This is a genomic window from Prevotella sp. tf2-5, assembly GCF_900115435.1.
Classification (GTDB): domain Bacteria; phylum Bacteroidota; class Bacteroidia; order Bacteroidales; family Bacteroidaceae; genus Prevotella.
On sequence record NZ_FOWK01000015.1, the window covers coordinates 1 to 49,384 of the forward strand.

The 49,384-nt window shown below is 47.1% G+C and carries 44 protein-coding genes and 1 pseudogene; 25 read left to right on the forward strand and 20 right to left on the reverse strand.

The annotated features are described in order from the left end of the window. Positions 1–894: 894 nt before the first annotated feature. Positions 895–1,470, forward strand: a complete 576-nt coding sequence (locus BM257_RS13485; RefSeq protein WP_092073766.1) for an LbetaH domain-containing protein — start codon at positions 895–897, stop codon at positions 1,468–1,470. Here the strand turns inward: BM257_RS13485 and BM257_RS13490 are convergent. Then, positions 1,451–2,350: a helix-turn-helix transcriptional regulator gene (locus tag BM257_RS13490; protein ID WP_092073768.1), complete on the reverse strand. Its 900-nt coding sequence runs from the start codon at positions 2,348–2,350 to the stop codon at positions 1,451–1,453. The genes BM257_RS13485 and BM257_RS13490 overlap by 20 nt on opposite strands. Before the next feature lie 158 nt (positions 2,351–2,508). Here BM257_RS13490 and BM257_RS13495 point away from each other — a divergent pair, with 158 nt between their 5' ends. From BM257_RS13495 to BM257_RS15215, 5 genes and pseudogenes are all read left to right on the forward strand, one after another. Then, on the forward strand, positions 2,509–3,675 hold the full coding sequence (locus BM257_RS13495; protein WP_092073770.1) for an iron-containing alcohol dehydrogenase: 1,167 nt from the start codon (positions 2,509–2,511) through the stop codon (positions 3,673–3,675). Between the two features lie 37 nt (positions 3,676–3,712). Continuing rightward, a complete protein-coding gene (locus BM257_RS14640) occupies positions 3,713–4,465 on the forward strand; it encodes an antibiotic biosynthesis monooxygenase (RefSeq protein WP_143096870.1) in 753 nt (250 codons plus the stop codon). An 83-nt stretch (positions 4,466–4,548) separates the two neighbouring features. Further along, positions 4,549–5,040: a cyclophilin-like fold protein gene (locus tag BM257_RS13505; RefSeq protein WP_177216131.1), complete on the forward strand. Its 492-nt coding sequence runs from the start codon at positions 4,549–4,551 to the stop codon at positions 5,038–5,040. Between the two features lie 38 nt (positions 5,041–5,078). Further along, positions 5,079–5,927: pseudogene (locus BM257_RS15210) on the forward strand (carboxymuconolactone decarboxylase family protein); the annotation flags it as partial. 141 nt (positions 5,928–6,068) lie between these two features. Beyond that, complete coding sequence (locus BM257_RS15215) at positions 6,069–7,112, forward strand: alpha/beta hydrolase (protein ID WP_255405843.1); 1,044 nt, start codon at positions 6,069–6,071, stop codon at positions 7,110–7,112. A gap of 55 nt (positions 7,113–7,167) precedes the next feature. On the opposite strand, the gene BM257_RS13515 is transcribed toward BM257_RS15215, so the two are convergent. Then, positions 7,168–7,548, reverse strand: a complete 381-nt coding sequence (locus BM257_RS13515; protein WP_092073776.1) for a rhodanese-like domain-containing protein — start codon at positions 7,546–7,548, stop codon at positions 7,168–7,170. 118 nt (positions 7,549–7,666) lie between these two features. Between BM257_RS13515 and BM257_RS13520 the strand changes: the two genes are divergently transcribed. The 3 genes from BM257_RS13520 (at position 7,667) to BM257_RS13530 (ending at position 10,321) form a co-directional block, all read left to right on the forward strand. Further along, complete coding sequence (locus BM257_RS13520; RefSeq protein WP_092073778.1) at positions 7,667–8,782, forward strand: C1 family peptidase; 1,116 nt, start codon at positions 7,667–7,669, stop codon at positions 8,780–8,782. An 80-nt stretch (positions 8,783–8,862) separates the two neighbouring features. Continuing rightward, positions 8,863–9,264, forward strand: coding sequence for a low molecular weight protein-tyrosine-phosphatase (locus BM257_RS13525; protein WP_369821331.1), 402 nt, complete (start codon positions 8,863–8,865; stop codon positions 9,262–9,264). Further along, a complete protein-coding gene (locus BM257_RS13530; RefSeq protein WP_092073867.1) occupies positions 9,257–10,321 on the forward strand; it encodes a glycerate kinase family protein in 1,065 nt (354 codons plus the stop codon). The genes BM257_RS13525 and BM257_RS13530 overlap by 8 nt, the downstream gene beginning before the upstream one ends. Before the next feature lie 234 nt (positions 10,322–10,555). Here the strand turns inward: BM257_RS13530 and BM257_RS13535 are convergent, their stop codons facing one another. Then, entirely contained in the window at positions 10,556–11,284 is a 729-nt protein-coding gene (locus tag BM257_RS13535; RefSeq protein WP_092073780.1) for a Bax inhibitor-1/YccA family protein, read from the reverse strand. A 175-nt stretch (positions 11,285–11,459) separates the two neighbouring features. On the opposite strand from BM257_RS13535, the gene BM257_RS13540 reads away from it, so the two are divergent. Continuing rightward, positions 11,460–11,867 (forward strand): DUF4332 domain-containing protein, encoded by a 408-nt coding sequence (locus BM257_RS13540; protein ID WP_092073782.1) that lies wholly within the window; start codon positions 11,460–11,462, stop codon positions 11,865–11,867. A gap of 8 nt (positions 11,868–11,875) precedes the next feature. Continuing rightward, entirely contained in the window at positions 11,876–12,685 is an 810-nt protein-coding gene (locus tag BM257_RS13545; RefSeq protein WP_092073784.1) for an SGNH/GDSL hydrolase family protein, read from the forward strand. On the opposite strand, the gene BM257_RS13550 is transcribed toward BM257_RS13545, so the two are convergent. Further along, entirely contained in the window at positions 12,686–15,703 is a 3,018-nt protein-coding gene (locus tag BM257_RS13550; RefSeq protein ID WP_092073786.1) for an FAD-binding and (Fe-S)-binding domain-containing protein, read from the reverse strand. It abuts the gene before it with no gap. 171 nt (positions 15,704–15,874) lie between these two features. Here BM257_RS13550 and BM257_RS13555 point away from each other — a divergent pair, with 171 nt between their 5' ends. From BM257_RS13555 to BM257_RS13570, 4 genes are read left to right on the forward strand one after another with little or no spacing between them, the layout of a single operon-like run. Then, the gene (locus BM257_RS13555) at positions 15,875–17,479 is read left to right on the forward strand and encodes an L-lactate permease (RefSeq protein ID WP_092073788.1); all 1,605 of its coding nucleotides are present in this window, start codon (positions 15,875–15,877) and stop codon (positions 17,477–17,479) included. Between the two features lie 56 nt (positions 17,480–17,535). Next, positions 17,536–18,267, forward strand: a complete 732-nt coding sequence (locus BM257_RS13560) for a (Fe-S)-binding protein (RefSeq protein ID WP_092073790.1) — start codon at positions 17,536–17,538, stop codon at positions 18,265–18,267. A gap of 13 nt (positions 18,268–18,280) precedes the next feature. Then, positions 18,281–19,648, forward strand: a complete 1,368-nt coding sequence (locus BM257_RS13565) for a lactate utilization protein B (protein ID WP_092073792.1) — start codon at positions 18,281–18,283, stop codon at positions 19,646–19,648. Continuing rightward, complete coding sequence (locus BM257_RS13570) at positions 19,645–20,235, forward strand: LutC/YkgG family protein (protein WP_092073794.1); 591 nt, start codon at positions 19,645–19,647, stop codon at positions 20,233–20,235. Before BM257_RS13565 ends, BM257_RS13570 begins: the two co-directional genes overlap by 4 nt. Here the strand turns inward: BM257_RS13570 and BM257_RS13575 are convergent. From BM257_RS13575 to BM257_RS13590, 4 genes are read right to left on the reverse strand one after another with little or no spacing between them, the layout of a single operon-like run. After that, positions 20,232–20,897, reverse strand: coding sequence for a B3/B4 domain-containing protein (locus tag BM257_RS13575; RefSeq protein ID WP_092073871.1), 666 nt, complete (start codon positions 20,895–20,897; stop codon positions 20,232–20,234). The two genes, BM257_RS13570 and BM257_RS13575, sit on opposite strands and share 4 nt — an antisense overlap. 14 nt (positions 20,898–20,911) lie before the next feature. Continuing rightward, positions 20,912–21,586, reverse strand: a complete 675-nt coding sequence (locus tag BM257_RS13580; RefSeq protein WP_092073873.1) for a YggS family pyridoxal phosphate-dependent enzyme — start codon at positions 21,584–21,586, stop codon at positions 20,912–20,914. Beyond that, positions 21,586–22,065 (reverse strand): DUF4494 domain-containing protein, encoded by a 480-nt coding sequence (locus BM257_RS13585; RefSeq protein ID WP_092073796.1) that lies wholly within the window; start codon positions 22,063–22,065, stop codon positions 21,586–21,588. Before BM257_RS13585 ends, BM257_RS13580 begins: the two co-directional genes overlap by 1 nt. 28 nt (positions 22,066–22,093) lie before the next feature. Beyond that, positions 22,094–23,335, reverse strand: coding sequence for a protein kinase domain-containing protein (locus BM257_RS13590; protein ID WP_092073798.1), 1,242 nt, complete (start codon positions 23,333–23,335; stop codon positions 22,094–22,096). Between the two features lie 127 nt (positions 23,336–23,462). Between BM257_RS13590 and BM257_RS13595 the strand changes: the two genes are divergently transcribed. The 4 genes from BM257_RS13595 to ispE are packed head-to-tail and all read left to right on the forward strand — an operon-like array spanning position 23,463 to position 28,568. After that, the gene (locus BM257_RS13595) at positions 23,463–24,665 is read left to right on the forward strand and encodes a pyridoxal phosphate-dependent aminotransferase (protein ID WP_092073800.1); all 1,203 of its coding nucleotides are present in this window, start codon (positions 23,463–23,465) and stop codon (positions 24,663–24,665) included. A 34-nt stretch (positions 24,666–24,699) separates the two neighbouring features. Then, the gene (locus BM257_RS13600; protein ID WP_092073802.1) at positions 24,700–25,947 is read left to right on the forward strand and encodes an ABC transporter permease; all 1,248 of its coding nucleotides are present in this window, start codon (positions 24,700–24,702) and stop codon (positions 25,945–25,947) included. 34 nt (positions 25,948–25,981) lie between these two features. Beyond that, positions 25,982–27,733, forward strand: coding sequence for an AAA family ATPase (locus BM257_RS13605; RefSeq protein ID WP_092073804.1), 1,752 nt, complete (start codon positions 25,982–25,984; stop codon positions 27,731–27,733). 4 nt (positions 27,734–27,737) lie between these two features. After that, entirely contained in the window at positions 27,738–28,568 is an 831-nt protein-coding gene (ispE, locus tag BM257_RS13610) for a 4-(cytidine 5'-diphospho)-2-C-methyl-D-erythritol kinase (RefSeq protein ID WP_092073806.1), read from the forward strand. Positions 28,569–28,768: 200 nt separating this feature from the next. Here the strand turns inward: ispE and BM257_RS13615 are convergent, their stop codons facing one another. From BM257_RS13615 to BM257_RS13670, 12 genes are all read right to left on the reverse strand, one after another. Then, positions 28,769–29,338 carry a DUF3256 family protein gene (locus BM257_RS13615; RefSeq protein ID WP_092073808.1) on the reverse strand — a complete coding sequence of 190 codons (570 nt, stop codon included), beginning with the start codon at positions 29,336–29,338 and terminating at the stop codon, positions 28,769–28,771. Positions 29,339–29,362: 24 nt separating this feature from the next. Next, entirely contained in the window at positions 29,363–30,670 is a 1,308-nt protein-coding gene (locus tag BM257_RS13620) for a phenylacetate--CoA ligase family protein (RefSeq protein ID WP_092073810.1), read from the reverse strand. Between the two features lie 14 nt (positions 30,671–30,684). Continuing rightward, entirely contained in the window at positions 30,685–31,329 is a 645-nt protein-coding gene (locus BM257_RS13625; protein ID WP_092073812.1) for an ATP-binding cassette domain-containing protein, read from the reverse strand. Between the two features lie 7 nt (positions 31,330–31,336). After that, complete coding sequence (locus BM257_RS13630) at positions 31,337–32,065, reverse strand: 16S rRNA (uracil(1498)-N(3))-methyltransferase (protein WP_092073814.1); 729 nt, start codon at positions 32,063–32,065, stop codon at positions 31,337–31,339. Beyond that, the gene (locus BM257_RS13635; protein WP_092073816.1) at positions 32,062–33,318 is read right to left on the reverse strand and encodes an MFS transporter; all 1,257 of its coding nucleotides are present in this window, start codon (positions 33,316–33,318) and stop codon (positions 32,062–32,064) included. The genes BM257_RS13630 and BM257_RS13635 overlap by 4 nt, the downstream gene beginning before the upstream one ends. 51 nt (positions 33,319–33,369) lie before the next feature. Continuing rightward, positions 33,370–34,335 (reverse strand): DUF4296 domain-containing protein, encoded by a 966-nt coding sequence (locus BM257_RS13640; protein ID WP_092073818.1) that lies wholly within the window; start codon positions 34,333–34,335, stop codon positions 33,370–33,372. Next, entirely contained in the window at positions 34,325–34,975 is a 651-nt protein-coding gene (locus BM257_RS13645) for a lipoprotein signal peptidase (protein ID WP_092073820.1), read from the reverse strand. The genes BM257_RS13640 and BM257_RS13645 overlap by 11 nt, the downstream gene beginning before the upstream one ends. After that, a complete protein-coding gene (locus tag BM257_RS13650) occupies positions 34,976–35,356 on the reverse strand; it encodes a TraR/DksA family transcriptional regulator (protein ID WP_092073822.1) in 381 nt (126 codons plus the stop codon). A 5-nt stretch (positions 35,357–35,361) separates the two neighbouring features. Beyond that, positions 35,362–38,787, reverse strand: coding sequence for an isoleucine--tRNA ligase (gene ileS / locus BM257_RS13655; RefSeq protein ID WP_092073824.1), 3,426 nt, complete (start codon positions 38,785–38,787; stop codon positions 35,362–35,364). Positions 38,788–38,932: 145 nt separating this feature from the next. Further along, positions 38,933–40,216, reverse strand: a complete 1,284-nt coding sequence (gene tilS, locus BM257_RS13660; protein WP_092073825.1) for a tRNA lysidine(34) synthetase TilS — start codon at positions 40,214–40,216, stop codon at positions 38,933–38,935. After that, on the reverse strand, positions 40,206–41,384 hold the full coding sequence (locus BM257_RS13665; RefSeq protein ID WP_092073875.1) for a class I SAM-dependent rRNA methyltransferase: 1,179 nt from the start codon (positions 41,382–41,384) through the stop codon (positions 40,206–40,208). Before BM257_RS13665 ends, tilS begins: the two co-directional genes overlap by 11 nt. Then, positions 41,347–42,006, reverse strand: a complete 660-nt coding sequence (locus BM257_RS13670) for a 3'-5' exonuclease (protein ID WP_092073827.1) — start codon at positions 42,004–42,006, stop codon at positions 41,347–41,349. The genes BM257_RS13665 and BM257_RS13670 overlap by 38 nt, the downstream gene beginning before the upstream one ends. A 98-nt stretch (positions 42,007–42,104) precedes the next feature. Between BM257_RS13670 and BM257_RS13675 the strand changes: the two genes are divergently transcribed. From BM257_RS13675 to BM257_RS13700, 6 genes are all read left to right on the forward strand, one after another. Further along, positions 42,105–44,567, forward strand: a complete 2,463-nt coding sequence (locus tag BM257_RS13675) for an FtsK/SpoIIIE family DNA translocase (RefSeq protein WP_092073829.1) — start codon at positions 42,105–42,107, stop codon at positions 44,565–44,567. Next, the gene (locus tag BM257_RS13680) at positions 44,555–45,154 is read left to right on the forward strand and encodes an outer membrane lipoprotein periplasmic chaperone LolA1 (RefSeq protein ID WP_092073831.1); all 600 of its coding nucleotides are present in this window, start codon (positions 44,555–44,557) and stop codon (positions 45,152–45,154) included. The genes BM257_RS13675 and BM257_RS13680 overlap by 13 nt, the downstream gene beginning before the upstream one ends. Positions 45,155–45,206: 52 nt before the next feature. Continuing rightward, entirely contained in the window at positions 45,207–46,700 is a 1,494-nt protein-coding gene (locus BM257_RS13685; protein ID WP_092073833.1) for a DUF5687 family protein, read from the forward strand. A 31-nt stretch (positions 46,701–46,731) separates the two neighbouring features. Continuing rightward, positions 46,732–47,124: a DUF4491 family protein gene (locus tag BM257_RS13690; RefSeq protein WP_092073835.1), complete on the forward strand. Its 393-nt coding sequence runs from the start codon at positions 46,732–46,734 to the stop codon at positions 47,122–47,124. Beyond that, positions 47,096–47,566 carry a 23S rRNA (pseudouridine(1915)-N(3))-methyltransferase RlmH gene (rlmH, locus tag BM257_RS13695; RefSeq protein ID WP_092073837.1) on the forward strand — a complete coding sequence of 157 codons (471 nt, stop codon included), beginning with the start codon at positions 47,096–47,098 and terminating at the stop codon, positions 47,564–47,566. The genes BM257_RS13690 and rlmH overlap by 29 nt, the downstream gene beginning before the upstream one ends. A 198-nt stretch (positions 47,567–47,764) precedes the next feature. Further along, positions 47,765–49,273: a M6 family metalloprotease domain-containing protein gene (locus tag BM257_RS13700; protein WP_177216133.1), complete on the forward strand. Its 1,509-nt coding sequence runs from the start codon at positions 47,765–47,767 to the stop codon at positions 49,271–49,273. The last annotated feature ends 111 nt before the right edge of the window (positions 49,274–49,384 follow it).

Genomic DNA, 49,384 nt, shown 5'->3' on the forward strand with positions numbered 1-49,384 from the left:
AACCTCCAACTGGTCTTGCGCCCTTTATTTATCGAGGTTTGCGGTATTTTTAGTGGGAGGTTAGGGCAAGACAATGCCTGTACAATATATAAATTATATAATATATTAATATTATATAATTCTTAAAATGTATCATTGTGCACAGATTACAGTTTGCATAACAGTTAACAGTTAACAGTTAACAGTTGGTATTATACAAATACTCAACCGATGGTAGGGATAAAGCGTGACAGTTGTGACAGATGACAGTTAGTGAAAGACACTATCACAAATCACAGATCACAGTTATTGAAACGGAAACGGAAACGGAAACAGTTAGGTTGAAGTTGATTTTTCAATGAAGTCAGATTTATTATTATGTATATATTATTATATATATAATATATATATTATATATATAATAAATTTAGTACCAGTATTTTTTTCACTTTAAGCTAACTGTTTCCGTTTCCGTTTCCACTCTGTTTCCAGTCCCGTTTGCTGAAAACTGAAAAAAATCCTCTTCGGTCAATCTCAAAACAAGTAACTGTGATCTGTGATCTGTGATTGATTTTGTCTTTTTCGCTAACTGTTAACTGTTAAACTGTTAAAAACCAACCCAAAACTTACTGTCACAACTGTCACTGTCACGCAAAAGTATGGGGCAATTTGATTCCGATGCCTTCTATCCCCCACTCCAGTATCTGCCATCACTTGTACTAAAGCCTAGTATGACTGATACTAAAGGCTGTTATACCCCTATGGGAGATACTGGAATACATCTTAAGAGATATTAGAGAAGGGTTAAGGGGTTAAGGGTTCAAGGTTAAGGGTTCAAGGTTACCACATTTTTTAGGGAAACAACAAAACAAATTACATAAAAATGATTATCTTTGCCAGCAAAAAGAACGGATTATGAACAAGCAACCCGACATATGTATGTTTGACATGATAGACGCCACTGGGTCTGGCTACAAAAACGACCCTCGTATGCGTAACGTGGAGGCAGAGATGATACGAAGTCATGAGTTATGCCTGAAAATCTCGTCCAAGAAGCCCACAGATCCTGACTATAAGAGTCTGTTGGAAGAACTGTTTCGATGTGAGATAGATGATAGCGTCGCTATTGTTTCACCTTTCTATTGTGATTGCGGATGTCGGATGACAATCGGGAAGAATGTGACAATCAACAAAGGGGCAACGATACTCTCTCCCGGGAGGGTGGTGATAGAAGACAACGTCCTGATTGGTCCCGAGGTGAAGATTGCGACAGTTGATCACGATTTATACGACAGGCACAACCTCTTCCATTTCGGGAAGGTGACGATCAAAGAGAACGCGTGGATCTGCATCGGTGCCATCATCTGCCCGGATGTAACTATTGGCAGAAACGCCGTCGTTGCCGCAGGTGCTGTGGTGACGAAGGATGTCCCGGACGATGTGGTAGTTGGCGGCAACCCAGCGCGGATTATCAAGAAGATTTCCCCATGAACTCGCTGGGAGTGAGTCCCGTGATGCGTTTAAAGAGACGAGTGAAATGATGAGGGAAGTCAAAACCCAGCAGCCGTGAAGTCTCGCTGATGTTGTGTCCCTGCATCAACAGACTTTTCGCTTGGTTTATGATGTAGTTGTGGATATAGCCGATGGCAGTACCGCCCGTTGCCTTGTGGACGATATCGCCAAAGTAACGGGGTGAATAAGCTAATTCGGAGGCGCACCAAGCGACGGTGGGCAGTCCCTCAGACAACTGGCGGTTCTCGCGGAAATATGTTTGAAGTAAGTTATGGAAACGCTTTAACACATCGTTTCTATCTGTATCTTTCTCAGACAGTTGTCGCAAATAGATACGGTTACAGTATTCGAGTATCAGTCGCAGATAACCCAATAGGATATTTCGGAGTGATGGTGAATCTTCATGTGTCTGTAATTCTTGTCGCATCTGAGCTACCAACTGTGTGATACAGAGCCATTCGTCGGGTTCCATATGCAGCGAGTCGTCGAAGAAATAGGAGAAGAACTGATAGCGGTCTATCTGACGTTCCAGATCTGTTCCATGCAACAATTCTGGCGACCATAGCAATACCCATCCACACAATGAGATGCGTTCGCCATTATCTTCCAATCCACCTATCTGTCCTGGTTCAACGGCAATGATAGAACCATCGCTCACCTGCAATTTCCTCATACCATATGAGAGATTGAAGGGGAACTGTCGCTGGATGAACAGTCCATATACACCATAGTTATTCAGGCTATGACGGAAAGGTGCCAACTCGTCATAATGAATGATGCTCACTAACGGGTGCAACACAGGTGCATCCACAAAACGAGCGTAGTCGTTGGGGCTGTCAACCTTCAAAATATTCCTCATAACGATTGCAAAGATACAAAAATAGTCTAATAATGGTATATATTTTGTGTTTTTTTTGCATTATCTGCGAAATTGGTATATAATCAGCCAATATGTGTAATACCTATATCAAATAATGTGCGTACCTTTGCAGTCGAAAACTTTAAAACGATAAAATTATGTTAGGTAACTTTACATTCCACAATCCCACAAAACTACACTTCGGTGAGGATTCTTTAAGCAAACTGAGTGAAGAACTGAAAAACTACGGCAAGAAGGTAATGCTTTGCTATGGTGGTGGTAGTATTAAGCGCAACGGCATCTATGACCAAGTGATGGCTGAACTGAAAAAGGCTGGCTGCGAGGTGGTAGAGATTGCTGGCGTGATGCCTAACCCAACGATAGAAAAGGTGCTGGAGGGTGCCCATCTGGCTCGCAAAGAGAATGTCGATTTCATCCTCGGCGTGGGTGGTGGCTCTACCATTGACTACTGTAAGGCTGTAGCCGGAAGCGCTTGGTACGATGGCGACCCTTGGGAGTATTACTTCAAGAACTGGCAACCGATGACCTGCCGTTGGATTCCTGTGGGTTGTGTGCTCACGATGGCTGGCACAGGTTCTGAGATGGACAGCTGTTCGGTTATCTCCAGTCACTCGGAGAACCGCAAGCTGTTCTATAACTTCCGCAATCCTGATTTCTCCATCCTCAACCCTCGTTTCACATTCACCGTTCCCAAGTATCAGATGGTGGCTGGTATCTACGACATCATGAGTCACATCCTGGAGCAGTACCTCTCTGGCACCGACGACAACACCAGCGATTATATCGCCGAGGGACTGATGCGCTCACTCATCGTCAGCTCAAGCAAGGCGAATGTCAACCCAGAGGACTATGAGGCACGCTCAAACATCATGTGGACAGCCACATGGGCACTCAATACGCTCATCGACCGCGCTAAGGCTACCGACTGGATGGTTCACATGCTGGGACAGGCTGTTGCTGCCTTTACCGATGCCACACACGGTCACACACTTGCTGCCGTCAGTGGTGCCTACTACCGTCTGCTCATTAATAAGTCAAGCGATGCTGTACTGAAGTTCAAGCGTCTGGCTATGAATGTATGGGGCGTTTCTGCCGAAGGAAAGACCGACGAGCAGATAGCGATGGAAGGTCTTGAGACGATGGAACAGTGGATGCGCGAACTAGGACTGGCGATGAACATCACTGACTGCGGTGCTAAGCCAGAAATGATAGAGGGAATGGCTGATGCTTGCCCCATCTGTCAGGGTGGCTACTATATCCTGAACCGCGACGAGGTAGTACAGGTACTGAAAAATAGTTTATAGTTGAAAGTTGAAAACTAAAGCATTATTGCTGAGTCTTATGATAGCAGCAAACGGTTTCGCTCAGGGCGTGATTGATGTGCATAGTCACATCATCACTCCTGAGTTCGTGTCATCTCTTGAAAAAGAGGGACGACTGATGGACGAGGGATTCCCTCTGCCGAAGTACAATGTGGAGAATCATCTGAAGTGGATGGACGAAGCTGGTGTACAAACATCGGTGCTGACATTGGCTGCACCACAACCATCATCTGCTGAGGTCGTGAGACAAACCAACGAGGCTGCCGCCCGTATCAAGAAGGAACACCCAGGTAGATTCCTGTTCTGTGCTGCCCTGCCCTTACCTGATGTCTCGAAATCCATTGAGGAGGCAAAATATGCCCTCGACGTGCTGAAGGCCGATGGTATCAAATTGGCTACGTTTGAACAGACGGGAGAAAAGCCATCGGCTGCTACTGCAACAGCCAATATGATTGTCCGTATTGCAGAGATTGAGGTCTATCCGCAGTATCTGGAGGAATACTTAGCCTTTGCCAACGAAGTAGACCGCCTCAGTATAGAACGCGAGCCAGGTGTCATCTGCCTCTTTCCTATGCAGAGTGCCGAAGACTCATGCCAGATTCGCATCCTCGAGATCTATGCATCAGAGGAAGCTTATCAGAGTCACTTGAAGACAGCACACTTCCTGAAGTACAAGCAGGGTACACTCCACATGGTGAAAGACCTCAAACTACCCACAATGAAACCGCTCGACCCTGAAACAATGAAACTAATATTCAAAAAGCAAAGATAACAATGCAAAAGATTCTATTATTTTTAGCAACAATGCTTTTCTACTGCTGTTCCTCAGACAACGAAGTGAAGGCACAAATTACTATGGATAAAATTTATATTACCATCGGTGGACAAACGCAGAGCGTGACGCTGGTCGATAATGATGCCACACGCGAGTTGGTTGCTGCACTGCAAGATGCGCCCATCACGGTCACGCTCAACGACAACGATTTTGAGATATGGGGACCGTTGGGCAGATCACTGACAACGAAAAACGAGCAGATGACAGCCCAGCCCGGAGATGTCGTTCTCTACAGCGGACAATACATCTGTATCTTCTATGCCAGCAACTCATGGAGCTATACACGTTTAGGACATATCGACGGACTGTCAGAAAATGAGCTTCACACATTCCTGAAGGCAGGTCAAAACAACATCAGTGTTACACTTTCGCTTACTTCAGGTACGACAGCCATCAAGAGCATTAATAGCAATCAGAAAAAAGATGGAGCATATTATTCACTGAATGGTGTGAAGGTAAGCAATCCTTCAAAAGGTATTTATATCAAGAATGGTAAAAAAGTAATCTTATAATGCAAAGAATTGTTTTATTTTTAATCGCAATATTGACTATGTCTACAATAGACGCAAATACGCTGACAGAGCGTCAAAAGGGATTGGCAGCATGTGCCTGTCTGATGGCACAGGGTGATATGAATCGTTTGGAGCCTGCCGTACGCATGGCGCTCGACAAGGGTGTAACCATCAACGAACTGAAGGAAGCTTTCTCACAGCTCTATGCTTACACAGGGTTCCCACGAAGTCTGAATGCGTTGGGAGTATTGAATAAGGTTTTGGAAAACAAGCAGTCTGACTGGCAAGAAGGGAAGCCTTGGAAGCGTCCTGCAGAATGGGACGATGCCAAGAAGGCCTATGAACTGGGGACAAAGAACCAGACACAGCTCTCTGGAAAACCCTTCAACTATACCTTCTGTCCTCAGGACGACTACTACCTGAAGTCACACCTCTTCGGTGATATCTTCGCTGGCGACCAGCTCTCTGCTGCCGACCGAGAGATAGTGACCGTAGCAGCCCTGAGTGGTCTCGAAGGTGTTGCTCCACAACTCGCCGCCCACAAGCAGGGTGCCGTGAATATGGGTAACTCGAAGCAGTTGGTAGATGAGCTCTCCGCTTGGCTCTGCAACGAGGGTTATACCCTGAGCACCAAGTGGTCCAAAGGTGAGCCTAACCCTTACGGAAAGTATTTCATCGGTCAGAGCTACTTGGCAGATGTTGGCGGTGGTGTGATGAACGTTACGTTTGAACCTGGATGTAGAAACAACTGGCACATTCACCACAAGCAAGTGCAGGTGTTGATTTGCGTTGCAGGTCGTGGTTGGTATCAGGAATGGGGCAAGGCTCCCGTTGAGATGACCCCTGGCACCGTCATCGCCATCCCTGCAGAAGTCAAGCACTGGCACGGAGCACAAAAGGACTCATGGTTCCAGCACCTTACCTATCATAAGGATGTTCAAGAGGGAGCATCGAATGAATGGTGTGAGCCGGTAGACGATGCTACCTATCAATTATTAACGAGTAACAAACAAACTACAGACGAGAATATGAAACAGGAATTAAATCTGACCCAAGAATGGGACAAGGTGTTCCCATTGAGCGAGAAGGTAAATCACAAGAAGGTGACATTTGAGACACAGTATGGACTGACACTGGCTGCAGACCTCTATACACCCAAGGACGCCAAAGAAAAGTTACCTGCCATCGCCGTCTCCGGTCCTTTCGGAGCCGTCAAGGAACAGTGTAGCGGACTCTATGCGATGAAGATGGCAGAGCGTGGCTTCGTGGCACTTGCCTTCGACCCTTCATATACTGGTGAGAGCAGCGGCGAACCTCGTCGCACGGCTTCACCAGACATCAATACAGAGGACTTTATGGCTGCCGTCGATTTCCTCTCGAAACAGGACAACGTGGATGCAGAGAAGATTGGCATCATCGGCATCTGCGGTTGGGGAGGCATCGCTTTGAATGCTGCCGCTGCCGATACACGCATCAAAGCTACCGTAGCCTCGACGATGTATGATATGACACGTGTCAGCGGTAACGACTACAACGATGCTTTCGACAACGAACAATGGCGCCACAGGAACCGTGAGAACCTCTCGAAACAACGGCTCGCCGACCCCAATGCGATGGCAGGTGGTGTACTGGACACCGTACCCCCACAGGCACCTCGCTTCGTTCATGACTACTTCGACTACTACAAGACAGAACGCGGTTATCACAAACGCTCTGGCAACTCAAACGACGGCTGGCGCGTCATCGGTACACAGGCATACGCTAACAGCCGTTTCCTCTACTACATCAACGAGATCCACTCTGCCGTCCTCGTGATGCATGGTGCCGATGCCCACTCACGCTACTTTGGCGAGGCTGCCTATCACTATATGGTGGAAGGTAAGGCAGAAGGTTATAAGTTCGTCGGTGAGCCTAACCCCAACCCAGAGAACAAGCAGTTGCTCATCATCCCCGATGCCTCACATTGTGACCTCTATGATGGCGGCTATGAGGAAAAGGCAGGAAAAGGCCAGCCCAAGAACATGATTCCCTGGGACTCTTTAGCAGATTTTTTCAAAAAGAATCTGAAGTAAAAGCAAAAAAGGAACCAATATATTAGATCACACCTCTGGGCGACTGACTCATACTTTATTCCGAGATCAGGGGCATTTTCGCCTCTTTCCATGCAAGGATACCCCCCTTGAGGTTCACACACTTATAGCCAATGTCTGCTAATTTGCCTGCAGCATTGGCGGAGCGACGACCACTACGACAGTAGATGGCGATGGTCTTGTCTTTCGGTAGTTTTGACTTTGCCTGTTCCACAAAATCATTTTGGAACTGGTCGATAAGAATGGCTCCCTTGATATGCCCTTCGGCATACTCATCGGTTTTCCGCACATCGAGGATCACCACGTTGGAGTCATTTATCAATTCGGCAAACTCCTTCACTTCGATATTCTCAAAATTCTGGCTGCAAGCTGTGTTAAGCCCGAGTACAGTCAATAAAAAAATGATTATCTTTTTCATTGTAAAAAATAAAATTCATTGCAAAAATAAGAAAAAAAAAGAAAATACAACAGTCTTTTTTCTAAATTATAACATTTTTGATTATCTTTGCGACCAATAGTTAATGAACAATAAATCAATGAGAAAGATCACATTATTTGTCATCAGCCTGATGTGTTGTATGAGCACTTCAGCACAGGAGCATTTACAGAAGGGCGCAAAGACCTCGGAAGAGAAAAAGACGTTCAAGGTTATAAAGGAACTGCCAATAACAAGCGTAAAGAACCAATACCGGAGTGGAACGTGCTGGGCGTATGCCACACTAGGGTATTTTGAGAGTGAGATATTACGAAAGACGGGCAAGACCTATAATCTGTGTGAGATGTTCGCAGTCAACAAGGACTATATGGACTGTGCCACACATTATGTCCGCATGCACGGTTACAGTCAGATCTCTGAGGGAGGCTCGTGCGATGACGTGTTAGAAGTCATCCGCCAGCACGGCATCTGTCCAGAGGAAGCGATGCCGGCGCCAGGATCGCTGACAGGAGATTCCCTGGCTAACTTTAAAGTATTCTTCCCCGAACTGGAGCAAACGATAAGAGGTATTATCAAGAAAGATGCCAAGACGCCATTACCACATTGGCAAGACAGTGTCCAGTCAGTCATTGAACGCTATATCGGTCGTTGTCCTCAGTCGTTTGTCTACGAAGGAAAGACATACACGCCAAAGTCTTTTGCAGAAAGTCTTGGACTTGATTTCGAGGATTATGTCAGTCTGACAAGCTATACCCATCATCCTTTCAACAAGTGGTTTATTATCGAGGCTCCTTACAAATGGCGGTTGAAACCCAGTTACAATCTTCCCATCAACCAATTGATGGAGGTGCTCGACAAAGCACTGGACGCTGGCTATACCGTAGCATGGGGTGGCGATGTGTCTGGAAATTTTACACGCACAGGTATTGCTATGTTACCCGACAGTATCATCCCCTCTCAAGAATTGCGTCAAGAACAATGGAATAACTGGGAATTCACATACGACCATGTGATGCTTATCTACGGAAAAGCTCTTGACGAGCAAGGGAAGCCATACTACCTGGTGAAAAACTCATGGGGGAAATACGGACAATATGAGGGTATCTGGTATATGTCACGCGACTTTATAACACTGAACACCACCTATCTGTTTCTCAACCGCCATGCGCTCCCTAAGAAATTGCGTGAGGACCTCAACGTCAGCGATTTCAACTAATCATGGCACCACAAACTATGAATAATAAAGGTAAACACAGGATACTCTTCGTGTGTCATGGGAATATCTGTCGTAGCCCGATGGCAGAATTTGTCATGAAAGATCTGGTGGAAAAGGCAGGTCTGGAAGACTCTTTCCTGATTGAGTCGGCAGCAACATCGACAGAGGAGATCGGTAATAGCGTCTATCCTCCCGCAAGACGTAAACTGGCAGAGCATGGTATCAGCTGTGAAGGAAAGACGGCTCGTCAGATGACTCGCTCAGATTACAATCGTTACGACTTGCTGATAGGTATGGATTCTTGGAATATCCGAAACATGCGGAACATCTGCGGTGGTGATCCTGAAGGGAAGATCACGATGCTGATGGACTATACCAGTCGACCTGGCGACGTTGCCGACCCGTGGTACACAGGTGACTTTGAAGCAACTTGGCGCGATGTATTGGAGGGCTGTCGTGCCGTATTGGATCAATATGAGTAAGATCATCGTAGCTATTGACTCGTTCAAGGGGTGTCTGACATCCGCGGAAGCGAATCAAGCAGCTGCGGAGGGCATCCTCCAGAAGATGCCTGACGCGGAGGTGATACAGATTCCTGTCAGTGATGGTGGAGAGGGATGGTTGGATGCCTTTCTGTCAGCAACAAGTGGACAGTTGGTGGATGTTTTAGTAAGAGATCCGCTGATGCGTCCTATCATGGCACAGTATCTGAAACAAGAGGATACGGCGGTCATTGAGATCGCCAAAGCGAGTGGACTGACTCTGCTCACACCAGAAGAGCGTAATCCAATGGTAGCTACCAGTTATGGTACCGGACAGCTTATCGTGGATGCCGTACGCCGGGGATGTAAAGAGATTATTGTAGGACTTGGTGGCAGCGGTACCAGTGACTGTGGTATCGGGATGTTGCGAGCGATCATTGATGCTTTCGCAAAAGGGGGCTCATGGGATGAGGTGCATCAACTAGAGGGTATCCATTTCACTATCGCCTCCGATGTCACGAATCCACTATGTGGCGAATATGGTGCAGCCTCTGTCTTCGCACCCCAAAAAGGAGCCACCCCAGAAATGGTCACTGCCCTCGATGCACGTGCCAGACAATTTGCGGAGAAATCAGCACTCCATTTTGGCTATGACCGTCAGGAGATGACTGGTGCCGGGGCTGCCGGAGGACTGGGTTATGCCTTCCTGCAATACCTAAACGCAGACTGTCGCCCAGGTATAGACCTTCTTCTCGACGCTGTTCGTTTCAACGACATCCTTGAAGGGGCAGAGAGAGTGATTACCGGCGAAGGGGCTGCCGACAGTCAGACACTCATGGGCAAATTACCTTATGGTATTCTCCAGCGAGCGAAACAATATCATGTTCCTGTCACACTGATTGCCGGTCGTATCAATGATTACCAACAATTGTTCGATGCCGGTTTCTCACAGGTTGAGTGCATCAATCCCCCTGCCCTTCCCTATGAAGAAGCTATCAAGCCAGAGACTGCGAAAGAAAATATCCGCATCACTACATCCATGACATGTTATCAATAGCCACCTACACAGTTATAAATAAAATCCATATTATAGGATTTGTTAATAGATTTTCAGACAAGATTTAAAGGATTTCAAAGATAATTAATAGGATTTTCCACGTATTTTATTTGTATGATATTGATGTTAATATACCTTATGACATTCTGAAAAGATGACCTCACAAGAGGGATTCCCCTTGTGAGGTCAAAACGTATGGGCAGTCAGCGATTTGATGAGGTCGATATTTAACTTTTATTCTCTCTTTCCGAAGATGCGGAGGAGATAGATAAACAAGTTGATGAAGTCGAGATAGAGGGAGAGGGCTCCCAACAGCGCATATTTCTGTGCAGTCTCACCAGCATCAGGTGCCTGCATCAACATCTGCTTGATTTTCTGAGTATCATAGGCAGTGAGTCCTACGAAAATCAGTACACCAGCATAGCTCAGGATGAGTTCAAAGCCTGTGCTCTTCACAAAGAACACATTGACCAGTGTGGCAATGATTAGACCAATCAACGCCATCAGCAGGTATTTACCCATCGACGAGAGATCCGTCTTAGTGGTATAACCCACAATGGCCATTGCACCGAATGTTCCTGCAGTGATAAAGAATACTGTAGCTATAGAGCTGCTGGTATAGGCAAGGAAGATATACGACAGCAAGGCACCATTGATGACCGAATATGCCACGAACATCAAGGTCGCTACTGGCAATGATAGTTTGTTGATTGCCGCACTCACACTAATGACAAGTGCGAACTCAGCGATAATCAGTCCCCAGAACAGGATCTGATTGGTATAGATTGCTTGCAGTATACCCGGGCTGTTTGCTACGCCATAGGCAGTGATACCAGTAATCACCAAAGCCATTGTCATCCATACATACACCTTACGCATCAATACAGGAAATGCAGCAGAGACATCCCATTGCCTTTCTGTTGTTGCTGCATACTCTTTCAATTCATAATCGTTGTAATTCATCGTTTTCTCTATTAATATTAAATTCAGGGCAAAGATAGTTATTTATTTCCCTTATTATGCAAAAATCTGTATTAAAAAAGAATAAAAAGTTGTTGACATCTGATTTATTTCGTATATTTGCCGATGCAGTGTGCAAAGTGCATCAACTGTTAGAACTAAAACTAATATTACCATTATGACTTACAAAGTAATTGACATTGAAGGTGTTGGCGAGATTTATGCCGAGAAATTGATTGCAGCAGGTATCAAGACTGATGCCGAATTATTAGAGAAATGTGCGAAACCCGCTGGTCGCAAAGCGTTAGAGGCAGAAACCGGTATCAGTGGTAAACTGATTCTGAAATGGGCAAACCACTGTGACCTGTATCGTATCAACGGAGTCGGTCCTCAGTTTGCCGAGTTACTGGAATCTGCTGGTGTTGACACTGTCAAGGAACTCAAGCACCGTGTGGCAGAGAATCTGCAGGCGAAGTTAGAGGATGTGAATGCCCAGAAGAACCTGACCAACCGTGTTCCTGCTGTTGTGGAGATTCAGAAGATGATTGACCAGGCAAAGGAGTTGCCTGCTGTCATGGAATATTAAGAATCACTATGAGGCAACGATTATTGATTATATTTGTTACGGCACTGTTTTGTGGTGCCGTACATGCACAGAATGCGCTTGTCCATCCATGGATGAACAAGCGCGTGGCATATTTTGGAGACTCCATTACCGATCCTAAGAACAATGGTTCAAAAGTGAAATATTGGAACTTTCTGCAGGATTGGTTAGGTATTACCCCATACGTCTATGGCATCAGCGGTCGACAATGGAATGACATTCCCAACCAGACCGATAAGTTGAAGGCACAACATGGAGATGAGGTTGACGCTATCATGATCTTCATTGGTACCAACGACTTCAATGACGGAGTGCCCATCGGAGAGTGGTATGACATCCAAGAAGAGGAAGTGATGGCGGGCATTCACGAAACCAAGCATATCGTCACCAGAAAAAGGATGCATCCCATCATGACAACGGACACCTATAAAGGTCGTATCAATATCGCCTTGGATAAGCTAAAGCGTGCCTACCCCACCAAACAGATTATTCTACTTACCCCCATCCATCGTGCCGGTTTCTATGCCAACGACAAGAACTGGCAGCCCACGGAAGACTATTATAATCGTTGTGGAGAACCCCTTCAGCGATATATCGACGCTGTCAAGGAAGCAGGTAACATATGGGCTGTGCCCGTCATCGACCTTCATGCCCTTAGCGGTCTTTTCCCTCTGATGGACGAACATGTGCAGTATTTCAAGGACGGAGCCATTGACCGTCTGCACCCCAATGACAAAGGGCACGAGCGTATTGCCCGTACCCTCTACTATCAGTTGAGTGTTCTTCCCTGTACGTTCTGATTACTTCTTTGCCGTCGTACACTCATTCACCAAGTATACGATACTCATATAAGGAATACCTGTGTTCGTCTCCAGACCTATCTCACAGGTACGGCTATTGCTATATCCCACTTCAATATGATTCTCCTCTATCTGCGGACGGAGTTTACGAAGACCATATTTGTTCAGTTCTGGGAACGTAAAGCCCCTGTCGCCAGCAAAGCCACAACAGCCGACACCTTCAGGCAAGAACACATTCTTTGAACAAAGTTTAGCGAGTGCTATCATATCCTTATCAACACCCATCTGACGTGTCGAGCAAGTGAGATGCAAAGCGACGTGACGATCAACAGGATGGAAATCAAGACGATCTACAAGATATGTCATGATAAACTCCGCAGGCTCATAGAGTTTCATCTTATGCATGACCTTTTTCATACGATGCAGACACGGACTTTGGGCACAGAGCACAGGATATTTCCCTTCCTCTGATGCCTTCCATAATGCAGCCTCCAGTTCAGCACTCTTACGATCTGCTATGTCAAGCATTCCTTTCGACTCCCATATCTGTCCACAGCACATCTTTTCCATACCCTCTGGGAATATCACCTCATAGCCTGCTTTCGTCATCAGTTGGATGATTTCGTCAACGAGATCGTGTTTCTTGCCGCCATTCTTCGACTGTCCCATCGTCTGATTGATACAACTGGGGAAGTAGACAACTTTGAGCCTCCCCTCGCCTTTTGGAGAGGGGTTGGGGGTGAGACTTCTTTCAATAATGAACTGCGTAAGATCGGAAGGTTTGGGCTGACGTTTCTTCTTCGGCATAGCCGTTGTCCATAACGGAAGTCCCATCTTATTCATTCCTCGACAAATGTTCGTCATCAGTGTTGAACCAAGTGTGACATGTCCGAGGTGTGCCATATCGAGTACAACACGCAATCCAGACTTGATACCTGCCATGTGATTAGCGGCGAACTCACCAATCTTATAACCTGTCGGATTATTGTTCATATCCAATTGGCGAATCAAGTGCGTCAATTCCCCCGTATTAATCTTCATCGGACAAGAAGTAGAACATAGTCCATCCGTCGCACATGTCTGGTCACCATAGTATTTGTACTGTTTTTTCAGCGTAGCCAGGCGCTCAGGATTCTCACCTGTTGCTGTGAGATGACGGATCTCACGTTGTACGGCGATACGCATTCTCGACGAGAGCGTCAGTCCGCACGACATACAGTTCACTTCGCAGAAGCCACACTCTATACATTTATTGGCGCGCTTTACCTGTTCGACAGTCTCTTTTGCCGTTGAGAGTGACGGATCCATCAGATACTTGCCGCCATCGGGAACGCTGTCAAAATCGTAGTCAAGGACAGGCAATGGTTTCAGACACTTAATAAAGCAATCTGGATCATCATTGAAGATAACACCCTGGTTCAGCAGTCCCTCCGGGTCGAAGATTGCCTTCAACTCCTTCATTACCTCGAAAGCTTTCTCGCCCCATTCGTATTTCACAAACGGAGCCATATTACGACCTGTCCCATGTTCCGCCTTCAACGAACCGTCATATTCTTCTACTACCAACTTCGCCACATCACGCATCATCTCAGCATAGCGAGCCACCTCGTGCTCATCAGCAAAACTCTGATTCAAGATGAAGTGGTAGTTACCCTCAAAAGCATGACCATAGATACAGGCATCGTCATAGCCATGGTCAGCAATTAGTTTCTGAAGTTTGACAGTTGCCTCAGGCAATGACTCTATGGGGAACGCGACATCCTCTATCAAGCACGATGTGCCTATAGGACGTGTACCACCCACACTGGGGAAGATGCCACTGCGGATAGCCCAATACTTGCCATATACGGCAGGGTCTTCCGTAAACTCTGCAGGGATATAGAGACGGAACTGTCCGAGACATTCCTTAATCTTGGCAATCTTTTCCAATAGTTGTTCGTGCGTGATACCCTTTGTTTCCGTCAAGATAGCAGTCAGGTTGTGATAGTCACCAGGTTGTACACCATCTATCTTACCTGCATCCACATCTTTCTGATACTGCAGGTAGACAGGATCATCCACAGAACTGAGCGACTTATAGTCAAGCATCTCTGCACTCTTCACCATCAAGTTCTCGGCACTCATCTTCAAGTCATCGTCACCAGCCTTCAGTTTCTTCATGGCGACGACTGCCTCACAACTTTCTTTCATTGTCAGGAAGTAAACCATTGCCGATGCTTTGAACTGATAATCATGAAGTGTCTTCATGGTAACTTCAGAAAGGAAAGCGAGCGTACCCTCACTACCTACCATCGAATGAGCTATGATATCGAAAGGATCATCGTATGCGATAAGCGGACGCAGGTTCAAACCCGTTACATTCTTAATCGAATATTTCTTGCTGATACGTTCTGACAATTCCTTATCTGCACGCACTTTGTCGCGCAGGACTTCTATCTTTGCCAGAAATTCAGGATGACTCTTCCGAAAAGCCTCCCTACTCTCTTCAGAACCCGTATCAAGAACAGTACCATCAGTCAGAATGATACGTGCTGATATCATCATGCGATCACTATTAGCGTGCACACCACAATTCATACCAGAGGCATTATTGATGACGATACCGCCCACCATTGCCGAACCAATTGAGGCTGGGTCAGGTGGGAAAACCCTACCATATGGTTTCAATATCTCATTCACCTTGGCGCCTACAATACCAGGTTGCAGTCTGATAGTATCCTGATTCTCGCCTATCTCGTATTTCTCCCAATGTTTGCCTGCCACGATAAGCACACTATTTGTACAACTCTGACCACTCAAGGAAGTACCTGCTGCACGGAAAGTGAAAGGCAGGTTATATTTCTTACAGGCTTTGACAATCTTTGAGATTTCTTCCTCGCCATCACTACGGATAACGACTTTCGGAATCTGGCGATAGAAACTGGCATCCGTTCCCCAACCAAGAGTACGTAGTTCATCGGTATAAATACGTTCAGACGGAATGAACTGTCTAAGGTCGGCAAGGAATTTCTGAATCATAGGTCACTATTGGAATTAGTAAAACGTGTATTGTCTGGGACAAAGATACAAAAAAATACTATCATTGGTACGTCTTTTATTATTCTTTTACTAAAATATGATGGCTTTGTGAGAAAAAAGTATTATATTTGCCATCAGAACATAATATTTACGCCAACAACTAAAAAGCCAATGTCTGCATTAATATCAGTTATTCCCATCTTATTACTCATCGTCCTGATGATGGGTTTTAAAGTGTCTGGTTACAGGAGTGCCATCACCACCCTCATAGTCACTATATTCTTATCACTGTTTGCCGTGCCTGCTATGAGTATCATTCCAGAGAAATATGCTGACACAAGTATCTTAGGTATCACGTTATGGTCTATAGTAGAAGGACTGCTGAAGGCATGTTTCCCCATTATCCTGATTATCATCTGTGCTATCTTCAGTTACAACATTCTTTGTGAGACAAAGGAGGTAGAGACTATCAAAGCGCAATTTATCCAGATGACCTCTGACAAAGGTCTGTTAGTATTGTTGTTGACGTGGGGTCTTGGCGGCGTATTGGAAGGTATGGCAGGTTTCGGAACGGCTGTTGCTATCCCTGCTGCCATCCTTATAGGATTAGGTTTTAAGCCGATGTTCTCCGCTGTCATCTGTTTGGTAGCGAACACCGTTGCTGTAGGTTTCGGAGCAGTTGGTCTGCCTGCTACGACACTTGCCAACCAAGTTGCTGCAAGTGGTGTAGCCACACCTGAGGAACTCTGTGAGGTCGCCACCTTTATTATATTACAACTCTCACTGATGTTCTTCATCACCCCGTTCCTCATTCTGATGATGACAGACAAAACAAAGATTCTGAAGAATATCTGCATTGCCCTCTTCGTAGGAACATGCTCCATCATCGTACAGTTCTGCTGTGCACATTGGATAGGTCCAGAGACGCCAGCCATCCTCGGTTCTGTGGCAGCTATCTTCGCGATGCTTATCTACAACAAGCTGTTCATTCACGATGAGAACCCTGCCGATGAGGTTATTGTTGAAAAAAAGAAATTAGGTATAGCAAAAACCCTGAAGGCATGGAGTGTCTATGGACTGATTATCTTCTTCATCCTCATCTCAAGTAAGATTGTCCCACCTGTCAATGATTTGTTGAGCAACACTTTGGTAACGAAGTTTGATATACCAGTCATAGGTAATACCTTTAAGTTCGGATGGTTGTCAAATGCTGGACTGATGATCTTCCTTGGAGCAGTCATCGGAGGTATGATTCAGGGGATGAGTTTGAGCAGTCTGATGAATTTGCTCGCCAAAACAATCCTTAACTTGCAGAAGACCATCGTCACCATCTGTTGTCTGGTAGCGATAGCGATGCTGATGAACAACACTGGGATGACCAATGACATCGCCAAAGGGCTCGTCCTACTGACAGGAGCCACATTCCCATTCTTTGCGCCACTCATCGGCTCCATCGGTACCTTTGTTACAGGTAGTGCCACCAATGCCAATATTCTCTTCGGAAAACTACAAGCCACTGCTGCCAGCGACTTAGGATTGGTCAACCAAGGAACGTTCTTCGGCGTAACAGGTAATGAGACTAACTGGCTCGCTGCAGCTAATTGTGCAGGCAGTGAAGGAGGTAAGCTGCTATCTCCGCAAAGTATCGCTATCGCAACTGCAGCCTGTAACATGGAGGGACAAGATGGTAACATCATGCGTAAGACGATGCCTTTCGCCATCTTCTGGATACTGATGAACGGACTGATAGTGTTCCTCGGGCTGCATGTGATATAGTCGCCATATCGAAATAACATTATAACGTAATAACGAAAACATAAAAGAAAGAAATAATGAAAATAGGACTATTTATCCCCTGTTATGTGGATGCCGTCTATCCTGAGGTTGGATTAGCAACGTATAAGTTGCTGAAACACTTAGGACTGGAGGTCACATATCCACAGAAGCAGACTTGTTGTGGACAGCCGATGGCAAACGCAGGATTTGAGAAGCAGGCGATTCCCCTGGCTGAGAAGTTTGATAATCTTTTCAAGGACTTCGATTATGTCGTGGCACCAAGTGTCAGTTGCACTGCCTTCGTGCGCATCAACTACCCCCGTCTGCTCAATCACGAATGCCAGACAGCAAAGAGATGTTTGGATGTCGTGGAGTTCCTGCATGATATCGTGAAGGTAGATCGTCGCTTAGGCACTTTCCCTCATAAGGTCAGTCTGCACAATTCATGTCATGGTGTCCGTGAATTAGGACTCTCCTCCCCTTCCGAGGAGCATGTCAAGCCCTTCAATAAAATCAAGGACCTTTTGCAACTCGTTGATGGTATTCAGGTTGTAGAGCCAGAACGTCCAGATGAGTGTTGTGGTTTCGGTGGTATGTTTTCCATCGAAGAGACTGCTGTTTCTGCCCAAATGGGTAAGGACAAAGTGGAGCGTCATATCCAGACGGGTGCCGAATATGTGACAGGACCCGACTGTTCATGCCTCATGCATATGGCTGGTGTTGCAAAGAAACAAGGCCTTAACATTAAATTCAAACATGTAGTAGAGATTTTAGCAGCAGGATTTTGAAGGATTGAAATTTATGAGTACAGCACATTCAAAAGCAGCTAAGGAGTTCTTGAAGAACCAACAATATGCCCACTGGCACGATGCCACCTTCTGGGCAGTACGCACAAAGCGTGATAATATGGCTTATGGTCTCGACGAATGGGAACAGTTGCGCGAGAAGGCATCCGCTATCAAACGTCATACTATCACTCATCTGGATGAGTATCTCGACCAGTTTGCTACCAATGCTGAGAAGAACGGCGTGGAAGTACACTGGGCCAAAGATGCAAAAGAGTTCAATGAGATTGTCTATGGTATCCTGAAGAACCATGATGTAAAAAAGATGGTGAAGTCAAAGTCTATGCTCACGGAAGAGTGTGAGATGAATCCCTATCTGGAAGAACGTGGCATTGAGGTTGTCGAGACGGACCTCGGCGAGCGTATCATCCAGTTGAAAGGACAAAAACCCTCGCATATCGTGATGCCTGCCATCCATCTGAACCACGATGACGTAGGGGAACTCTTTGAAGAGAAACTCGGCAGTGAGAAAGGCAACCATGATCCCACGTATCTTACCTATTGTGCTCGTCTGAGTCTGCGTAATGAATTCCTGACAGCAGACGCAGGTATGACTGGTGCGAATTTCGGCATTGCTGAGACAGGCGACATCGTGGTATGCACTAACGAAGGAAATGCAGACATGTCAACCTCCTGTCCCAAACTGCATATCGTCGCCATCGGACTCGAGAAAGTCATTCCTAACTACGAGTGCCTGGCTGTCTTCCAGCGAATGCTTTGTCGTGCTGGAACAGGACAGCCGACCACAACTTATACCAGTCATTTCCGCAAGGCTCGTCCAACTGCTCACAAGATGCATATCGTCTTAGTGGATAATGGACGCTCGGAGTGGGTTGCCAACCCTGAACACTGGGAGTCGCTGAAGTGTATCCGTTGTGGTTCTTGTATGAATACCTGTCCTGTCTATCGTCGCTCTGGCGGTTATAGTTATAGTTATTTCATCCCAGGACCTATTGGCATCAACCTCGGCATGTTGCGAGACGCACAACAGCATTCTGGCAATGTCTCGGCATGTACGCTCTGCCTGAGTTGCCAGACAGTCTGTCCTGTGAAGGTAAACTTAGGCGATCAGATCTATCTCTGGCGCCAGCAACTGGATTCGTTCGGAACAGCTAATCCACAGAAGAAACTGATGTGTAAGGGAATGTCGATACTTTATGGTAGTTCTGGACTTTATAATTTTGGAACAGGACTCGCCCATTGGGCCAATAGTATCCCCTCTCCTCTCATGAATTGTGGTCTTAACCCATGGGCAGAAGGGCACGACATGATGAAATTCCCCAAGAAACCATTCCATGAAATGATTAAAGACATAGAGAAATGAGCAGCAAAGAAGATATATTGAAGAAATACAGGGCTAATGTCAGAGAGAAATTTGACATGCCCGACCTGAGTGATATCAAGGCGATTACCTATACTGACCCTTTGGTACAGTTTATTGCCATGAGTGAGAGTGTGGGCGGACATGTCATCGAAGTAAAAGACGACAGAACGGTTGACAGCATCATCCAAGAGATATATCCCAACGCTAAGGAGATTGCCTCCAATCTTCCTGAAGTGACGATTGCCACTCGTAACCCTGATACTGTAGGATGTGCAAGCGACTTGAACGGCACAGACGTGGGAGTTATTCGTGGTATGTTTGGGGTGGCTGAGAACGGATGTATCTGGATTCCTCAGCAGATGAAGGAGAAAGCAGTCTGTTTTATCTCCGAGAACCTGGTTATTCTGTTGCCAAAGCATGAGATCGTGAATAACATGCATGAGGCATACAAGCGGATAACGTTCGATAAGGAGTACGATGGCTATGGCACTTTCATCAGCGGTCCCTCCAAAACAGCAGACATCGCACAAGTCTTAGTGATGGGAGCTCAAGCTGCTCGAAGCGTCACCATCCTACTGATGCCCTAACGATAGATGAAATAGGTTCCACCATCACTATGCGCATACTTGCGCAATAGTTCTTGTATGAAACGGGCGTTATCCGTAACACGGTCTTCCTGTCCGTCATAACCATTGATTAGCACCACCAAATGGCGTGTGCTGATTGTTATTTTCGTACGTTCATGGTCACTGGTAGGAGTGCCTACCCCGCCCTCTGCGTCACGATAGACAGGCAATCCATGAATATTGATCATTCCACGACCGATACCCTCGTAAGGTTCTCCTTCCCTGCCAATGCCCAACGTCAGCGTGTCACCCACGAACTTGTCGGCATCAAAGCCGCCGATACTGTAGCCATAAGCGATAGAAGCCAGGTTGATAAGGTCTACTAAAGTATCTATCTGATACAGTTCCTTACCCTGCAGCATCCTTCGTATCAGAGCTTCTGAGGCAGGGCGATAACGCGAGGGATCCTTTCCACAAGCCTTATACACTCGTCGTGTGGCAGCGATTCCACTTAATTCTTTCAACGACTCCGTCGTCAACTCCTTGCGGAAACGCTCCTCCATCTCATGAATCTCGTCCCATAAAGCCTGCGAGAATGCCGTATTCTCAACCTCCGCATCTACACAAGCACCCACGAAACCAGGACAGACAGACTCTATCTCTTCTGAAACGATAATCTTCATAGCCTTCATTTATACTAATAGACGCGAGGACCAAAGATAGTAGTACCAATACGTACCATCGTGCTCCCTTCATCTACTGCAATCTTATAGTCATGACTCATCCCCCAGGAACGCTCACAGAACGAGGGCTCATCAGCAAAATACTGCGATTTCACCTCATCAAAGAGCGCTCTTGCCATTCTGAACTCAGAACGGATTTGTGCCTCATCGTCTACATTAGACGCCATCATCATCAGACCACAGATACGGACATGTTTCAATTCCTTCCATGCGCCATCCGCCAATAATTGCCTACAAGCATCAGGAGTCAGTCCGTACTTTGTTTCTTCCGCTGCGATATGCAGCTCCAGCAAGACATCGATAACACGCTCATTTTTAGCAGCTTGCTTGTCAATCTCTTTTAAAAGCTTGAACGAGTCGACAGCTTCTATCATGGTAATATAAGGAGCGATATACTTCACCTTATTCGTCTGTAGATGACCAATAAAATGCCAGTGTATATCCTGGGGTAATGTCTCCACCTTCTGACGCAATTCCTGCTCATGGCTTTCCCCGAAGACACGCTGTCCCTCTTGATAGGCTGCCTCTATATACTCGTTAGGGTGATATTTACTAATTGCCACAAGGCGGACACCCTGTGGCAAATCAGCAAGAACCTGTCTTAAATTCCCTTTGACGTCGTAGTCCATCATCTATCCATCTCTGTTGTGTCGTCCTGACTGCTCTTTGCGTATTCAAAAACATCCATGAGGGTTGTCTCAGCAACACTGGCGATGACATAGTCCATCATCGAACCACCCATCACTTCCTCAATATTGTTGACAGCACCTTTCAAAGTACCGGCTTGCACGAGATAGTTGACACTGCTGCGTTTCTCCTTCTCCGTCTTCTCATCGATAGTGATAAACTGCAGCTTTGCTTTATACCAACGGTCAGCAGAAGCATCCTCACTAAAGAATATCTCCTTGTACGGAGCTATCTTGATATCCTTGACGGTAAACTCGCCACTGATATAGCTTGACATCTCCTCCATGATACGCTTCTCCGCTTCTGTGAAACTGAGGGCATCCACAGTATAAGTCTCATTTACTTTCTTCTGCAAGCCATCCTCCATCACTTTCTCGTAGGCTATTTTGCACTCAAACCATATTGCTGTTCTTGATCTCATCTTGTTGTACTTTTATTTCAATATTCTATTATTTCTGAATTCCACGACTATTGGAGCCACCCAAAGCATTCTTCTTCTGTTCAGTGAGACGCTCGATAATCTCTGTGGCAATCAGTTGGCTGCGAGAAGGATCCAATGCAGACTCTGCGGCTATTTCCTCTTGTGCCTTCATCAACTCAGCCACCGTTGACTCGCTTTGTGACATGAAATTCTTCTCTGTCACATTCATGTGTTCCTTATTATATATTTTTGAGAGAATCTTATCAGCAGCGGCAGTATAACGCTTACGGAAGATAGCCTCAGCCTTTGCCTGATATTCCTCTTGTGATTTTTGCTCAACAGAGACAAGAGAGTCTCCATCACTCACCACGCCCAATTCCTCTGGACTATAGCCATCGTCTATCAAATCATCCGTAGCCGTTCTGGGAGCCGGTTTAACGAACTCCACAGGATTACTCTCCGGCATCATGTCAAAATAGAGAGCGATGACCAGTCCTGCAATAGCAACGGCAATGATTCCCGATATCAACGAACGGAAGGTGTTTCGTCTGCGATTGATACTGTCAAGCATATCTTTCGGAGTATTAAAACGATCTTCTGGAGCCTCGCTGACAGCTTTCTTCACCACATTACGGAGTTCCAGGGGCATGTCTGCTTGGTCGAAGATTCTCTGTAACAAACGACCGACAGAATAAATGTCACAACGGTTGTCGACAGTTCCATTGTTCATCACCTCTGGTGCCACGAACTCCTCCATTCCACCATAATACAACTGCGAGGGATTGCTCATCGAGAGATAATGAGATCCCACATGCGTTAACAATACAGCATTATCCCCTTTTCGCAGAAAGATAGTTTCTGGAGAATAGCACACACCATACACACCTTGTTCATGTAGATAAGCCACCGCTTCCAACAACTGGCGAGTGAAATCCTCAATGAAATGAGGCTCAGCCACAATAGCCGGAGATTCGTTAAGAACATGTTTCAGTGGCTGATATTGTCCTTGTTCCATCTCCAGACGCACGATATCCTTTCCTTCTGTCTGAGGTCTGAAATGCAGAATATGCTGATTTGTGAGCGACGCATTCTGTTCACATTCCTTCTTCAGAGCCTCACAAAACTTGATATTATTATTCAGTTCTGGGGCGATGTCCACCACACTACGATATTTTCCGTCAATCTGTTGACGGTAATAATCACCAATCGGCAGACGGGTCTTATTGAGTTTTCCGTCCTTACGTGATGCTAAGAGTTCTTCGTAATTCATAATTCAGTTCGTTTGGATGCGCAAAAGTAAGCATTTTATTTGAAAAAGGAAAATATTATCTCATCTTTCATGTTTAATTTTTAATTTTTTCGTACCTTTGCATCCGATTTACGTAAATTAGAATACAATGCCGGAAATATCTGTTCGCGGACTGGAGATGCCCGAGTCACCGATTCGGAAACTTGCGCCACTTGCCGCTGCTGCGAAAAAAAGGGGTACCAAAGTGTATCACCTGAACATCGGACAACCTGACCTGCCAACACCCAAGGTGGGACTGGATGCCTTGAAGCAAATTGACCGAACCATCTTAGAGTACTCCCCTTCACAGGGTTATCTGAGCTATCGGGAGAAACTGGTCAGCTATTACGCAAAATATAACATCAATGTTACTGCCGACGATATCATTATCACGTCAGGAGGTAGTGAGGCAGTCTTGTTTGCCTTCCTCTCCTGCCTGAACCCTGGTGATGAGATCATCGTACCAGAACCAGCCTATGCCAACTATATGGCATTTGCCATCTCTGCAGGAGCGAAGATCCGTACCATTGCCACCACAATTGAAGAAGGTTTCTCCTTGCCAAAAGTAGAGAAATTTGAGGAACTCATCAATGACCGCACCCGTGCCATTATGATCTGTAACCCCAATAACCCGACAGGTTATCTCTATACCCGTCGTGAGATGCAGCAGATCCGTGACCTAGTAAAGAAATACAACCTGTATCTCTTCTCAGATGAGGTTTATCGTGAGTATATCTATACTGGATCCCCCTATATCTCTGCCTGTCATCTAGAAGGCATCGAACAGAATGTCATCCTCATCGACTCTGTCTCGAAGCGCTATAGTGAGTGTGGTATCCGTGTCGGAGCCCTTATCACAAAGAACGCTGAGGTCCGTAAGGCGGTGATGAAGTTCTGTCAGGCTCGTCTGTCTCCTCCCTTAATCGGACAGATTGTCGCTGAGGCATCATTGGATGCTCCTGAGGAATACTATCGTGATGTATACGACGAGTATGTGGAGCGTAGAAAGTGTTTGATTGACGGACTGAACCGTATTCCTGGTGTCTACTCACCCATCCCCATGGGGGCTTTCTATACAGTTGCCAAATTACCTGTCGATGATGCGGAGAAATTCTGCCGTTGGTGTCTTGCCGACTTTGAGTATGAGGGTGAGACCGTGATGATGGCTCCCGCCGCAGGATTCTATACCACCCCAGGTGCTGGCATCAACCAGGTCCGTATCGCCTATGTGCTGAAAAAGGAAGACCTTGAGCGTGCGCTTGTCGTACTGCAGAAAGCACTGGAGACTTACCCTGGAAGGGTAATGGAATAATACGTGTGAAGGGTTATTGGTTAACGGTTAAGGATTGAACTTCCCATTATTCATAGCTAAGAGAATCTATTCCGACCAAGGTGACCATCGTAAGGTGAGCCGCCCAGCTATTCGTATAGCCACCATTGGTGTGGCTATCGGACTAGCCGTGATGATTATCACAGTGAGCGTGGTGATGGGCTTCAAGCATACCATCCGCGACAAGGTAGTGGGTTTCGGCAGTCACATCCAGGTAGAGAGTTTCATCGCCTCCCAGTCCGCGACACCCTATCCCGTCTGTATCGACGACTCTTTAAGAAACGTGCTGCAACGTATCGAGGGAATCCGTCATGTGAGTCGTTATGCGCTGACACAAGGTATTCTCAAAACGGACAATGACTTCCTCGGTGTCGTCTTCAAGGGTATCGGAGAGGATTATGACACCCATTTCCTGCAACAGAATCTCAAAGAGGGAAAGACACTTCAGTTCTCCTCCACGAAGAGCTCGTACCAGTTGCTTATCTCCAAAAGAATTGCCGATAAACTCGGACTGAAGGTCGGTGACCGTGTCTTTGCCTATTTTATCGATTATAATAATGTTAGAGCCCGTAAGTTTACGATTGCTGCCATCTATGAGACCAATATGACTCAGTTTGATGAAGCACTCTGCTTCACCGACCTACCTATCCCTGTGAAACTCAACAACTGGGAGAAGGACCAGTGCAGTGGCGCGGAACTGCTTGTGAGGGATTTCAACCAGCTGGAGGCTACCGCCAATCTGGTAATAGAGAAAGTAAACCGTCATACAGACCGTAATGGAGAGATACTGACCTCCCATACCGTTCAGGAGAGCTACCCGCAGATATTCTCCTGGTTGTCACTGCTTGATATCAACGTATGGATTATCCTGGTCTTGATGGTCTTCGTCGCAGGATTCACGATGATCAGTGGTCTGCTCATCATCATCCTTGAACGGACACAGATGATAGGACTCCTGAAGGCACTGGGTGCCTGCAACAAGAGTATACGCCACACATTCCTGTGGTTTGCCACCTTTATTATCGGACAAGGGATGCTATGGGGAAATATCATTGGTATCGGCTTTATCCTATTACAACAACATACAGGGTTCATCCAGCTCGACCCCGCTAACTATTATGTTACGACAGCCCCGATGGAGTTAAACATCCCTCTCATCCTGCTGCTCAATGTGGCAACACTCCTCGTCACCCTCTTCGTCCTGATCGCCCCTTCTTTCCTCGTTTCCCGTATTCACCCGTCAAAATCAATGCGATATGAATAAATAAGAAAAATTATTTGTATCTTTGCATGTGAAAATGGCGAAACAAGAAATACAGACACTCGACACGAAAAACCAAGAATGGCAGCAGGCACTGCAAGTCATTCAATATACCCGACGCTCGCTCTTCCTGACAGGAAAGGCAGGTACGGGTAAGTCGACGTTCCTACGTTATGTGGCTCAGCACACCAAGAAGAAATATGTGATCCTCGCTCCGACGGGTATTGCAGCCATCAATGCCGGTGGACAAACCTTGCACTCGTTCTTCAAACTACCCTTCCATCCCTTACTGCCCAACGACTCACGTTATAACATCCGAAATATACGGAAGACACTGAAATACAGTGGAGACACCACAAAGCTATTGCGAGAACTGGAACTCATCATCATCGATGAGATTTCAATGGTGAGAGCAGACATCATCGATTTCATCGACAAAGTGCTGCGTATCTATTGTCGGAACATGCGGGTACCCTTCGGAGGCAAGCAACTGTTACTGGTGGGAGATATCTTCCAGTTGGAGCCCGTCATCAAAGAAGACGAATGGCGGTTGATGCAACCATTCTACGCCTCTGCCTATTTCTTCTCCGCCAAGGTATGGCAGGAGATGGAACTGGTGAGCATCGAGCTGCGGAAGGTGTATCGCCAGAGTGACGCTCGTTTCATCGGACTGTTGGACCGCATCCGCCAGAACCAGACGACGGCAGAGGATTTAAGGGCAATCAACGAACGGCTGGACGCCTCTCCTAAGAAGGGGAAGAAAGAAGGAGCACTCGCTATTACACTCGCCACCAGACGGGACACCGTAGATTATATCAACGACCAGAAACTAAAAGAGTTAGAGGGTAGGTCTTCTGTCTTTCAGGGTGTGATTAAAGGTGAGTTTCCCGAGACTTCCCTACCCGCTCCCATGGAGCTGGAAGTCAAACCCGGTGCACAGGTCATCTTTATCAAAAACGACAAAGAGAAACGCTGGGTGAACGGAACCTTGGGGGTCGTGATATATATCGATGAAGGAGAGGGTATCATCACGGTGGTTGACGAGGACGGACATGAATATGACGTAGAACGGGAGGTCTGGGAGAACATGCGTTATACATTCAATGAGAAAGAACAGAAAATCGAAGAGGAGCTGTTGGGTACGTTCGTCCAGTTCCCTCTCCGATTAGCTTGGGCGATTACGGTACATAAGAGTCAGGGGCTGACTTTCCGTCAGGTGAAGATCGACTTCTCGGGAGGTGGTGCCTTTGCGGGTGGACAGACCTATGTCGCACTGAGCCGTTGTACCTCTTTAGAAGGTATCACCCTGACAGAACCCATCCGTCAGAGTGACATCTTCGTCAGGGCTGAGGTCGTCAGTTTCGCCCAACGCTATAATAACGGACAACTCATCCAACAGGCGATCTACGAGAGTAAGGCTGACAAAGAATACCACGAGGCGATGGAGGCTTTCGACCGTCAGGATTTCGATGCCTTCCTTCAACATTTCTTCGTGGCGATCCATAGTCGTTACGATATTGAGAAACCTGTCGCCAAACGACTGATTCGCAAGAAGTTAGGCATCATCACTCAACTACAGCAAGAGGTGCGTGACATTCAAGAGAAGATGAGACAGAAAGAGGAGACGCTGAAGCGCCTCGCTGTCGAGTACGTCATTCTCGGCAAGGAGTGTGAGAAGGAACACATGCCCGAGGCTGCAATCCGTAATTACGAGAAAGCACTGGAGTTATATCCGGATGCAACAGAAGCGAAAAGAAGGATTAAGAAACTAAAAACGGTTAAAGGTTAAAGATATGATGATATTTCCCATAGCAAAAGTCAATCTGGGTCTGAATGTGGTAGAACGCAGACCAGACGGTTATCATAACCTACAGACAGTATTCTACCCTGTACCCATCAAAGATGCCCTGGAGGTGTTCCCAATGGCAGAAGACTTCCCCTCTGTGGTTGACTGTGATATCAAAGTGACGAATATCCATGTGGAGGGTGACGAACAACGAAACCTGGTGGTGCGTGCCTATAACCTACTGAAACACGACTTCCCTTCCCTTCCCCGTCTGCATGCCCATCTGTATAAGGGGATCCCCACACAGGCTGGGATGGGTGGTGGCTCCAGTGATGCATCCGCCATGCTGTTGTTGCTTAACGAACAGTTTCAACTGGGACTGACTCCCCAGCAACTCATCGACTATGCCGCACAGTTAGGAGCCGACTGTCCTATCTTCATCATGAACCGTCCGGCTTATGCGGAGGGAATCGGAGAACGGCTCACATCCATTGACCTCGACCTGAAAGGCTGGTATATGGCGGTAGTACGTCCTGACATTCCTGTACCTACCAAGGAGGCTTTCGCTCACATCACCCCACAGATGCCTAAGAAATGCTGCAAGGAGATTGTCATGCAACCCATAGAGACCTGGAGAGAAGAACTGGTGAATGATTTCGAGACAAGCGTCTTCACCGCTCACCCCGAACTTGCCATTATCAAAGAACAACTCTATCAACTCGGAGCCACCTATGCCGCCATGAGTGGAAGCGGCAGTGCCCTCTTTGGGTTGTTCAGGGAACATATTGATTTGAATGAGTACTTCCCCGACATGTTCACCACATGTATGAAATTATAGAAATGTATTTTATGGGGAGGCTTTTCAAATAGGTTATAAATTAGTATATAAAAAAAGAATGATTGTCTCACGACAATCAATCTTTCATTAACCTTAATAATCTAATACCATGAAAAACACACTGCAAATATAATAAATATGTTTATTACAAAACAAGTGTTGTTATAATATCTAATACCAATTTAACGTATTTTAATTAGTTATGGATTCCATTCAACATTTCTTAACCAAGAGCTTTCTTTTTTTTGCTCTTCATGAGCCAACTGATCCAGCGCGTCAGACTGCCTGAATACCAGTCCAACGCCGGGAACCTCCATGAAATCAGCAATATATGGTTCATTGGGAATACTTAGATGTTTTGACACATCAACAGGGTTCCACGCTAACGAATAGCTCTCCACCCTGCTCTCTGGTGCATCCGTGCCATAGGTGGTAATCACACAAACCACCTGTTGACAACTGTCTACCGCCTCGCTGACAGGGAACAGACGCATCGACATCCTCATAGCGGGACTGACCTGAATAGTCAGTGACTCATCAGACAACGACAGCATCTCGCTCTTACCGCCCAACTCATTATTGACCACCGCCTTCATACCAGAATCCATGAAATCGATGAAGTCCAGACGGTTATTCTCCGTCAGGTACGGCAGCAACTCATCAGGCATCCGCAGGAAGACATCACGCATCTTCTGCTGTGCCGCACAGGGGAAGGCTGTCACCATCAAGACAGCCATCAACAGCGTTTTATAAAAAATCCTCAGCACCATTCCTTAACCGTTAACCATTCATTATTATCCACGACCAGGACGGAGATCCTTCACTCTGACAGCCTTACCCTCGCTGACAGGCAAAGAGCCTTTCTTCACGAGTTTGACACGTGGTGTCAGCAAGATTTCGTCCTTCAAGGCGCGCTGGATATCCTTCGTCATCTTCTGAAGCTCGGGATAGACATCCGTATTCAGTCCGTCCAGCTCCACTTCCACGGTCATGATGTCATTATCATCCTCCGTATCGAGTGTGATGAGGTAGTTGCTGCCCAAGCCAGGATACTGCACGAGGATTTTCTCCACCTGCATCGGGAACACATTGACACCCTTGATGATGAACATATCATCCGTACGTCCCTTGATACGGTCAATGCGACGATGCGTACGTCCACAAGGACACTCTCCGGGAATGATACGGGTAAGGTCACGGGTACGGTAGCGGAGGATCGGCATCATCGTACGGTCGAGGGTGGTGAGGATCATCTCACCAATCTCTCCATCAGGTACCGGCTCCAAGGTGTCTGGGTCAACAATCTCCAGGATGTAGTTGTCTTCCCACAGATGCATACCATTCTGTTCCAGGCATTCGAAAGCGACACCGGGACCGTTCATCTCCGTCATACCAAACGAGTTATATGCTTTAACACCCAACAGGCGCTCGATGCGCTGACGCTGTTCCTCTGTATGAGGCTCCGCACCGATAAAGAGGGTACGCAACTTCGTAGAGCGTGGGTCTACCCCCTCCTCCTGGAACACCTCCGCCAGACGGATGGCATAGGATGGAATGGCATGCAGGCATGTCGTACCGAAGTCCTTGATAAACATAATCTGACGCTTGGAGTTACCAGCAGCGGCGGGAACGGTGGTGGCACCCAGCTTCTCAGCACCATACTGGAAGCCCAGACCACCTGTGAACATACCATAGCCGGAAGAGTTCTGGAACACATCCGTGTCACGGCAGCCCACCATATACATGTCACGGGCTATCATATTCGCCCATGAGTCGATGTCATGACGGGAATAAGTAACTACGGTGGGATGCCCCGTCGTACCACTGGTAGAATGGATACGGATGGCATCCTTCATATCACCACCCACCAGTCCGAAGGGATAGTTGTCACGCAGGTCCTGTTTCGTAGTAAACGGGATCTTACGGATATCCGCGATAGTCTGGATACTGTCAGGGGTGATACCCAAGTCACCCAGGCGTTTCTTATAGAAAGGTGACTTCAGGCTAATCTCAATCGACTTACGAAGTTTCTTCACTTGCAATGCCTCCAGTTCCTCACGGGGCATCGTCTCCAATTCTGGTTGCCAATACTGATTATTCATAATATTTAGTTTTTTTACAATTTCATTATATGGTCATAAGTAAGCGGCAGTCGTTTGCCGATACTTGTAGCTATCACACCACACTGTGTCTTCTCCTTCATCTCTGTCACCATCTCCGCCATCAGCTGTGCGTTGACATCATCCAGATGGGAGATAGGCTCGTCGATCACCAGGAAGTCAGACGGTTGCACAAGACTACGGATAAAGGCGACACGCTGCTGCTGTCCATGCGAGAGTATTCCCGCCTGGACATTCAATTTCTCAGCGATACCCAGCCGGTCAAACCACTGTTCAATCGTCGGTCGGTCAATATGCCGGGTGAGGTGGTTCTTGATCTCCACATTCTCCCATGCTGTCAGCTCAGGAAACAGGCGCATCTCCTGAAAGAGCATACTGACCTGGCGCTGACGGATGTCCACCCACTGAGACACAGAGAAGTCACGGATATCCTCCGCATCATAGCATATCTGCCCTGTATAGTCGTGACGATAGCCTAACAGATAACTACAGAACGTGCTCTTCCCCTTCCCGCTCTTTGCCTCGACAAGATACACGTTTCCTTTCTCGAAACACACCTCCTTCTTCCATACGTCGGAAGTCAGACCGACACGTTGGGCAAAGACCTGTGGTAACACCTGATGAAGACTAATCTGTTGCATACCTTATTTATATTATTATTGATTTACTGAGCTGCGCCATCATCACGGCAGACAGTCCTGCCGTCTCTGTGCGCAGACGACTCTTTCCCAAATGGATGGAACGGAAGCCATGAGCCATAGCCTCCCGTACCTCATCAATGGAGAAATCACCTTCCGGTCCTATCAGGACCGTTACCTCCTCGTCAGCAGGCAAGTGCTGGAGCTCCTCATACAGATACGTACGCTCCACCTCCTCATAGCAATGGGCGATAAACCGGGCACCATGACGGTCAGCGGCAATGAAATCCTTCAGCGACACCATATCATGGAGTTCCGTCTTCCAAGCCTTACGGCTCTGTTTCATCGCAGAGACGGCAATCTTATCGATACGTTCCGTCTTCACGACTTTACGCTCAGAGAACTTACAGTCGAGGAAGGTAATCTCGTCGACTCCTATCTCCACCGCTTTCTCCACCATCCATTCCATACGGTCCATCAGTTTGGTGGGTGCGATGGCAAGATGAATATGTCCTTTCCATGGACGCTCCTGTGGCAGTACCTCCCGTATGTCATACATACAATGATGGTTGGAAGCCACCGTCACTACGGCGCGGAAGAACTGTCCCTGACCATCCATCAGCATCATCTCGTCGCCAGCGGCAAGGCGAAGCACCCGCACGGCGTGGGATGCCTCATCGGCAGGCAGCTCATTCACTCGCGCCGCATCAGGTACATAGAAATATCTCACCTCTTTCATACACGCGCCTCCCTGACTCTTTCCTGCTGAGGATGGAACATCAAATAGAATAATAAGCCGATGACGATGGCATAGCCTGCGAAGATGTACCAACATGTGGACCATTCCACCTGACCATCCATCGTATGGGCATTCACGACAGCCTGTGCCGCCAACGAGCCAAATGTCGCACCGACACCATTCGTCATCAACATGAACAAACCCTGTGCACTGGAGCGTAAACCAGGATCCGTAGACTGATTCACATACAGGGAGCCACTGATATTGAAGAAATCAAAAGCGACACCATAGACGATCATAGACAGCACGAACATCCACACACCACTACCCGGGTTACCCATTCCCAGAAGTCCAAAACGGAAGAACCAGGCGACCATCGCTATCAGCACAACCCGTTTGATACCAAAGTGTTTCATGAAGAACGGGATGAGCAGGATACAGAATGTCTCACTGAACTGCGAGATGGAATAGAGTATCAGCGGATATCTCACCCCAAAGGAGTCCGCATACGCTGGGATACGCTGGAAATGATTGATGAACGGTGTGGCGAAACCATTGGTGATCTGCAGACAGACACCTATGAACATAGAGAATATCAGGAATACCGCCATAGACCTCTTCTTAAACAAGACAAAAGCCTGTAGTCCGAAAGTCTCCACAAAAGACTGTTTCCCACGATTGCCGTTCACAGGACACGATGGCAGTGTGAAGGCATAGAGAAACAATAACAGGCTCAACATTCCACTGACGAGGAACTGATGGTGCGTGTGCTCATAATCCAGGATATCGACCAGCCACATCATAGCGATGAAACCGATGGTCCCAAACACACGGATGGGCGGGAAAGTCCTCACCGGATCCATCCCCTCCTTCAACAATGCGTTATAAGAGACGGAATACGACAAGGCGAGTGACGGCATATAGAAGGCAACACTCATGCTATACAACCCAAACAAAACGGGGAAGGCAGCATGCGTACCTTCTTGTTGTCCGTAGAGCCCTGTCAGGATCATAAAGACACCTGCCATCAGATGACAGAAGCCATACAACCGCTGGGCAGGTATCCACCTGTCGGCGACAATACCCATCAGCGTTGGCATAAAGAGAGACACAAAACCCTGCATGGCAAAGAAAGAACCGATATGATGACCCATCCCCAACTCCATGAGATGAAGTCCCATACACGTCAGGTATGCCCCCCATACACCAAACTGCAGGAAGCTCATCAATGCCAAACGTACTCTCAGGTTCATTGTCTTTATATGATAGGTTCTTTATGATTCCAAAGGGTTAATGCCCCCTCCTCATTTTCGCATAGTCTTAAACGGCTGCTTGTCCACTCTGTGAACGGCAGCTCCCTTGTCAGAGGGTAATAGTCTACCACCTTGCCGTTGCTGACCTCCACGACTTGTTGAGTCAGTACCGTTCCCTGGACGGTCTGCAGCTCCGGACAAGCTATCTTTCTTATTCTCGTCATTGGATTTGGGCTCATCTTTCTTCTCTTTTGAATGGAAGCGAATCAATTGTATCTGACTGATGAACAACATCTTACGCACCTCATTGGCACGGTCGTTGTTGTTCAGATATATAAATCCGCGCAGTTCCTTCAGCGTTCCTTCACGGTTCTCGGGGATACGGATCTGCGACTGTCCCGTCATATTGACATGACTGACGGTCTGCGTCGTACTGTCATTCTCATATTTGGCGACCAGACAAACCACAACGTCACGGGAACCACTCTGATAGATGAAGTCAGACATAAACTGGAACATGAAAGAGTCACCTTTATAATAGGAGGTGTCTGCCTTCACATAGATATCATAACGGTTTGTCGTCGGCATGGGCAGCAAAAGCACGTCTGTCTCGTTCTGCCATACATTCGCCGTATCACCCACTGTACTGTATGCCGAATACTTATTGAGGTCACCCACAGAGGCGCCCAGAGCCTTCGCCTCGTCATTCAGACGTTCCTTCACATGCTGGTAGATGCCCTTCAGGCGCTCAGCATGAGAATAGTAATAGACCAGAGAAGAGTCGAACTCCGCCTCCGTGACATCATGTTTCTTGAGGACGGCGTGGAAAAAAGCGTTTTTATCGTAATAATTCTCCTCACTGTTCCTATGACTTGTCTCATTCGCCATTGCCTGTGCCACATGATAGTCATATAGGATATCCTCCAGTTCTCCGGGTTGGATGAATTCCGAAGGGACAGTAGGCTTACAGCCTATCATGACAAGCATCAATATGACAATGGGCAGACTATTCCTCATGAGTTTTCTCCTTCTTATAAGTAATCTCTATCTCGCTGATCTCCTTACGATAGAAGAGCAACAGTAGGACGACACCTACAGATATCGACGCATCAGCGAAATTGAAGATAGGACTGAAGAACACAAACTCGTTTCCTCCCACCATCGGCACCCAGTCAGGCCATGTCGTCACGATCAACGGAAAGTAGAACATGTCCACCACCTTTCCCATCAAGAATGGCGCATAACCTGTCCCGAAGGGTACGAAATAAGAGGTGTAGAACGCTGAGGAAGCGTTGAAAATCAACCCGTAGAACATCGAGTCGAAGATATTACCTGCGGCACCAGCCATCACCATCGCCAGACAAACGATATAACCGAAGCGTACAGGTTTCCTGACCTGTCGCGCAATATACCAGCCGAGGATAGCCACAGCGACGACACGGAAGATAGAGAGCACGAGCTTAGAGCCTATCTCCATCCCATACGCCATTCCGTTATTCTCGATAAACACGATCTTAAACCATGAGAAAATCTCGATTTGCTCGTGAAGAGTCATATTGGTCTTCACCCAAATCTTGATAATCTGGTCGACAACAAGGATTGCCATTACTATTGCAACGGCAATCCATCCGCGTTTAGCGATATTCTTACTCTCCATTTATTTCTTGCCTGCCATCTTCGACTCCACACTCAAAGTAGCATGGGGAACGGCACGCAGACGTTCTTTTGGAATCAGCTTACCTGTGATACGGTCGATGCCATAGGTCTTATTCTCAATACGTACCAAGGCAGCCTTCAGTCCCTGAATGAATTTCTGCTGTCGTGATGCCATCTGTATCAACTCCTCTTTCGACTGGGTTGCGCTACCCTCTTCCAATGCCTTGTAAGTGGGAGATGTGTCATCCACGTCGTTAGAGTCCTTATTCATTAGGACATTCATCATTTGGTCATAGTCACGCTTGGCTAATGCCAGTTTCTCATTAATTATCTGACGGAACTCTTCCAGCTCCTCATCAGAATAACGTGTTTTTTCTACCATAATAATTAGGATTTAGTTATTTTGATATTCAATTTAAACTCGTCAAAGTCCACTTCCACGCCCTCGTTAGGAGCGATCGTGATATCATCCGCCAACACCTGTGTCTTGATATAGTCACCATATCCTGCCACCGCCTTCTGGATCTCCTCGTTCGGAGCCAGAGTGATATGGATGCGGTCAGTAATCTCCAGACCGCTGTCCTTACGGATGTTCTGTATACGGTTGATAATCTCACGAGCCATACCCTCCTGCCTCAGCTCATCAGTGAGCTCCACTTCAAGAGCGACAGTCAAGTTACCCTCATTTGACACAAGCCATCCTGGGATGTCCTCACTGATAATCTCCACATCCTCGGTTAGAATTTCTATAGGATCTACAGAATCTATAGGAACTATAGTGAGTCTGCCATTGGCTTCCAGCTCGGCGATCTGTTCTTGAGAGAGGGTATCGACGGCAGCGGCAACACTCTTCATCATCTTACCGAACTTCTTACCCATAGTACGGAAGTTACACTTCACTTTCTTCACCAGGATACCGGTGCCCTCCACGAATTTCAGCTCCTTCACATTCACCTCATGCATGATCAGGTCTTTCACTGCCTCGATATGACGTTTCTGCTCTTCTGTGGCAGGAATCATCATACTCTGCAGCGGCTGGCGCACCTTGATATTCACCTTACGGCGCAGGGCAAGAACCATTGACGTGATCTTCTGCGCCATCTCCATACGTGCCTCCAGATCCTCGTCAATCATCGACTCATCAGCTACGGGGAAGGCGTCAAGATGCACACTATCCTTTTCACCGCCCAGGTCAACATAGAGCTGATCGGCATAGAACGGTGCGAATGGCGCCAAGAGTTTTGAGATCGTCATCAGACAGGTATAGAGGGTCTCATAAGCAGAGCGCTTGTCATCACTCATCTCCTTACCCCAGAAACGCTTACGGTTCAGGCGCACATACCAGTTCGACAGGTCGTCATTGACAAAGGAGTCGATCAGTCGACCAGCACGTGTCGGGTCGTAATTCTCCAATTCTGCCGTCACCTTCTTGATGAGGGTGTTCAATGAGGAGAGAATCCATCGGTCAATCTCCGGTCTTGTTTGTTGCTGTGACACAGCAATTGACGGGACAAAACCGTCCACATTGGCATACAAGGCAAAGAAGCTGTATGTATTGTATAATGTCCCGAAGAACTTACGACGTATCTCATCCACGCCCTCAGGGTCGAACTTCAGGTTATCCCAAGGTTCTGAGTTTGTCATCATATACAGACGTACGGCGTCCGAGCCGTATTTCTCTATCATCTCAAACGGATTCACCACATTACCCACATGCTTGGACATCTTATTACCCTTCGCATCCAGAACCAGTCCTGAGGAGATCACATTCTTGAAGGCGACAGAGTCGAAGATCATTGTGGCGATAGCATGCAGGGTAAAGAACCATCCACGAGTCTGATCCACACCCTCATTGATGAAATCGGCAGGGAACGCCTTATTCTTGTCGATAGCGTCACGATTCTCAAAAGGATAGTGAATCTGGGCGTATGGCATAGAGCCAGAGTCAAACCACACGTCAATCAGGTCGCTCTCACGTTTCATCGGTTTGCCACTCTCACTCACCAACATGATATAGTCGACATAGGGACGATGGAGGTCTATCTTGTCATAGTTCTCCTGGGACATATCACCAGGTACAAACCCCTTATCCTTCAGAGGATTAGAGGTCATAACACCTGCTTTGACAGCCTTCTCTATCTCGTTATAGAGTTCCTCCACAGAACCGATACAGATTTCCTCACCCTCCTCAGAACGCCAGATGGGAAGAGGTGTACCCCAGAAACGACTACGTGACAGGTTCCAGTCATTCAGGTTATCGAGCCAGTTACCGAAACGTCCCGTACCTGTTGACTCAGGCTGCCAGTTAATCGTCTTATTCAGTTCACTCATGCGCTCCTTCTTTGCCGTGCTCTTGATAAACCACGAATCCAACGGATAGTAGAGCACAGGCTTGTCTGTACGCCAGCAGTGAGGATAGTTATGCACATGTTTCTCGATCTTGAACACTTTATTCTGTGCCTTCAGGTCCATGCAGATGGAGATATCCAGTGTCTCATCCTTGTCTGTCAGTGTCTCGTCATAGGCATTCTTCACGTAACGTCCCGCAAACTTGTTCCATTCATCAACATTGACATAGTTCTTCACGAAGTCCGGGTCAAGGTCCTCGATAACGAAATACTTACCCTGCAGGTCGACCACAGGACGCTCCGCACCTTTCTTGTCAATCAGTACGATAGGACAGATTCCTGCCTTCTTAGCCACAAAAGCATCGTCGGCACCGAAGTTGGGAGCGATATGCACGATACCGGCACCATCCTCTGTCGTCACATAGTCACCAGGGATCACCTTAAATGCGTCACCCATAGGTTTGATGGCTGGCATCAGTTGCTCATACTCCATTCCCACGAGATCTGTGCCTTTATAGCGGGCGATAATACGATAAGGTATCATCTTCTCACCTTTCTTATATTCTGGTAGCTCACCACCATCAGTGATGGCGCCCTCGGCAGGAAGATAAGCATTGAGACGCGCCTCGGCAAGCACCAATGTCACCTTGTCGGCAGTATAAGGATTATACGTCTGCACAGCCACATAGTCGATCTTCGGTCCCACGCAAAGCGCAGAGTTAGCGGCAAGCGTCCATGGTGTCGTCGTCCATGCGAGGAAATAGGGCGTTCCCCACTCCGTCATCTCTGGTTTCGGATTCTTCATCTTGAACTGTGCCGTACAGGTGGTATCCTTCACATCACGGTAACAACCTGGCTGGTTGAGCTCATGGGAAGACAGTCCCGTGCCGGCGGCAGGAGAATAGGGCTGGATAGTATAGCCTTTATAAAGCAGTCCTTTCTGATAGAACTGTTTCAGCAACCACCAGAGGGTCTCGATATACTTGTTGTCATAGGTGATATACGGATGATCCAGGTCGACGAAGTAACCCATCTTCTCGGTCAGCTCACGCCACTCCGCCGTGTACATCATCACGTTCTCACGGCACTTGAGGTTATAATCCTCTGTGGAGATATAACGCTCCGACTCTTTGTTGTCAATGTCCGCCTTTGTGATACCAAGTTCCTTCTCCACGCCCAGCTCTACAGGCAGTCCGTGGGTGTCCCACCCAGCCTTGCGGTGTACCTGATAGCCACGCATGGTCTTATAACGGTTGAAGGTATCCTTGATGGAACGCGCCAATACATGATGAATGCCAGGATGACCGTTAGCCGAGGGAGGTCCCTCGAAGAACACAAACTGAGGACAGCCCTCACGCTCCTCTATAGAGCGAAGGAACACATTCTTCTCCTTCCACATCTGCAGGATGTCATTGTTCACCTGCGTCAAGTTCATACCGCCATGTTCGGCGAATCTCTTTCCCATAAATTTATCTTATTTTTCTTTACTTTTTCCTTACTTCTTAATTTTAATGCGCAAAGTTACAAATAAAAAATGAAATAACAAACAACTTTTGTCATAATTATATTAACGAAAGATATGTTTATCTTACTAACTAATTGGTTGAGAACTAATTAGTATAAAGAGCCAGTACTTCGGTGGTGGAATCAGAGACACGGAAACGGTGGTCGGTACGGATACCAACGAGCCACACGACCTGGTTTTCCGCATCTGTGACCACCAACTGACGACGTTTATCGAAGACATTCATCTTACGGTCGGTCATCAGGTCGCTTAACAGTTTTCGTCCCTCCATACCGTATGGCTGCATCACATCGCCCTCCTCTACTCTCCTGACCGTCAACGGAAAGCGTACCTTTGAGGCATCAAGCGTGGCGACGGTTGCTTCTTTCGATATCCAAACAGACTCTTTCTTCACCGTGAGTCTCGTCAGATCATCCAGGACATAGGTTCCCTCCTCTGGAATCCGCAATGTTTTGAACGGTTTCAACGATGGTTCAACGAGCAGTCTCTCCCGGTCGACCAACAAGTCATAGCCTTCCGGAGAGGAGAAGAAACGACCCGTCTCCGCTGCCATCACCTGTCTTACTTGCGTCCCGTTGAAACCGTATTGTTTTGCCCATTGGTGTATTATATATTCACTTGAACCGTATTTCTTTAAACTGTTAAGTTCTAAGGTTTTAACACCAATATACTTATTTACAATCGCATCTAACACCTGTTGTGCTTCTACCAAATTTTCCGCTGTACGCTGTATGTTCTCCGACACGGCAGGATTCAACTCCTTTAACAACGGCAGCACCTTCAAGCGAACCACATTACGCTGCACGTCCGCCTCAAGATTGGTGGAGTCCGTCACATATTCCTGACCTTTTGTTTTCAGGTACACCTCAATCTCCTGTCTTGAGACACACAACAACGGACGGAGAATATGACCATTCCGTGGCTGAATTCCCGTCAGTCCCTTTAAACCCGTGCCACGTACCAGATTCAGCAAGACTGTCTCCACCGTGTCATCCCGATGATGCGCCACACAGACACCTGCTACCCCAATGTCTTCTTTTAGCTGTTCAAAATAGCGGTATCTGAGTTCTCGCGCTGCCATTTCAACGCTTACCTTATGCGTCTCTGCATACGTCAGCGTGTCAAAATGGATACGATGAAATGGGATGTTTTTCTGTTGACAAAGATGCTCACAGAACTGTTCGTCCCTGTCTGACTCTGTCCCGCGAAGATGGAAGTTACAATGAACAGCATGAACTTTATAACCCATTTCATCGAGCAGCAACAGCAAGGCGACACTATCCGCACCTCCGCTCAACGCAACAAGATATAACTCATTAATATCAAGAAGCTTATGTTTTTTGATATAATCTTTTACTTTACTCAACATAGAGTACTAATCCCTTCAAATATTCTCCTTCCGGATGGTAGATATTAATAGGATGATCGGCAGGTTGGTGTAACTGGTGCAGAACACGTACCTTACGCTTGGCAAGTGCCGCCGCCGTGAATACTGCATTACGGAAATGATCTTTCGTCACCACCTGTGAACAAGAGAACGTAAAGAGGATGCCACCCTTCTCTATCTTCTCAAAAGCCTTCTGATTCAAACGGGTATAGCCTTTCAGTGCGTTATGCAGGGCACCACGGTGCTTGGCAAACGCCGGAGGGTCTAGGATGATGAGGTTGTAACCCGATTCTGCTTTCTCCAAGAACTTAAAGGCATCCTCACAATAGGCTTCATGACGGGCATCACCAGGAAAGTTCAAAGAGACATTCTCTTTCGTCAGTGCTATCGCCTTCGCTGAGCTGTCGACAGAGTGTACCAGCTCTGCCCCGCCACGCATGGCATAGAAAGAGAACCCACCCGTATAACAGAACATATTCAGCACACGTTTCCCTTTGGCATATCGCTCCAACAACGAGCGATTCTCCCGCTGGTCCACGAAAAAGCCAGTCTTCTGTCCTCTAAGCCAGTCGACACGGAACTTCAGCCCGTTCTCCAAGGCGATATTATCGTCGCTGCCACCATAGAGGAACCCGTTCATGTCATCTTCCGTCATAAAAGGCAAGGTCGTCTCACTCTTATAATAGATATGGGAAACACGCGAATCCATCACTTTCACAAGTGCTTTCGCAACCTCCTTACGCATCAGGTGCATACCGATGGAATGGGCTTGCATCACAGCCGTTTGTCCATAGACATCAATAATCAAGCCAGGAAGATTGTCTCCTTCACCATGCACCAGACGGTAGGTGTTGTTCCGTGGGTTATCGGCGATACCGATGGCAAGACGCATCTGCAATGCCGACTGCAGACGGGAGAACCAGAAATCATCATCGATCTCCACGTCAGAGAAAGTCAGGACACGAACAGCGATAGAACCTTGCTGATAATGTCCGACAGCGATGAAATCGCCCTCATAAGTGACAACACGCACCAACTGACCTTCCTGAACCCCATCCTCTATCTGTTGGATGGCACCAGAAAAGACCCACGGATGAAAACGCCTCAGGCTCTCATCCTTCCCCTTCCGTAACTGTATCTTTTTGTACATGATCATTTTCTACTTTTATCAATTCATAATCACCGGTCTCTTCCAATCGAAGCAGTTCCTCATAGAGCAAGACACAGGTCCATGCGTCTGTCGCCGCATAGTTCTTCTGTTTGTCCGTCAACAGGTCCGCTTCCCAGTTAGAGAGCTGGTCACGCTTACTGATCCTTTGTCCGAAGAAATTAGCGAAAAGCTTCTGGAGACTCATATCCTCCACCCCTATCTCCTTTACTTTATCCTGTAAGTCAATGAAGCTCCCACGGATGAAATCGCCACGCTTGGCAAGCATCATCAGGTCGTCATGAAGCGACAGTCCTATTTTGGGGACCTTGGTGTCCTCGAGGAATCTTTTGATGGAGGAAGACAAACCAATCTGGTTGAGGCGGAACAAAAAACAAGTGTCATGTGTGGCTACTTGGAGAAGAGCGACTTGATTAATCTTTCCTTTCTTAAAAGACGGACGTGTCTCTGTGTCAATGCCAAGGATAGGTTGTGTCAGCAAATAATCCACAGCCTTCTCCGCCTCTTTTTCTGTGATAACGACAATGATACGTCCCTCAAAAAGTACTCTTGGAAGGGCTGCTATTTTCGACTTGTCATATCGACTATATAAAATCTTTTTCATCAAACTTTTGTTTTCAACGTGCAAAAATACAAAAAAAAGACGATTTTATGGCGATTTCTGATTTTTTTCAATTACTTTTGCACATTATTTAAATAATTATGGCAAAGAAAAAGAAGACAAGTACCGCCTCATCATTTAAAGAGGCTATCGGTATTGACAAGATATTCCACAACGAGCGACTGAACTTTTTTCTTGGTTTCTTGTTGCTGCTGGTGTCTTGTTATATGATATGGGCATTCATCTCCTATCTGACGACAGGGGCTGCTGATCAGAGTATGATCGAGGAGCCGCGGGAAGGGGAAGTGTTAAATCAAAACGGTGAGTTCCAGAACGCATGCGGTTCTATGGGAGCCTATTGTGCATGGTTCTTCGTCAAGCGTTGCTTCGGATTATCCGCCTTTCTGATACCCGTCTTCCTCCTGCTGGTCTCCGTCAATTTGATGAGAGCCTATAAGGTGAACCTGTTGAAATGGTTCCTGGGAATCGCTATTGTCACGATATGGCTGTCTGTCACGATGGCAAAATTCGCGACCCCGTTCTTTACGGATGCCCATTTCAACCCTGGTGGAGACCATGGCTTGGCGATCTGTGAGACTATACAAGGATTACTGGGTGCCCCAGGACTGACTTTCTTGCTGGGTGTCACTGCCATCGCATTCCTCATCTATCTCAGTGCTGAGACCATTTTCATCATCCGCAAGATATTCAACCCCCTGCGCTATCTGAAGAAGATACCGATGGAGATAAACATCGGCAAAGGCGACACCGAGGAGAGTAAACAAGAAATAGAGACTTTAGAGGATCCTACGGTCTTCGATGACCCACAGGAACAAGTGGTGGAGTTCGGTCCAGAGAATGACACCCCCGAGGAAAAAGAGCCGCAACACGTATCTGTTGTTGAGAAGAAAGACACCGTCATGGCTGACGACATCATCCCATCCGTTGAAGATGAGTCAGGTGTTGAGATGACTGTTGACACAGGAATGAAGGAGGAGACTGCTGACGGTAAGGATCTTGTAGGCGACTATGGTGACATCTCCACACCTTACGATCCGAAACGTGACCTGGAGAACTACCATTACCCGACCCTCGACCTGTTGAAGAAATACGATAACGACGGGAAGCCTTATATCGATATGGCAGAGCAGACCGCCAACAAGAACCGTATCGTGGACGTGCTGCGTAACTTCGGTGTGGAGATCAGCAGTATCAAGGCGACAGTAGGTCCCACCATCACACTCTATGAGATCACACCAGCACCCGGTGTACGTATCTCCCGCATCCGTAATCTGGAAGACGACATAGCACTGAGTCTTTCCGCCTTGGGTATCCGTATCATCGCCCCTATCCCTGGAAAGGGCACGATAGGTATTGAGGTTCCAAATGCGAAACCCAGTATCGTCTCGATGGAATCAATCCTTAACTCGAAGAAGTTCCAAGAGTCTAACATGGACCTTCCCTGTGCCGTCGGTAAGACAATCACCAACGAGGTCTTCATGTTCGACCTTGCCAAAGCGCCCCACCTGCTGGTGGCTGGTGCCACAGGACAGGGTAAGTCTGTTGGCTTGAACGCCATCATCACCTCTTTATTATATAAGAAGCATCCCGCAGAATTGAAGATCGTACTCGTCGACCCGAAAAAAGTGGAGTTCAGCATCTATTCCTCCATCGACAAGCACTTCCTGGCGAAAGTACCGGAAGAGGAGGCAGACCCCATCATTACCGATGTCACGAAAGTGGTACGCACCTTGAACTCTCTGTGTAAGGAGATGGATACCCGTTATGACCTGTTGAAGATAGCGCAGGCTCGTAACATCAAGGAGTACAATAAGAAATTCATCGACCGACAGTTGAATCCCAATAACGGACATCGCTTCATGCCCTATATTGTCGTCGTCATCGATGAGTTTGGTGATTTGATCATGACGGCAGGAAAGGAAGTGGAGCTTCCTATTGCCCGTATCGCCCAGTTGGCGCGTGCCGTCGGCATCCACATGATTATCGCGACCCAGCGTCCTACGACGAATATCATCACTGGTACCATCAAGGCGAACTTCCCCAGTCGTATCGCTTTCCGTGTTGGTGCCATGATTGACTCCCGCACGATTCTTGACCGTCCTGGTGCCCAGCAGTTGATTGGTAAGGGTGACATGCTTTATCTCAACGGTGGTGAACCCGTGCGTGTACAGTGTGCCTTTGTTGACACACCGGAGGTAGAACGCATCAATCAGTTTATTGCTCAGCAACAAGGATATCCCACAACCTTTGAGCTGCCTGAGCCTGATATGCCAGACGATGATCTGGGAGAGTCCGCCGATGTGGACATGCAGCACCTTGACCCGATGTTTGAGGACGCTGCCCGTCTGATCGTCATCAACCAGAGTGGTTCGACGAGTCTCATCCAACGGAAGTTCGCCATTGGCTACAACCGTGCAGGTCGTCTGATGGATCAGTTGGAGAAGGCTGGCGTGGTAGGCGCTGCTCATGGTTCTAAGCCTCGTGAGGTATTGATACAAGATGAGAATAGTCTGGATAATCTTTTAAGTCAATGGAGAAGATAAGAATAAGGATAACAGGTATATTACTGCTCTTGGCAGGAGCGATATACGGACAGAATGCTAAACAGGTTCTTGACAAGACTGCCAGTGTCGTCTCTAACAAAGGCGGTGTGGAGGCTTCGTTTACCATCAGTAGCAAACAGTATGGTAATACGAATGGCACCATCGCTATTAAGGGACGTAAGTTCCATGCGGACACCAATGAGGCGACGGTATGGTTTGACGGCAAGACCCAATGGACGTATGTCAAGCAGAACGACGAGGTGAATGTCAACAATCCCACTGCCGCCGACCTACAGGCTATCAATCCCTATAATTTTATATATATGTATAAGCAGGGATATGCCTTCTCGATGTCGACCAGCGGGAACAGCTATGTCGTCACACTGAAAGGGAAAGACAAAGGGGTGAGTGAGATGGTCATCACCATTCATAAGCAGACCTATGTCCCTACTCAGATCCGCATGCTTCAGAACAAGCAATGGACAACCATCAAGGTGTCTAATTTCAGGACGGCGAAGCTCTCCGACAGTATTTTCCGCTTTAACCCCAAGTCCTATCCTAATGCAGAGGTCATAGACCTGCGATAGTTGATAGTTGATAGATGATAGTTGAAAGTTGACAGGTGATAGTTGACAGGTGATGGATAAGATACAACTGTTTTTCTTGTTACGTAAGAACAAGAAGCTGAGCGAGAAACGTAACGTGATGTTTGAGGCAAACCAGTATGGCAAGTTCTTTGCCTATCTGGGATTTGCGTTCTTCGTGGTCTACTTCATCGCCATCGGTACTTTTTTAGGATGGGCGGCAGTAAACGAGGATGAGTATCAGTTGCTGTTTGTCACTCTCCCATTCATCCTCCTCTTGGACTTTTTCGGACGTTTCATGACGCAACAGACACCCGTCATGCTGGTAAAGCCCTACCTCTTGATGCCTGTCAGCAAATACACAGCTATTGAATGCTTCCTGGTATCACAGCTCTTCGATGTCAGCAACCTGACATGGATGGCATTGTTCCTGCCTTACACCTTTATCTGTGTCTGTGGCAATATGACCCTCATACAAGGATTTGCCATGTTGCTGTTGCTCCATCTGATGATCCTGACCAACAGCCAGTGGTACCTGCTGGTACGGACACTGGTTAACAAGAGTCTCTACTGGTGGGCTTTGCCTGTTGCTTTCTACGGTTCTGTCATCCTGCCCTTCTTTTTGCTGTCTGACCGTTCCGTCGAGAAATACTTCGATAAGATATTCGATTTCATCGAGGAGTACGCCTTCTCATGGTATGCTTTCGTCCTTTTCATAGTCCTTTTCATCATCTTGTTCCTCATCAACCGCAAGTTGCAGATGCACCTCGTCTATGATGAGATATCCAAGCATGAGAGGACCAAGATGAAACATGTCTCTGAGTTCGCGGCTCTCAACCGCTTCGGACAGATTGGTGAGTATCTCAAACTGGAGATCAAGAGTACCATGCGAAACAAAGCGATCCGTACCCGTTTCCTACAAGGTGTCGTCATCATCACTATCCTCTCCCTGATGATCGCCTATACCGATGCTTATACGGGAGGTTTTGCCCGTAACATGTGGTGCCTGTACTGTTTCGTATTCTTCGGAGCGGTCAATTTGGTGAAGGTAATGGGACCTGAGGGGAACTACATCGACCTCCTGATGGTCCATGAGGAGAATATCCTTACCTTGTTGCGTGCCAAGTATTATTTCTACTGCGCCATCGTACTGCTTCCCTTTATCCTGCTCCTCCCTCCTATCATCTCAGGGAAGTTCTCGTTGTTGATGGTTCTCGCTTATCTGTTGATAACCACAGGACCAGAATACTGTCTGCTTTTCCAACTTGCGATATGGAACATGACCACCTTGCCCTTGAATGACAAGATAACTGGTAAGAACCAGTTTGAGAACAAGCTCCAACTGATCATAGAACTCATCGTGTTCTTCGTACCTGTTGCCCTGGTACTCATTCTTCAGGCAATCTTCAACGATACGGTAGCCTATACTGTCATGATTGTCATCGGACTTGCTTTCACCCTTGCCACACCCTATTGGATGCGGAATATCTACCAGAGAATGATGCGTCACCGCTATGAGAACCTGGAGGGCTTCCATTCTACGAGGTAGAGATAATGAGAAAAATAACAAAAGAAAAGATATGTATTTCACAGGTATTATCATAGCCATCTGCACATTTCTGACTATAGGGATATGGCATCCCATCGTCATCAAGACCGAATACCACTGGGGTACTCGTCCATGGATTGTATATCTGATCATCGGACTCGTCTGTATCATTGCGGCATTGTTTGTTGAGAACACGATCGTTTCCGCTATTATCGGAGTCTTCGGCGCCTCTGCCCTATGGGGTATAGGTGAACTGTTCTCTCAGAAGAAACGCGTACAGAAGGGATGGTTCCCGATGAATCCGAAGCGTCGTGACGAATATCCTCCGATTGACAAGGACGAGACGCTCTGTCCCATACATCATGGCAAGAGTATTTACGCTATTGAGGAAGACGATGAAAACACTGCTGATACAAGTCGGTAAGACTGTCAATAAGCATTTCGTAGCGGGTATTAATGATTATGTGGAGCGCGTCAATCACTATATGCCCTTCGAGCTTATGACCATTCCTGAGCTCAAGAACACCAAGAACCTCTCTGAAGACCAACAGAAGCAAGCAGAGGGTGAACTGATCCTCCGCCAGTTGCAACCCTCGGACACCGTTGTCCTCCTCGATGAGCACGGCAAGGAGTATCGTAGCGTGGAGTTCGCCCGTTGGTTGGAACAGAAACGCAACACCGCCCGCCGACTCGTCTTCGTCATCGGTGGTCCTTATGGTTTTTCCCCTGCTGTCTATGCAAGAGCCAACGAGCAACTCAGCTTATCAAAGATGACCTTCTCCCACCAGATGATACGTCTTACCTTCACCGAACAGGTCTACCGTGCCTGTACCATCATCAAAGGCGAACCATATCATCATGAGTGAAGCCTCTTTTTCAGTAAGGTTGATGTCAGGCACAATACCTGTCATCTAAACTATTTTGAGCCTACAGTTTCATGACACGTACCTGTCCCTGCGTCATCTTTGATAATAAACAGTTAATAAACAATAAATTATTTGGGAAGCAACATAGAAGTTCATATATTCGTATTGTCAAACACATAAAAGACTCAATAAATGGAGATGATACTGAACGAATATCACAAAAAACATATAAAATCTCTGGCATTTCTCGTGCTGCTGCTGTTTACCATAACAGCGGCAGCACAGGATGCTGTCATTCGACGTGGTTGTCGTGTAGGCACACCGCGTCCGGAAGGCATGGTCCTACGTCGTGGTGCTCCAGGTGGGCAGACAAAGCAGACGGGTGGTAACTTCTATCATAGTGAGCGTTACCAGTTAACGGTTCTGGTGGAGTTCAACGACCGTTCGTTCAAGGGCGACGAAGCAGCAACCTTGGCACAATGGAACCTCATCTTTAATGTCGAGGACCTGTCGCAGGCGCCCTTCAAGGGTTCTGTTCACGACTACTTCTACGCACAGAGCTATGGTGCTTTCGACCTTACTTTTGACTTAGTATACGTCAAGGTGGAAGGCGATGCGGAGAAGTATGCCAGCGACGCAAATACCGACGAGAACTCGCAGTATCTGGTGCAGGACATTATGGAGGTATTAAAGACTCGCAACATCGACTGGAGCCTCTACGACTGGAACGGCGACGGTTTCGTCAACCAGCTGCTCATTATCTATGCCGGTCATGGCATGAACGACTATGCTGGTTCTGACCTGATATGGCCGCACCAATGGTGGATGAGCGAACATCTGAAGGACAAAACGCCGGGTGTCTATTGCGATCCTATCCCCGTCACCTATAACGACAAGGAGTACAAGGTAGACTGCTACTGTGCCTTGGCTGAGCTGACCAAGAACGATGACTACGGCTCTTTCGGCACCATCTGTCATGAGTACACCCACTGTTTCGGATTCCCCGACTTTTATTATGGTAGCAAATCATACCTTGGTGCTTGGGAACTGATGGACTATGGAAATTATAACGGGAACGGCTATTGTCCTGCAGGCTATTCTGCCTACGAACGGTGGCTGATGGGCTGGCTCACGCCCACCGAGCTGACATCAGCAACAACCGTAACTGATATGCCTGCTCTGAACGACAAGCCACAGGCCTACCTCATCCGCAACGATGGCTTCGAAAACGAATACTACTTGGTGGAGAACCGCCAGCAGAAAGGATGGGACACCAATATTCCCGGCAAAGGCATCATTGTATTCCATATCGACTATGATCCGACCCTATGGATCAGCGTGAAGGAATATGTCAACAAACCTTCCCGTCAACACTATCTCATCTTCCCTGCCAACAACAACTCATCTACAGCAACATATAATTGTCAAAACTGGTCCTATCCGTACAATAACAACAATGAGCTGACCAATACATCTAGTCCTGATGCCATACTGTGGAATGCTAATACAGACGGCACCCTGTTTATGAACAAACCTATCACCAACATAACCGTACAGGATGGCAAGGCTTCCTTCGACTTCATGAAGTCAGAGACAGCCATTGGTATTCAGACCGTTACCGGCATCCCACAGGTGCTCTATGAGTATGGACCGCTACGTTTCGTCCGCATGACCGATGGAACCATCAAAAAAGTCATGAAGCATTGACCAAGCCTAGAAATTTGGAAATTTGGGGACGGTTCTCAACGATCCACGATTGACAAGGACGAGACGCTCTGTCCCATACATCATGGCAAGAGTATTTACGCTATTGAGGAA

What these genes read in the sequence shown, in the direction of transcription:
- BM257_RS13485 (WP_092073766.1), top strand. Translation starts at nt 895, where the DNA reads ATGAACAAGCAACCCGACATATGTATGTTTGACATGATAGACGCCACT.
- BM257_RS13490 (WP_092073768.1), bottom strand. Translation starts at nt 2,350, where the DNA reads ATGAGGAATATTTTGAAGGTTGACAGCCCCAACGACTACGCTCGTTTT.
- BM257_RS13495 (WP_092073770.1), top strand. Translation starts at nt 2,509, where the DNA reads ATGTTAGGTAACTTTACATTCCACAATCCCACAAAACTACACTTCGGT.
- BM257_RS14640 (WP_143096870.1), top strand. Translation starts at nt 3,713, where the DNA reads ATGATAGCAGCAAACGGTTTCGCTCAGGGCGTGATTGATGTGCATAGT.
- BM257_RS13505 (WP_177216131.1), top strand. Translation starts at nt 4,549, where the DNA reads ATGGATAAAATTTATATTACCATCGGTGGACAAACGCAGAGCGTGACG.
- BM257_RS15215 (WP_255405843.1), top strand. Translation starts at nt 6,069, where the DNA reads ATGAAACAGGAATTAAATCTGACCCAAGAATGGGACAAGGTGTTCCCA.
- BM257_RS13515 (WP_092073776.1), bottom strand. Translation starts at nt 7,548, where the DNA reads ATGAAAAAGATAATCATTTTTTTATTGACTGTACTCGGGCTTAACACA.
- BM257_RS13520 (WP_092073778.1), top strand. Translation starts at nt 7,667, where the DNA reads ATGAGAAAGATCACATTATTTGTCATCAGCCTGATGTGTTGTATGAGC.
- BM257_RS13525 (WP_369821331.1), top strand. Translation starts at nt 8,863, where the DNA reads ATGGCAGAATTTGTCATGAAAGATCTGGTGGAAAAGGCAGGTCTGGAA.
- BM257_RS13530 (WP_092073867.1), top strand. Translation starts at nt 9,257, where the DNA reads ATGAGTAAGATCATCGTAGCTATTGACTCGTTCAAGGGGTGTCTGACA.
- BM257_RS13535 (WP_092073780.1), bottom strand. Translation starts at nt 11,284, where the DNA reads ATGAATTACAACGATTATGAATTGAAAGAGTATGCAGCAACAACAGAA.
- BM257_RS13540 (WP_092073782.1), top strand. Translation starts at nt 11,460, where the DNA reads ATGACTTACAAAGTAATTGACATTGAAGGTGTTGGCGAGATTTATGCC.
- BM257_RS13545 (WP_092073784.1), top strand. Translation starts at nt 11,876, where the DNA reads ATGAGGCAACGATTATTGATTATATTTGTTACGGCACTGTTTTGTGGT.
- BM257_RS13550 (WP_092073786.1), bottom strand. Translation starts at nt 15,703, where the DNA reads ATGATTCAGAAATTCCTTGCCGACCTTAGACAGTTCATTCCGTCTGAA.
- BM257_RS13555 (WP_092073788.1), top strand. Translation starts at nt 15,875, where the DNA reads ATGTCTGCATTAATATCAGTTATTCCCATCTTATTACTCATCGTCCTG.
- BM257_RS13560 (WP_092073790.1), top strand. Translation starts at nt 17,536, where the DNA reads ATGAAAATAGGACTATTTATCCCCTGTTATGTGGATGCCGTCTATCCT.
- BM257_RS13565 (WP_092073792.1), top strand. Translation starts at nt 18,281, where the DNA reads ATGAGTACAGCACATTCAAAAGCAGCTAAGGAGTTCTTGAAGAACCAA.
- BM257_RS13570 (WP_092073794.1), top strand. Translation starts at nt 19,645, where the DNA reads ATGAGCAGCAAAGAAGATATATTGAAGAAATACAGGGCTAATGTCAGA.
- BM257_RS13575 (WP_092073871.1), bottom strand. Translation starts at nt 20,897, where the DNA reads ATGAAGATTATCGTTTCAGAAGAGATAGAGTCTGTCTGTCCTGGTTTC.
- BM257_RS13580 (WP_092073873.1), bottom strand. Translation starts at nt 21,586, where the DNA reads ATGGACTACGACGTCAAAGGGAATTTAAGACAGGTTCTTGCTGATTTG.
- BM257_RS13585 (WP_092073796.1), bottom strand. Translation starts at nt 22,065, where the DNA reads ATGAGATCAAGAACAGCAATATGGTTTGAGTGCAAAATAGCCTACGAG.
- BM257_RS13590 (WP_092073798.1), bottom strand. Translation starts at nt 23,335, where the DNA reads ATGAATTACGAAGAACTCTTAGCATCACGTAAGGACGGAAAACTCAAT.
- BM257_RS13595 (WP_092073800.1), top strand. Translation starts at nt 23,463, where the DNA reads ATGCCGGAAATATCTGTTCGCGGACTGGAGATGCCCGAGTCACCGATT.
- BM257_RS13605 (WP_092073804.1), top strand. Translation starts at nt 25,982, where the DNA reads ATGGCGAAACAAGAAATACAGACACTCGACACGAAAAACCAAGAATGG.
- ispE (WP_092073806.1), top strand. Translation starts at nt 27,738, where the DNA reads ATGATGATATTTCCCATAGCAAAAGTCAATCTGGGTCTGAATGTGGTA.
- BM257_RS13615 (WP_092073808.1), bottom strand. Translation starts at nt 29,338, where the DNA reads ATGGTGCTGAGGATTTTTTATAAAACGCTGTTGATGGCTGTCTTGATG.
- BM257_RS13620 (WP_092073810.1), bottom strand. Translation starts at nt 30,670, where the DNA reads ATGAATAATCAGTATTGGCAACCAGAATTGGAGACGATGCCCCGTGAG.
- BM257_RS13625 (WP_092073812.1), bottom strand. Translation starts at nt 31,329, where the DNA reads ATGCAACAGATTAGTCTTCATCAGGTGTTACCACAGGTCTTTGCCCAA.
- BM257_RS13630 (WP_092073814.1), bottom strand. Translation starts at nt 32,065, where the DNA reads ATGAAAGAGGTGAGATATTTCTATGTACCTGATGCGGCGCGAGTGAAT.
- BM257_RS13635 (WP_092073816.1), bottom strand. Translation starts at nt 33,318, where the DNA reads ATGAACCTGAGAGTACGTTTGGCATTGATGAGCTTCCTGCAGTTTGGT.
- BM257_RS13640 (WP_092073818.1), bottom strand. Translation starts at nt 34,335, where the DNA reads ATGAGGAATAGTCTGCCCATTGTCATATTGATGCTTGTCATGATAGGC.
- BM257_RS13645 (WP_092073820.1), bottom strand. Translation starts at nt 34,975, where the DNA reads ATGGAGAGTAAGAATATCGCTAAACGCGGATGGATTGCCGTTGCAATA.
- BM257_RS13650 (WP_092073822.1), bottom strand. Translation starts at nt 35,356, where the DNA reads ATGGTAGAAAAAACACGTTATTCTGATGAGGAGCTGGAAGAGTTCCGT.
- ileS (WP_092073824.1), bottom strand. Translation starts at nt 38,787, where the DNA reads ATGGGAAAGAGATTCGCCGAACATGGCGGTATGAACTTGACGCAGGTG.
- tilS (WP_092073825.1), bottom strand. Translation starts at nt 40,216, where the DNA reads ATGTTGAGTAAAGTAAAAGATTATATCAAAAAACATAAGCTTCTTGAT.
- BM257_RS13665 (WP_092073875.1), bottom strand. Translation starts at nt 41,384, where the DNA reads ATGTACAAAAAGATACAGTTACGGAAGGGGAAGGATGAGAGCCTGAGG.
- BM257_RS13670 (WP_092073827.1), bottom strand. Translation starts at nt 42,006, where the DNA reads ATGAAAAAGATTTTATATAGTCGATATGACAAGTCGAAAATAGCAGCC.
- BM257_RS13675 (WP_092073829.1), top strand. Translation starts at nt 42,105, where the DNA reads ATGGCAAAGAAAAAGAAGACAAGTACCGCCTCATCATTTAAAGAGGCT.
- BM257_RS13680 (WP_092073831.1), top strand. Translation starts at nt 44,555, where the DNA reads ATGGAGAAGATAAGAATAAGGATAACAGGTATATTACTGCTCTTGGCA.
- BM257_RS13685 (WP_092073833.1), top strand. Translation starts at nt 45,207, where the DNA reads ATGGATAAGATACAACTGTTTTTCTTGTTACGTAAGAACAAGAAGCTG.
- BM257_RS13690 (WP_092073835.1), top strand. Translation starts at nt 46,732, where the DNA reads ATGTATTTCACAGGTATTATCATAGCCATCTGCACATTTCTGACTATA.
- rlmH (WP_092073837.1), top strand. Translation starts at nt 47,096, where the DNA reads ATGAAAACACTGCTGATACAAGTCGGTAAGACTGTCAATAAGCATTTC.
- BM257_RS13700 (WP_177216133.1), top strand. Translation starts at nt 47,765, where the DNA reads ATGATACTGAACGAATATCACAAAAAACATATAAAATCTCTGGCATTT.